This window comes from Gordonia sp. NPDC003504, assembly GCF_053587995.1.
In genome coordinates, this window is the sequence record NZ_JBSFPC010000002.1 from 57,199 (window position 1) to 114,042 (window position 56,844).

The window sequence follows — 56,844 nt, forward strand, 5'->3', positions numbered from 1 at the left end:
TCCGAAGCCGCCAACGGCGATGCTTGCGCCCGAGGGGATGTCGGCGACCGCGTCGGCGGCCGATGCGGCTACTTTGTCGAGGCTCATGAGTTCTCCAGGTGTTCAATGAGGGCGGGGGTGATGATGTCGGGCTGTTCGGCATTGGCCAGGTGGGCGGCGTCGTCGACGACGAGCAGCTTCGCGTCCGGAACGGAATCGGCGAGGGCGGCCAGCATCTCCGGCGGGGTGGCCGGGTCGTCGGCACCGGCGATGGCCAGGGTCGCCGCGGTGATGGCGGAGATGTCGGCCCGCTGATCCATCGCGGCGATGGCCTCGCAGCATCCGGCGTAACCCTCGCCGGGGGTTGCGGCGATCATCTCCCGGAAATGATCCAACCGATCCGAGTTCGCATCGTCGGCAAAGAATCCAGGGCTGAACCAGCGTGTCAGCACGGCGTCGGCCACCGCACCGGAACCGCCGGCGCGAACGGTGGCGGCGCGGTCTGTCCACCCCGTTGCCGGCGGGAGATACGCTGCGGTGCACAGCAATCCGATTCGGTTGACCCGGTCCGGGTTGCGTACGGCCAGTCGCATGGCGGTCATCCCGCCGAGCGACAGCCCGACCACGTGAGCGGAGGCGACACCGAGGCGATCGAGCAGGGCGACCACGTCGTCGGCGAGGTCGTCGATCGAGTAGGGTCCGGCCGGCACCGGCGAGGCGCCATGTCCGCGGGTGTCGTAGCGAACGACCCGAAAGTGCTTCTCCAACTCCGGAAGCTGCGCGTCCCACATGCGATGGTCGGACCCCAGCGAATTCGACAGCACCACCACGGGGGCGTCGTCGCGACCGCTGACGTAGGCGGCGACCTCGACGGCGCTCATCGGACCACCTCGAATACTGCGGCCAGCCCCTGTCCGCCGCCGATGCACATGGTCTCGAGGACGTGGCGGGCGTCGCGGCGCTGCGCCTCGTAGGCGGCGGTGGCCAGGATGCGGCCGCCGGTGGCGCCGATCGGGTGACCGAGCGAGATCCCGGATCCGTTGGGGTTGAGGCGTTCGTCGGTGGGATCGACCTTCCATTCGGCGAGCACGGCGAGCACCTGTGCGGCGAAGGCCTCGTTGAGTTCGATGAGGTCGATCTCATCGAGGGTCAGTCCGGCGCGACCGAGGGCGGCGGCGGTGGCGCCGACCGGGCCGATGCCCATCTCCTCGGGTGCGCAGCCGGTGACCGCCCACGACTTGAGTGCGAGAAGTGGTGTCAAACCGGCCTTCTCGGCCGCGGCTCGGGTGGCAACGACACACATGGCGGCGCCGTCGTTCTGTCCGGACGCATTGCCGGCGGTGACGGTGGACTCGGGGTCGAGGCGCCCGCGGATGGGTCGGAGCTTGGTCATCGATTCGATGCTCGCGTCGACGCGGGGATGCTCGTCCCGGTCGACGACGGTGTCGGGCTTGCCACGCCGACCGGGAATGGTGACGGGCACGATCTCGTCGTCGAAACGTCCGGCCTGCTGGGCGGCGACGGCACGCTGATGCGACTGCACCGCGAGCTCATCCTGTTCGGCCCGGCTGATCGAGTACTTCCGACGCAGGTTCTCGGCGGTCTCGATCATGCCACCGGCGATCGAGTGGGAGGTGCCGCCGGCGGTGAGCCGACCACGGTCGAGACGATCCATCAGCTCCACCCCGCCCTGGTGCACCCCGGTGCGCAGGCCGAGCGCATAGTGTTCGACGTTCGACATCGATTCGGCACCACCGGCGATGACGAGATCCGCGCCACCCGAGGCGATCTGCGCGGCGCCGTTGAGTACGGCCTGCAGGCCCGATCCGCAGCGTCGGTCGACCTGCATTCCCGGGACCCCGATGCCGAGGCCGGCATCGAGGGCGGCGATCCGTCCGATGGCCGGGGATTCGCCGTTGGAGTATCCCTGTCCGAGGATGACGTCGTCGACGTCGCCCTCGCCGAGGCCGGTGCGGCCGACCAGTTCACGCAGCAATGTGGTGGCGAGGTCGGTGACCGTCAGGGCGGCCAGCGAACCACCCATGCGACCCACCGGGGTGCGCAACGGCGAACAAATGACGACATCGGTGCCTGAACTCATACCTCGACGTTATGACCTGCATCTCATATTGGGAAGTATCCATTTCACAGGCATTGATATGCACAGAGTCTCAATGAGGGGTATTCTGGCAGCTCATGGAGCTTCGTCACCTGCGCTACTTCCGTGCCGTCGCGGAGGAACTGCACTTCGGGCGCGCCGCCGCACGGCTGCACATCGCACAGCCCCCGCTGTCGCAGCAGATCCGCCGGCTCGAGGACGAGCTCGGGGTGGACCTGCTCATCCGTTCCACCCGCCGGGTGGAACTGACCCCGGCCGGCGCGGCCTACCTTCCCCGGGTGGTCGCGATCCTCGAGGCCGTCGACGCGGCCGGTGATCAGGCCCGTCGCGTCGCCGACGGCCTCGAGGGCCATCTGACCATCGGTTGCGTGGGGTCGGCGACGTACTCGCTGCTCCCACGTCTCGTCCGTGCACTGCGCGACGAACTCCCCGGCGTCGAGGTCAGCGTGCGCGGCGAGATGCTGGCGCCGGATCTGCTCACCGCGTTGCGCGACGCGCGCATCGACCTCGCGCTGCTCCGTCCGCCGATCACCGAGCCGGACATGGTGATCGAGCCGATCCGCTCCGATCGCCTGATCGTCGCACTCCCCGACAGCCATCGGCTCGCCGACCGCGATGCGCTCACCCTCGCCGACCTTGCCGACGATGACCTCATCGCACATGCCGGGCACGGCCGGTCGGTGATGAACTCGGTGATCGCGGGGCTCTTCGCCGACGCCGGCATCGTGCCGCGCATCCGGCACGAGGTGGCCGAGACCTCGACGCTGGTCACCCTGGTCGCCGCCGGGCTGGGCGTGGCCATCGTGCCCGCACCGACCGCCGCTCTCGACATCGCCGGTGCCCGCTACGCCGACCTCGTCCCGCACGCCGCCATCGATCTGGTGGCCGCCCGGGCCGATGCCGACTCACCGATCGTCGATCAGGTGCTCACGGTGCTGCATCGCATTGCGCCACAACCGGAGTGAATCGCATCGCCGTTCTCCGCATCCGGAAACTCAGTACCCCAAAAAGGCATCGGTGTGGATGCGCCAGAGCTTCCACCGCGTCGACGGGTCGGCGCGCCGGATGGCGGCCGCGGTGCGGTCGACGAACTGGGGATTGCCCGACAGGAGATAGTGCGCGTCGCCCGACGACAACGCCGGTCCGACGAGATCGGCCAGACGCCCCGGCTCGGTGATCCCCGTCGTCAGCTCCACCGCGGGTGAGACCTCCACCCTTGCACCGGCCGCGCGGATGACGGCGAGGTCGTCGTCGTAGACGGATCGTTCGGCGACGCTGACGACGTGGATGACGGTCAGCCACGACAGATCCCGGGCCTCGCCCGCGGTCAGGCTCCGCAGCATCGCCCGATACGGCGTGATACCGATACCGGAGGCCAGCAACACCGTCGGGTGGGCACCGAGCCGGCGTGGGAGCACGAAATCACCGCCGGTGGCGTCGAGGTGGAGCCGACCGCCGCCGGCCTCGATGAGCTCCGACTTGAACGACGACATCGACGTGGAGGCCACCGTGAAGGCGAACTCGCCCGGGTTCTCCCCCGGCGCCGAGGCGTAGGAGAACACCCGGCGCGTGCGGTGCCACAGTGGCGCCGACCAGCGCGGGGCACTGAGCATCGCCCACTGGCCGGGCCGGAACGCCAACGGCGACGACGCCTGTGCGCGTACCCGGTAGGTGTTCGCCGCGATCGGCTCGACGGTGGTGTCCAGGCGCACCCGCCCCGCACCACGCTGGGCGAGCAGCCGCACCACGAAGGCATAGACGCAGCCCACCGCGAGCGCGATCTGCGGCACGAACTCCAGGGTGTAGGAGTCGGTGATCTCGAAGGTCTGCTGCCAATTCATCAGGACCGCAACGATGATCGCGCACACTGCGCGATGGATTCGGGTGGTCGGCGCGGTGAGCGGCTCGGGCAACATGATCGCGGCGAGGAACAGGGTCGGTGCGGAGACGAACACGAACTGCAGGTCCTGACCGCCCTGCGTCGCCTCCAGCACCCCGACGGTGGCCAGCGTCGCCACCAGGAAAACCCCGACGAGCCACCATTCGCGGAGCACTGTCACCAGCATCGCTCCGATGATCACCATCGGCCAGAACAGCGGTTCGGCGGCGATCCACCAGAACGGTGAACTCAGCGGCACCCCACCGAGACTCGCGCCCGTGTAGGCGACGGCGTAAGACACCACGGCCCCGGCGACCGCCGGGTTGATGATCAGCCGCCGTCGCCAGACGAGGACGTACTTGCTGATCGCGGCCGCCGCCGCGGCTATCACCACCGACACCGCGGACGCGGTGTCGGTGACCCCGGGCATCAGGAAGAACAGGATGAGCCCGGTGATCGCCCACGAATCCGCGTTCGGCGGCACGCGCACGATGGCCGCACACAGGTAGGTCACCACTCCGCTGACCACCAGCGAGATCATCAGCGTCGACGCCAGTTCTGGTGGCGTATAGGCGAAGTCGTCGTCGACGGCTCCGACGACGAACGCCGCGGCGGCCAGGGCGAGCAAGGCCAGCAGCACCGCACGGTGCACCGTGAGCCATCGGGGCGTCAGGCGGGTCACAGGTAGAGCTCCAATCCGGGGATCATGGTGTGGTCGACGGTTCCGTTGCTGCGAATGGTCACGTGCTGCGGGATGTGGGTGGGGATGTCATTGCGCTCCAACCGGAATCCCGCGATATCGCTGCCCACGCTGAGCGTGGCAGCGGCCGGAACAGGGATGGCCGGCCCGCCGCAACCCACCAATCGCCGTGCCGCGGTGAAGAACAGCGCCGTGGCCAGGCCGTCGGCGGTCATCGCATCCGGGCCGTAGACCCAGGTGGCGAGCACATCGTCGACGGGCCGGGCGGTACGGGGATCGACGATGTGGTGCCAGTCCGCCCACGTCCGACGATTCGACGCCGAACCGCACAGCGCACCACCGGACAATGCGACCACACCGATCGCCTTGGTCGGGTCGAGGGGATGCTCGAGGGCGATCCGCACCGGTTCGTCGCGCGGCGAGATCACCATGTCCCCGCCGGCGTCGACGATGTAGCGATCGAGCTCGTCGGCGACGATGGCCGCCACCCGGTCCACCGCGAATCCCTTGCCGGCCGCGCCGACATCCACCACGGCGGGATTGAGAACGTCGAGATATGTTCCATCCCAACCGATCACGTCATCCCACTCCGGAGCCGCGGACACCGTCGCCGCCGGGGTGAGGGAGTACTGCGCGTCGTATCCGGCGTCGTCGAGGATCTGCCCGACCAGCGGGGTCACCGAGCCCTCGGTGACCGTGTAGAGCTCCCGATAGAAGTCCAGCAGCGCCCGGTCCTCGGCGGCGACGGCGTATCGGCCGGGTGTCCGCGCCATCTCGGCAACGGTGGAGTCGGCGCGGAACCGTGACCAGTACCGGTCGATGCGGTCGAGTTCGGCGACGACGAGGTCGCGGCGGTGGGCGTCGAGGGGAACGTCGGTGGTGATCTCCCAGCGGGTTCCGAGCGCCTCGAACGCCCACTCGCACTCAGCCGGCGGCTTGGGTCTTGATCTGGGCGATGGCATCGTTGAAGCCACCCGAGGTGAGCGACGATCCGGAAACCTTGCTGACGTCGAGGTCGTCGATGTTCTTGCCGACCACCTCGGCGTCGATCCCGCTGGCGAACTTCTGCTGGAATTCCGCGGAGGTACCCCGGGTCTGACTGCGATCGAGCTCGACGGCGGTGATCGTGGAATCGTCGAGGGTGACCGTCACGCCGATCTGCTGCTCACCACCGGGAGTGGTGTAGTGACCGGTGGCGGTGTAGGTGCCGTTGCGATACTCCCCCGTTGTGGCGCCCGGGTCCGATGCGGTGCCCGATGCGCCCGCCGCCTCCGAGGCCGCCGCGCCGGTGGTGGTGGTGTCGGAGGCGGAGCTGTCGTCACTGCCGCAGGCGGCCGTCGCCAGTCCGACGGCGGCGACCGCGGCCACCACGCCCGCCGCGCGGGTCATGGTGAGGATCTCATCTTTGCGGACCATGGTCCGGATTGCTGGGGTCATGGCTCCCCATTTTGGAGAAAACGGACCCGCTTCGCCTCCCCCGAGGAGATATTTTTAGCTGGTCCTAAGAAAGCTCGCAGCAATCTCCCCGGCCCGGCCTCACCGTCCGGCCGCCTCCACCCGCGCGGCGATGGCGTTGACGAAGACCGACCTGATGTCGTCCGCGGTGGTCGCCACATAGGTGGTACCCCCGGTGGCGTCGGCGATCTGCTTGAGCGCGTCGGTGTCGGCGTCGTCGCTGATGGCGATGGTCAGGATCAGCACCGGCCGGGCCGGGTCCTCGAGCTCCTTGAGCTGCGAGAGCAAGTCGTCGAGGCTGATGCTGTCGCGGTCGTCGTTCTGTCCGTCGGTCATGATGATGACGCTGTTGGAGTAGTTCGGGTCGTAGGTGTCCTGGACCTGCTTGAACGCGGCGAGCGTGGTGTCGTACAGGCCGGTGCCGCCGCCGAGGTTGTCCGGCGCCAGACCCGCCTTCACCGCGGCGGCGAGCACGTCACGGTGCGTGCGTCCGTTGTCGGCGGGGGCGTCGAGCCGCTTGATGGCCGCGAGCTGTTCCCAGTCCTGGCCGTCGGGTCCACGGTCGACCGAGAACGCCCACCCACCGATCATGGCGTTGTTCGGGAAGAGGGTGAGTCCGGTCAGCGACGCCTCGGTGAGCAACTCGGCTCGCGTCGAGGAACCGGATCCGGCCGATTCCTCCATCGAGCCGGACACGTCCTGGACGACGAGTGTCCGGATCGGCACGCCGAGCACCTGCCATTGCCGCAGCGCCTTGTCGACGGCGGCCGGGTCACGCAGCGTCAGCACAGTCACCGGCTGACCGGTGCCGTACGGGTGTTCCCCGGGCGCAGCCCGCCCGCCCGGCTCACGGAAACCGGCCTGAGCCAACGGTTCCCCGGCGTTTCCGGCGATCGCCGACGCCAACTCCTTGCCCGCGGCGTCGGCCGCGGCACCGCGCGCGGTGGGGGCGGTGTTGACCAGCGGGTAGTCGAGGAGGACGGTGCCGTCGGCCGGGATCGCGAACTTCAGGTCCGACCCCTGATGCGTCCGCATGAACAGAATGTACTGCTGTTCGGTGGTCACCACCGGCACGTCGGAGGTGTTCGCGAGGTTCAGTCGCATACCCTCGCTGTCGTTGACCGTGCGAAAATTGTTCTGCTGCACCGCCAATGTGGTCATGGCGTTGACCAGTTCCGGTTGGGTCAGCTTGCCGGCATCCACTTCGGCGAGGGCCCCGACGATCGGCGCGTCACCCGTGCTGGTGACGATCGGGCTGCCGGTGCGCAGATCCGGCAGCGTCATCACCTGCTGCCAGCCGGTCAGTTCCGGGAGTTTCTTGCCGACGACGACCGTCGGGGTGGACACCAGCGACTCGGAAGTCAGGTTCAGATCCTGGCGCACCTGCGTGGACACCCGGCGGGCCTGGGTCTGCGAATCCGGCACCCACAGGTCGGGGCGTTGATCGCCACTGGTCAGCACGCCCGGGGCGTCGGCACCGGACACCGCGTTGACGGTGTAGTCGTAGCAGCCCTGCGCCGAGACCGTGGCGGCGGCTTCCCGCAGCGAGGCGGCGATCGTCGGATCCGCGGCGACCGTGACACGTTGCCGGTCATCGCATTCCGACGAGCCGACGGTGCGCCAGATGATCACACCCGCCACCAGCGCCGCGATCACCACGAGCGCACCCAGCCCCCACAGCCATGCGCCCCGATGGGAGGACTTCACCTCACGATGGTCGAAGCCGAACGAGTCGCCCGGCTTCGCCGCAGGGGTCGGCCCGGTGACGGGAGGCGGATCGACCCGCCGGCGAGGACCGGTCGAGTTCTCACCCGAATCGGAGTCAGCGGATTCCGAACTGTGCCGGCCCATACGTCATATCCCCCTGAGGATGTGGAAATCGCCCGCTGAGTGTAGCGGGACGCTCAGGCGAACACCTCGCGGAATCGGTCCAGTGACTTGTGCAGATCACCGGACACCGCCATCGCGGTGGCCTTGCCTATCGGGCCCAGCAACGGCAGCCCACCGAGTTCGACGGTGAAGGTGATGGTCGACCCCGTCGCAGTCGAGGCGATCGCGAGGTCGAGGGTGGACTTCACCCCGCCCTTGCCGGAACCCTTGAGCCGCACCTCCTTGCCCTCGACGAACCGGTCGATCACCCAGTCGAAACGCACCCGCGTGCCCTTGACCTTGACGACGGAGCTCACCGCGGTGCCCTTGCGCAGTTCGTGCGGGGCAGGCAGGGCGCTGCGCCAGCCGTCGTGCAGGATCAGCCACTCGTCGAACCGCGACAGGTCCGACGCGGCGATCCAGGTATCCTCCGGTGACAGCTCGACCTCGATGGAGTCACTCGTTTTGGCCATGGTGCGAAAGCCTACTGGAGAGTCAGTCCGAGGCGATCACGTGCACCCGGGCCTCACCCTCACCACGGCGCCGGTCGACGTCGTCGCGATGTCCTTGCTGGATGCGCTGCTGGTCGGTCACGGTGTCACCGTCCGGATCACCGAGGTCGAGGCGTATGCGGGACCACGGGATCCGGCGTCACACGCGTACGTGCGGACTCCCCGATCGGAGATCATGTATGGGCCGGCCGGACGGCTGTATGTCTACCGCATCCACGGTCATCACTGCGCGAATGTGGTGACCGGCCCTGACGGGGAGGCGTCGGCCGTGCTCGTGCGCGCGGGAGAGGTGATCGCCGGGTTCGACGTGGCGCGGGAACGTCGGGGTGGCGTCGCCGATGCCGCCCTGGCCCGCGGGCCGGGCAATCTGGCCCGCGCACTGGGTATCACCGCCGCCGACCTCGGTGCCGATCTGGGTGGCCCGGAGCCGGTCGCGCTGCGGTTTCCTGCGCAGCCGGTCTCCGCGGCGCGGCTGCACAGCGGACCCCGTGTGGGGGTCCGCCGCGCCGCCGATGTCGCGTGGCGATTCTGGATCGCCGACGATCCGACGGTGTCGGCCTATCGCCGACATCCGCGGGCGCAGTGAGCGGGCTACTTCGGCTGCTCGCCCGAGGTGTTCGGATCGGCAGGCTTCGGGGCATCGGCAGGCTTGGGGGCATCCGGGGCGCCGACGGCCTTGCGGGCGGCGTCCTGCGCCTTGTCGACTTGCGATGCGTACTTTCCGCCGGTCGCCTTGTCAATGGCGTCGCCACCCTTGTCGATCAGGCTCGGGTTTCCCCTGAGTGCGGCCTTGGCCTTGTCGACCAGTCCCTTGAGATCCATCAGATCACTCCTTGATCGTCGAGTCGTGCACGGCGGCCACCGAGTGTAGGTCGTGATGGTGTCCGCCGCCATCGGACACGATGATTCGGGGCATGACCCGCGACACGATCTCCACGCAGACGATGCCGACCGCCGCGGCGATGAACGCCACACTGTTCATCTGCCAGTTCGAGGAGTCGAGTTTGAACATGGTCTGCGTCCACGGCCAGGCGAAGATGATCACGTAGGCGCCCACCGACACCGCGAGCAGCAGCAGCTTCCACCAGGTATAGGGGCGCGCGACGACGGCCAGCACGTAGAGCGCGACCGCGATGAGACAGATCAACGTCGCGGTGGCGGCCTGGGTCTGCGCCGGAGGGAGATCGACGCCGTCACCGCCCAGCGTCACGCCCTTACCGCCGGGATTGACGATCACGTAGGTGATGAAGGCACACAGCCCGACGATGATGCCGTTCGGAACCGCTTGCCGCAAAACACGTTTGACGAAACCGGTGCGGGCCCGCTCGTTGTTGGGGGCGAGCGAGAGGATGAACGCGGGAATGCCGATGGTGAACCACGCCGAGATGGTGACGTGGATGGGCTGGAACGGATAGCTGAGCGAATCGAAGCCGAAGATCTTGCCGGCCAGTCCGGCGACGCCGACGAACAAGGCGAGCAGCACCGCGTACACCGTCTTGGTGAGGAACAGGTTGGAGACCCGCTCGATGTTGCCGATCACCCGGCGACCCTCACCCACCACGTAGGGCAGGGTGGCGAACTTGTTGTCCAGCAACACGATCTGTGCCACTGACCGGGCCGCCGAGCTACCCGATCCCATCGCCACCCCGATGTCGGCATCCTTGAGCGCGAGGACGTCGTTGACGCCGTCACCGGTCATCGCCACGGTGTCGTCACGCGACTGCAGCGCGGCGACCATCGCCCGCTTCTGGTCGGGGCGCACCCGCCCGAAGATCACCCCGTTCTCGACGACGTCGGCCAGCGCGTCGATGTCGGTGGGCAGGGTCCGCGCGTCGACGGCGGCGTCCGGTGATCCGAGGCCGAGGGACTGGGCAACGGCTCCCACCGAACGGGCATTGTCGCCGGAGATGACCTTGACGTCGACGTGCTGGGAGGCGAAGTAGTCGAGGGTGTCGCGGGCGTCGTCGCGCACCCGCTGTTCGAGGACCACCAGCGCCGTCGGGACCAGGGTGCCCGGGACGTTCGCGCCGTCGGCGGGGGTGGTGTCGACGGGGACGTCGGTGTGGCCGAGCAGCAGCACCCGCAGTCCCGACTCACCGATCTCGGAGGCCTGCCGGGCCGGGGCACTGTCGGGATCGAGCAGCACGTCGGGGGCACCGAGAATCCAGTTGCCCCGATCGGCGCCGGTGGCGTCGATGAACGACATCCCGCTCCACTTCTTGGCGGAGGTGAACGGTTCGATCGCACTCAGCTGCCAGTCGGGTGCGCTGGGGTAGGCCTCGGCGAGCGCCGCCACGCTGGCGTTGGGACTGCGGTCGGTGGCGGCCAGCGCTGCGAGCACCTGCTCGGCGCGGGAGGTGTCCGAAGCCGCCTCGGCGACGTTGTCGGTGTCATCCGGCAGTCCCCGCACCTCCGACAGCCGCATCCCGTTCTCGGTGAGGGTGCCGGTCTTGTCCGCGCAGACCACGTTGACGCGGGCCAGACCCTCGATCGCGGGGAGTTCGTTGACCAGGCATTGGCGTCGGCCCAGTCGCACCACGCCGACCGCGAAGGCGATGGAGGTCATCAGCACCAGACCCTCGGGCACCATCGGGACGAGCGCGGCCACCATGCCGAGAAGCGAGGCCCGCCAACCATTCTGGCTGATGAACACCTGATTGACGATGGTCAGGATGCCGGCCGGGATCAGCAGCCAGGTGATCACCTTGAGGATCTGGTCGATGCCGGATCGCAGTTCGGAGGACACCAAGGTGAACTTCGACGCCTCCGCGGCGAGTTGCGCGGCGTACGCGTCGGCGCCCACCTTGGTGGCCCGGTAGGCACCGGACCCGGAGACGACGAAACTGCCGGAGAGGATCTTGTCGCCGGGCGACTTGTCGATCGCGTCGGCCTCACCGGTGAGCAGGGATTCGTCGACGTCGAGGGCGAGGGATTCGACCACCTCACCGTCGACGACGATCTGATCACCCGCGCCGACCTCGATGATGTCGTCGAGCACCACCTCACCGGGAACGAGTTCGGCGACCACCCCGTCGCGGCGCACCTTCGGGTGGGTCTGCCCGACGATGGCGAGACGGTCGAGGGTGCGTTTGGCGCGGATCTCCTGGATGATGCCGATTCCGCTGTTGGCGACGATGAGCAGCCCGAACAGTCCGTTGATGAACGAGCCGGTGGCCGCGACGAGGGCGAACAGCACCCCGAGGATCGCGTTGATGCGGGTGAACACGTTGGCGCGGACGATGTCGCCGACGCTGCGGCCGGATCGGTCCGGCATGGTGTTGACCTGACCGGCCGCGACGCGCTGGGCGACCTCGTCGGCGGACAGCCCACCGATGTGCGCCCGGTCGCCGGGCGCGGTTTTCGTCGGCTTCACGCGGAGCGCTCCCACCACTGCGGGTCGGTGAGTCCGGTGCCCTGGCGGTGGGTCAGATCGATCGAGCCACCCGGCTGGGGCACCATCACCGTCGTCGCGTTCCGGCCGGCGGCGGGCAGCAGCCGCACGATCGGGTCGGCCCACGCATGCCGGGCGAGGGAGAAGGTTCCCCAGTGGATCGGCAACATCACCGCGTCGGCGCCGGCCGATCCGGACACCATCCGGTGGATGGCGACGGCCTCCTCGGGATCGACGTGCACGTCCGGCCACAACGGATCGTAGGCACCGACGGCGATCAGGGTGAGATCGAAGGGACCGAGCCGGTCGCCGAGGTCGGCGAACCGTTCGGTGAAGCCGGTGTCGCCGGAGAAGAAGACGCGGTGGGTGGGTCCGACGATCGCCCAACTCGCCCACTGGGTGAGGTCGCGGGTGAACATGCGGCCGGAGAAATGCCGAGCCGGTCCGCAGACGAAACGCACCGTGGTGCCGGTGCGGCCGGTCAGGGTGACGGAGCCCCACAGGTCGGCCTGCCGGATACGGTCGTGGGAGATGCCCCAGGCGTGCAAGTGCGCGGCCACCCCGAGCGGCGCGACGAACACCGCGTCGGGCTGTGCGGCGGCGATCCCGACGACGGTGGCCATGTCGAGGTGGTCGTAATGGTCGTGACTGATCAGGACAACGTCGAGGGCGGGCAGATCCGCGACGGTGACCGGAGACGGGTGCATGCGGGCCGGTCCGACCGCCTGGCTCGGCGAGCACCGCTTGGAGAACACCGGATCTGTGAGGACACGCATGCCGTCGACCTCGACGAGGACCGAGGCATGTCCGAGCCAGGTCGCGGCCAGCGTCCGCGGTTCGTCGGCGAAGACCGGTCGCTCGACCCGGATCTCGGCTCCGGGGCGACCCGGTCGGCGGGCCATATCGACCATCGACCTCCAATCCGGCGCCACTCCCGCGGTCGGCGGTTCGAGGTTGGTGAAGGCGGTGCCGTTGAAGTTGGGTGAGGCGACCACCAGGGGCCGGATACTGTCCGGATCGGCACCGATGGCGCGGGCCGAGGCAAAACCGGCCGACGCGAGCCCACCGACGGCGGCACCGACCGCACGGACACCGAGAGCACCAGCGGAGCTCACCGCTCGTCCGAGCGCGTCCGCCGGAATCCATTCGATGGGCGTCGTCACGAGAACCAGCGTAGGACATCTCCTCGTGCGGTCCCCTGAAGGCGACACACCGAGGCGCCCGAGGCCCCCGCTTGCTAATATTCTGGCCTGCACTCACCGACGATCCCGCCGGTACGCATGCGAGCAAGGAAGCGAACACCACGTTGGCACGGATGTCGGTGACCGAGCGGCGCGCAGCGCTCGTCGAGGCCGCCTATCGCGTGATCGCCGACCACGGCGTCGAGGGTGCGACGACCCGCCGGATCTGCGCACACGCCGACATGCCGTTGGCGAGTTTCCACTACGCCTTCGAGTCCCGCACCGCACTGTTGTGCGCGGTGATGGAGACCGCGGTCCCCACCGACATCGGCCAGATGTTGCGGATCATCCAGTCCACCGGTGACGTCGGCAGCGGGTCGACGCTCGCGTTGATGGAAACCACCATGCGCGCCCAGCTCGACGCGTTCTACTCGATGCTCAAGGCCGACCCTGGTCGCCTGCAGGCGACCATCTCGCTGGGGATCTACGCGCACAATCACCCCGAACTGCAACGCGACGGCAAACGGATGTACGAAACCCTGTACGCGGTCGCCGCCGAGGGGCTCGCCCATTCCGCGCGGCAGGCGGGAATCCGCTGGTCCCACCCCACCAGTGAGATCGCCCCGGTGATGGTCGGGTCGCTCATCTCGATCACCCTCATCTACCTGAGCACCGCCGACGATGCCGTCGTCGGCACCCTGATGGACTACCTGGTGCGACAGACAATGGCCTATGCCGTCGCCGACTGAGATGGGTCCGGAGCAGCCCGGGTTGTGGCGGCGTGATCCGGCCGCCTACTGGGAGGGTTTCTCCGGCGCTGTCGACGCCGCCGGCCTCGACAGCCCGGTGATCGCGATCGACGTCGCGGCCCTCGAACACAATGTGGCCGATCTGCTGCGCCGCGCCGGTGGCGTCCCGATCCGGTTGGCGAGCAAGTCGCTGCGGGTCCGGTCGGTCATCGCCGACATCGTCGGTCGCCCCGGATTCGCCGGCGTCCTCGCCTACGACATCGACGAAGCACGGTGGCTGGCAACCGAATCCGGAATCGATGACGTCCTGATGGGATATCCGACGCTGCGCCGCGGAGCCCTCGCGGAGTTTCTCGCCGATGACGTCGCCACCACCCGGGTCACCGTCCTGGTCGACTCGGTGTCACACCTCGACGCGATCGACGCCGTCGCCGCACCCGGCACCCGGCCGTCGGTGCGGGTGGCCGTCGACCTCGACGCCTCGCTGCGGCTGGGCCGGCGCATCCACATCGGGGTGCGCCGCTCCCCTGTTCACGACCTCGACGAGGCACTGGCCCTCGGCCGTCACATCGCCGAGCGGCCCGGCTTCGATCTGGTCGGGGTGATGTCGTACGAGGCGCAGGTCGCCGGTGTCGGCAATGCGGTCGACGGCAAACCCCTCACCAATCGGATCGTCCAGGCGATGCAGCGGGCGTCGATGGCCGAGATCCGGCGTCGCCGTGGCCGGGTCGTCGCCGCGCTGCGCGACGTCGCCGACCTGGCGATCATCAATGCCGGCGGCACCGGATCGTTGGAGGCCACCGCACGCGATCAGTCGATCACCGACATCGCCGCCGGCAGTGGGGTGTTCGGCGGGCATCTGTTCGACACCTACCGGCATTTTCATCCGGCGCCGGCGATGACCTTCGGCCTCGACGTCGTGCGGGTCCCCGCCCCGGGCTTCGTGACGTGCGCCGGGGGTGGCTGGATCGCGTCGGGCCCGCCCGGTCCGGATCGTCTGCCCCGGCCGGTGTGGCCCCCCGGGCTGGAGTACGTGGGCACCGAGGCGGCCGGCGAGGTGCAGACCCCGCTGCACGGGCCAGGCACCTCGGCGCTGACCATCGGTGATCGGGTCTGGTTCCGGCACACCAAGTCCGGCGAGATCTGCGAACGATCGGCCCGCGTCGCGATGATCACCCGAGACGCATCGGGCACCGCCACCGTCGACGCCGTGGTCCCCACCTACCGCGGAGAAGGGAAGTGTTTTCTGTGACGAGGTCGGATACGCGCGGGTCTGCACACGCTCCCGCCACCTGGCGCAACTGGGGCGGCACCGTGGAGTGCGTGCCGTCGTCGGTGCAGCGACCGACCGGCGTCGAGGAGGTCGCCGCCCTCGTCGCCCGCGCCGCCGATGAGGGTTCGACGGTGAAAGCCGTTGGCGCCGGGCACAGTTTCTCGCCGGTGGCGCTCGCCCCCGGGATGCAGCTGGACATGTCGGGGATGCGTGGGCTCGTCGCCGTCGACGCCGAGACCCGCCGGGTGACCCTGCGGGCCGGAACACATCTGCACGAGCTCCACGGGCTCCTCGCCGATCGCGGACTGGCGATGACCAACCTCGGCGACGTGGACCGCCAGACCATATCCGGGGCGACCTCCACCGGTACCCACGGAACGGGCGGCCGCTTCGGCGGCATCAGCACTCAGATCACCTCCGCCACACTGGTTTCCGGAACCGGTGAGGTGATCACGGTCGATGCCGGCGATCCCGATCTGGGCGCCGTCGCCCTCGGCCTGGGCGCGCTGGGCATCGTCGTCGAACTCACCCTGCAGTGCGTCCCCGCCTTCTCCATCCGCGCGCAGGAATATCCCCTCGATGTCGACGACGCGATCGACGGTTTCCTCGATCGCGTCGCCTCCCAGGATCATCACGAGTTCTACTGGTTTCCGCACACCCGCTGCACGCTGGCCAAGAGCAACACCCGACTCGACGGTCGGGTCGAACGATCCGGCGCCGGGTCGGTGCGCCGGTACATCGACGACGAACTGTTGTCCAATGGGGCATTTCGGGTGATGTGCGCGATGGGTGCGCGGGTGCCCGCGGTGGTACCGACCCTGAGCCAGGTGTCCGGTCGGGTGCTGTCGGCGCGCACCTTCACCGACCGGAGCGACAAGGTGTTCATCTCCTCACGCACCGTCCGGTTCCGCGAGATGGAGTACGCCCTGCCTCTCGAGGCGGTCCCGGAAGCGCTGCGGGAGGTGCGGACGATGATCGAGCGCACCGGATATCGGGTCAGCTTCCCCATCGAGGTGCGCGCGGCCGCCGCCGATGACCTGATGCTGTCCACGGCGTCGGGTCGGGCGAGCGGCTACATCGCGGTGCACCGCTATCACGGCGACGACGCCGCCGACTCCGCGGCGTACTTCGCCGACGTCGAGGCCATCATGGTCGCCCACGGCGGCCGACCGCACTGGGGCAAGATGCATACCCGCGACGCGGAGTACCTGCGGTCGGTGTATCCGCGATTCGATGAATTCATCGCTGTGCGAGAGCGATTCGATCCGCATCGGGTGTTCGCCAATCCGTATCTCGAGCGGGTTCTGGGCGGCTGACTGGCGGGTCCCACCGGAGGCGCCCACACTGGGGGGATGCGTGATGTCCTGACCCCGTTGATCGAGCGCCTCGAGCACTCGCCGGTCGCGCTGGCACGGGTGGTGGCGACCACCGGTTCGGCGCCCCGCCTGGCCGGCACGGCCATGGTCGTCACCGCCGAGGGCGAGGTCATCGGATCGCTGTCGGGAGGGTGTGTGGAATCCGCGGTCATCGAATCGGCGGCGGACGTGCTGAGCACCGGATGTGCGGTCGTCGAACGATTCGGATACGCCGACCCCGACGGCATCGCCGTCGGCCTGACCTGCGGTGGTGAGGTCGAGGTGTTCATCGAACGACTCGATGGTGATCGCCTCGACGACCTGCGCCGGATCCGTGCCGCCGCCGACGCCGGGACCCCACTGGCCTGGGCCACCACCCTGACCGCCACGCCCCGTTGGCATCTGGCGTCTCGCCCGGGACAGGGCCCATGGCTGCGCCTGGATCGCGACGTCGACGACCTGTTGGCCACCGGGCGCAGCGGCATCATCGGCGTCGACGACTGCGATGACCCGGGCCAGGCCGGTTCCCGGCCACGCACCTTCGTGCAGACCTTCGCTCCGCCGGCGCGGCTGATCCTGGTGGGCGCCAACGATTTCGTCCGTGCACTCAGTGCGTTGGGTGCCGATCTCGGCTACCGCGTGACGGTCGTCGACGCGCGCGCCGTCTTCGCCACCGCCGCACGGTTTCCCGCGGCCCACGAGGTGGTGATCGAGTGGCCGGACCGGTATCTGTCGGCTCAGATCGCCGACGGCGGCGTCGATGAGAGCACCGTCGTGTGCGTGATGACCCACGAGGCGAAGTTCGACGTTCCCACGCTGCGCGTGGCGCTGGGTTCGACCATCGGGTTCGTCGGTGCGCTCGGCTCCCGCCGCACCGTCGCCGACCGCACCACCCGCCTGCGGCAGGCGGGTGTGACGGCAGAACAGTTGGGACGCTTACGGTCCCCACTCGGACTCGACCTCGGCGGGCACACGCCCACCGAGGTCGCCGTCTCGATCGCCGCGCAACTCATCGCCGCACGGCATGACGCCTCAGGCGTCGCTCTTGTCCGCCGTCGTGGACCCATCCACCGACGATGAATCGGTGTCGACGGGGATGTCGGAGGTCATCGTCGACGAATCCTGGGCCGGCAGAACGTGTTTGCCGCTCTTGTCGCACGACAGTGCCAGCGAGGAGATGTACTGCTTCTCCCCGTTCGGCCCCGGAACCGCGGATGCGATCATGTCGGGACGCTCGAATTCGATTCCGGTGACGCAGCACAGGAGTCGCTCGTCGGTCGGGTTGCCGTGCTCGTCATACATCGGGATGTCGATGCCGTCGTCGGTGCGGCGCAGGTAGTACTTGCCCTTGGTGGCCACCGCCAGGATCGGCGGGAGCACCAGCGCGAGGATCAACGCGACCAGCGGTGAGTACGGCTGGATGCTGTCACCGAAGGCGTGGAAGTACACCAGGATCGACGCTCCGGCCGCCACGATGACCGACACGAAACCGACCGGGTTGATGTTGTAGAGCATGCCGCGGCGGAACTCCGGCTCCTTCGGCGAGATCTTCAGCAGGTACTTGTTGATGGCGATGTCGGAGGCGACGGCCACGATCCAGGCGATACCGCAGTTGGCGTAGAAGTTCAGCAGCTCGTTGAGGAAGCTGAACATGTCGGCCTCCATCAGCACGATCGCGATGGCGACGTTGAAGATCAGGAAGACCAGGCGGCCCGGGTAGGTCTTGGTGACACGGGTGAAGCTGTTGGTCCAGGCCAGCGAGCCGGAGTAGGCGTTGGTCACGTTGATCTTGACCTGACTGATGACCACCAGGATGACGGCCAGGGTCAGTGCCAGCCAGTAGGGCATGAAGTCGTCGTAGATCGCCAGGAACTGATGCACCGGCTCGTTGGCGACGCCGGCCTGCTCGGCGAAATGCATGATGATGTAGACGGCCAGGAACAGACCCACGACCTGCTTGATGGCACCGAAGAACACCCAACCCGGGCCGGCGGTCAGCACCGCGGTCCACCACTTGCGCTTGTTCTCCGGGGTCTTCGGCGGCATGAATCGCAGGTAGTCGATCTGCTCGGCGATCTGCGCGATCAGCGACAGACACACACCGGCGGCCAGCATGGTGCCGGCGAACGAGACACCGTGTCCGGCTTGATTGTTCGCATCGGTACCACCGCTGAAGGCCAGGAACTGCCCGATGGCCTCGGGGTGGCTGATCACCAGGTACAGGAACGGCGCGACCATCATGATCAGCCACAGTGGGGTGGTCCACACCTGCAGCTTGGCCAGGGTGTTCATGCCGTAGATGACCAGCGGGATGATCAGCACCGAGGAGGCGAGATAGCCCAGCCACAACGGGATGTGCAGGCCGAGCTTGAGGCCCTGGGCCATGATCGAACCCTCGAGCGCGAAGAAGATGAACGTGAACGACGCGAAGATCACGTTGGTCAGGACCGAACCGTAGTAGCCGAAGCCGCTGCCGCGCGTGATCAGGTCGAGATCGATGTTGTAGCGCGCGGCGTAGTAGGCCAGCGGATAGCCGGTGAGCACGATCACCACGGCGAAGAACAGGATGCCCCACAACGCATTTCCGGTGCCGTTGGCGATACCGATGTTGGCGCCGATGGCGAAGTCGGCGAGGTAGGCGATGCCGCCGAGTGCGGAGATCGCGACCACGCCCGGACCCCACTTGCGGTAGCTGCGGGGCGCGAAACGCAGCGTGTAGTCCTCGAGGGACTCGCGAGCGGCCGCGGCGGCGGCACCGGTGGCGATGATGCCGTGCTCGGCATTCTCGATCTCACCGATCTCGGCGGTGAACTCCTCGACGCCGTGGTGATGGTGGGGTTCTGGGGACACACTGACTCCTTGGTGGACGGACTCCCAATCGGACATGGATTCCGCCAACGTAGGGTGGCCGTGTTTCTCCCAGCGATCACTCAGGTATCGGTCACGTTACACGCGCCCGGTCGTGGGGAAACCCGAATACCTCTGTGTCCGAATTACTTTCCGGTGAAGATCGGCTTGCGCTTCTCGGATCGGGCCGCGCGCCCCTCGGCCATGTCGGCACTGTTCCAGGCCCGTAGCATCGCCTCGTGGCGTTCGGCGGGTGCGGCCGCACGCGCACCGTCGCCGTTGAGCACGAGCTTGTAGTGCTGCAGCGTCAGTGGCGCGAGTTCGGCGATCATCGCCGCCCAGTGCTGCGCGTCGGTGAGATCACCGATGCGGTTGGCGAATCCGAGGGCGTGGGCGCGGTCGGCTGAGAGCGGATCGCAGCCGATCAGCATCCCGCCCGCCTGCCCGGCACCGACCAGCGACACCAGTCGACGGATGGTCCACTCGTCCACCGCCACACCGATTTTCGCCGCCGGGATCCCGGCGATGGCGTCCGGCGCCATCACCCGAAGGTCGGCGGCCATCGCCAGCTGCAGCCCCCCGCCGAGGGCGGGCCCGTTGACCGCGGCGATGACCGGCACCGGCGTCGATTCGATCTTCTGCAGGGTGGCCACCAGATGATCGAGGAAGCCCGGATCGTAGACCGGGCCCGAGAGGTCCGCGCCGGCGGAGAACACACTGCCACGACCGGTGAGCACGATGGCGCGGGCTCCGGAGTCCACCGCCGCCTCGAACGCCGAGGCGAGCGCATCGAGAAGGTCGTCGTTGAGCGCGTTGCGCTTGTCGGGCCGATCGAGCTCGATGGTGGTCACCGCACCGTCTGCACTGGTTGCAATCATGACCCCAGAGCCTACCCAACCGAGACCCGACAGCCGCCTGCTACGACTGCCACCACACCGGCTTGTTCGAGAGACCGGCAAAGCCGCCGTAGCGGAACGCGACCCCCGTCGGTTCGACGCCCTCGTGGCCCGGCTTGCCGATGAAACCGATGCACGCATCCGGATAGGTTTTCCCGACCTCGAGCCGGCCGAGATCCGAGGACGCCTCATCGTCGATCGCGACATCGCACACATTGTTCGACACCACCGCCGAATTGGCGAGACCGCCGTCGTCACCTACCGGGTACAGATGCGGAACAATGACGACCCCGTCGCCGGGCCCGTCGTCACCGGACCCCAAGAAAGTCACGTCGTAGACGAAACAGACAATCTTGGTGGCCTGGCGGGCGACATCGTCACCGGAGCTCACCAAGGACGGGTCCACCACCTTCGGACGGCGCGTGACGATTGCCCAGTACGTGGTGGGTCCGGTCTTGTTGAACAGTTCTGATGCGACCTGCTTTGTGGCGACGTGAGCCGTCTCGCCCAACGTGAGCGTTGCTCCCGGTGGCGTGAGCGCAAAACCCGCGGGTGGCCGCGGCAACGACACATCAGAGACATCTTCGATGCCATCATCGAAGAGCCCGCATCCGGCGACGGCGAGAACTGCCATGATCACAGCTGTCGCGTACCAGCGGGAATGCGTTCTCAGCACGCCCCGCATCCTAACAATGCCGACAGGCGCAGAATGACGTCGTGCCTGTGACAGACCTGGCCCCGGATACCGGCCGTAACAGCCTGGACGTCGACGTTGTCATCATCGGTGGCGGCCAGGCCGGGTTGTCCGCCGCGTACTTCCTGGAACGCTTCGGTCTGTCGGGGCGATATGTGGTCCTCGACCACGCACCCGGCCCCGGCGGAGCGTGGCAGTTCCGGTGGCCGACGTTGACCCTGGCCGGCGCCAATCACGTCCACGACCTGCCCGGATACGGTCTGACCGAGGCGCTCGGCGTCGACTGCGACGAGTACCCGGCGGCGACTGCGGTACCGGAGTACTTCGGCCGCTACGAGGAGAAGTTTGACCTTCGGGTTCGGCGTCCCGTCCACGTCCAAAGCGTCGGGCGCGACGACGATGGCTTCGTGTCCACGCTGGGCGACGGGCGCGCGGTTCATTCGCGGACGCTGATCAATGCCACCGGCACCTGGGATCGGCCGTTCATCCCGTTCATCCCGGGGATCGCCGACTTCGCGGGGCGGCAACTGCACACCCACGACTACACCGGACCGGACGAGTTCGCCGGGAAACGCGTACTCGTCGTCGGCGCCGGGATCTCCGCCATCCAGCTACTCATCGAGATCGCCCGCAATGCCCCTGGCGCACAGACCTTCTGGTGTTCGCGCACCGAACCACGGTATCGTCCGGGACCGTTCACCGCCGACGAGGGACGGGAGGCCGTCGCCCGCGTCGAACGCCGGGTGCGCGCCGGGCTGCCACCCACCTCGGTGGTGTCGGTGACCGGGTTGTCGTCGACCCCGGCGATTGAGGCGGCCCGAGCCGACGGCATCCTGGCGTGGCGTCCGATGTTCACCCGGATCACCGAGACGGGGGTGTGCTGGGACTGCGGCTCGGCCACCACTGCCTCACCCACCAAGCCGGCCGGTGAGCATCTCGACGTCGACGTCATCTTCTGGAACACCGGATTCCGCAGCGCCCTGGACCACCTCGCACCCCTGCAACTGCGTGCGCCCGGTGGCGGCATCACCATGACCGGACGGCTGGCCACCACGGTGGCCGCCGATCCTCGTATCCAGTTGCTCGGATGCGGACCGTCGGCGTCGACGATCGGCGCCAATCGGGCCGGCCGCGAGGCCGCGCGCAACGTCGTCGAGATTCTCGGACGCGGCTGACTCGGCAACGATCCGGAATACAGGGTTGACATTCTGTTGGGTTTTCCCAACACTTGGTTCTATGAGTCCGGTTCGACGGGGTGACAAGCTCCCGATCTTCAACCGCATCGGCGTGCTCCGCGCCGAGCGGCGGATGTCGCGGGCTCAGCTGGCCGAACTGGTCGACATCAACGTCCAGACGGTCGGCGCACTCGAACGCGGCGACCACTACCCCAGCCTCGACCTGGCGTTTCGCATCTGCGACGTCTTCGATCTCCCGGTCGAGGCCGTGTTCAGCCGCACCGAGTTCGGCGCGATGTCGGCCGAACTCTACGCACGGCGGTCGACCGACCCGATCCGCTGAACACGAGCTACCACCGACCCCGGAGGTGCACGATGTACGACCCGAATTCGGCGATTCCCGAAACGGCGAAACCCGCGGTGTGGCGGCGCTACGACGCGTGGCGCGGCCGGCGGCACCGTCGCTTCGCCGCCCGCACCGCCCACCAACTGCCCCGCTGGCGTAACCGGAAGAGCTATCGCCGGGTCGTCGCGGCCCAGGCGGCGGCGGTGGTCGTGATGATCGTCGGATCCGTCATCGCGTTCTTCAGCTCGGACTGGTTCCTCATCCCGTTCTTCATCGGCGCGGCGACGACCCTGGCATGTCAGCGCATCCTGCGCATCATCACCGGGTCGATCGGCGACGCCCCGATCACCGCACTCGACGAGATCCAGCTGGCCCAACGCAATTCGGCCCGCTCGATCGCCTTCATCGTCCTGTTCAGCCTGATGTTCATCCCCTACTTCGTCCTCATCGGCCTGTCCAATCTCGACAACGTCGACCCGCAGGCGATCTATGGCGTTGCGATACTGCTGATCTCGCTGATGCTGGCCGCCGCGGTCCTGCCGTCGATGCTGACCGCCTGGTGGATGGCCGACCCCGATCCCGAGGACTACGCCGAACCACCCACCGCCGAACCACCCACACCGAATTCGTCCACGCACGGTTCGTCCACCATCAACCAGGAGGGAGGGCTGCGATGACCGACTCATTGATCATCGATGGCCTACACAAACGCTACGGCGACGTGATCGCGTTGCGCGACATGACCTTCACCGTCCGGCCCGGCGAGATCTTCGGATTCGTCGGCAGCAACGGTGCGGGAAAATCCACCACGATGCGCATCATCCTCGGTGTGCTCGCCGCCGATTCCGGAACCGTCACACTCGGTGATCGTCCGATCGACCTGGCGACCCGGCGCCGCATCGGCTACATGCCCGAGGAACGCGGCCTGTACCCGAAGATGAAGGTCGGCGAGCAGCTCCGATTCCTCGCCCGGCTGCACGGATTGACCGCGGCCGACGCCGCGGACTCGGCCCGACGTTGGACCGAACGTCTCGGTGTGGCCGCACGATTCGACGACAACGTGTCCGACCTGTCGCTCGGCAATCAGCAGCGCGTACAGCTCGCCGCCGCGCTCATCGCCGATCCGGCGGTCCTGGTTCTCGACGAACCGTTCTCCGGTCTCGACCCGGTGGCCGTCGACGTGATGAGTGACGTCCTGAAAGAGAAAGCAGCCGAGGGCATCCCGGTGATCTTCTCCTCCCATCAGCTCGACCTGGTGCAACGCCTGTGTGATCGGGTCGGCATCGTGGCGAGCGGCGAGATGCGTGCCCTGGGCACCGTCGACGATCTGCGCGCACGGGGCGGGATGACCCTCGAGGTCGCCGGACCCGGTATCGACACGCCCTGGGCGGACGGGATTCCGGGGGTGCTCGAGGCGGCCTACGGACAGACCACGCTGCTGCGCGTCGATCCCGCGACGATCGACGACCAGGCCGTCCTGGCCGCCGCGTTGCGCACCGGACCGGTGCACCGATTCGCCACGTCCACACCATCATTGACCGACATGTTCCGAGAGGTGGTATCGGCATGAACACCCCCACACCCACGCGTCCCACGCCCACGTCCGCAGACGCCGGCGCCGGTGCCGGTGCCGGCGCCATGACGTCGGTCTGGCTGATCGCCCAGCGCGAGATCTCCACCCGCGCCCGCACGAAGTCCTTCGTGCTGAGCACGGTGGCCCTGATGCTCGTGATCGTCGTCGGGCTGATCGTCTGGAAGGCGTTCAGCGGCGGCGGCGAGGACAGCGAACGCATCGGCATGGTGGGCGCGGATCGCTCACTGTCGGTGACCGTCACCGAGATCGGCGAGGCCGTCGGCACCCCGATGTCGGTGGTGGCGCTCGATTCCGATGCGCAGGCGCGCGACCAGGTCGCGGCCGGCGATGTCGACGCCGCCGTCGTCGTCGGCCCGGACAACTCCTACACCCTGATCAGCAAAACCGGTCTGTCCGAAGACCTCTCGAGCGTGCTCCGGACCTCGATCGAGCAGGCCACCCTCGCCGACGGACTGGCGCAGCGCGGCGTCGACGCCGCGGATCTGCCACGCGCGGTGATCCAGACCGTCGACACCGAACCCCAGACACCCGACACCGCGCAACGCATCGTCGTGGCACTGGTCGGTTCGATGCTGCTCATCATGGCGATCATGTTGGGCGGCAACATGATCGCGGTCGGCGTCGTCGAGGAGAAGACCTCCCGCATCGTCGAGTTGCTGCTCGCGACCGTCAAACCGCTGCACCTCATGTGGGGCAAGATCCTGGGCATCGGGATCGTCGCACTCGGTCAGGTGGTCATCCTCGGGGCCACCGCGCTCATCGCCGGGATCGCCACCGGCATGCTGACCATCGCCGGAACCGCGATCGGGATGTTCGCGGCGACACTGATCTGGTTCGTCCTCGGATTCCTGTTCTTCGCCACGCTGTACGCCGCGGCCGGTGCGCTGGTGTCGCGGCAGGAGGAACTCGGCTCCACCATCATGCCGCTCACGGTGCTGTCGCTGGCGGTGATGTACGCGGGGATCTTCGGCATCCAGGCGCTCGACTCCACCTTCATCAGTGTGCTCACCTGGATTCCGCCCTTCTCCGCGGTGCTGATCCCGATCCGGATCGCCACCGGCGACACCGACACCGTCCAGATCATCGTGTCGTTGCTGCTGATGGTGGCCGCGTGCGCGATCGCCACCTGGGGTGCGGCGCGCATCTATCAACGATCCATCCTGCGCACCGGCAGCCGGGTCACGTGGTCGGAGATGCTGTCGATGACCCGGTGACGGCCGCGTCGGCACCCGCGGCGGCGGGTGCCGACGGCCCGTGGGGAACGAAATCCCTGCCCCGGATCAGGATGAGCGCACACACCCCACCGACGACGGCGACGGCCCCGCTGACGAGGAACAGCAGGTCGAGGCCACTGGCATATGCGGCGTGAACACCGCCCGCGGGGTTGTCGTGCAGGGACGAGGCGATCCGGGTACTGAAGATCGATCCGTAGACCGCGATACCGACGGCGATCCCGATCTGCCGGAAGGTCGTGTTGATACCGGAGGCCATTCCGGACTGGTGCACTCCCACCACGCCGACCGCCGTCGCGGCCAGCGGCGGATTCACCAGACCGCTGCCGATGCCGGCGACGATCAAGCCGGGGATCAGATGCGTCCACGAGGAGTCGGCGTCGAGGCCGGCCATCACGAACAGTCCCACCCCGACGATCAGCAATCCCGGACCGATCAGCCAGCGCACCGGCACGGCGTCGGAGGCACGACCGGCGATGGTGGCCACGACCATCGTGCACCCCGACATCACCAGCAGACGGAGGCCGGTCTGGAAAGCGGAGTAGCCCAACGAATTCTGCAGATACAGCACGATGTAGAGCAGCATCGCGAACAGCGACCCGTTCATCGTGAAGGCCGCGATGAGTCCCCCGGTGAAGGTGGGGGTCCGCACCAGCGAGAGATCGAACATAGGTTGGGCCACCCGCATCTCGACGACGACGAACGCCACCAGCAGGAGCGCGGCCACGATGAAGCAGCCGACGACGAGGCCATCGGTCCACGACCGCTGCCCGGCCTCGGTGAGGCCGTAGATCAGGGCGACGAGCCCGGCGGTGAAGGTGAGCACGCCCGCCCGGTCGATGCGACGCGCATGCGGCGAACGTGACTCGTCGACCATGCGCAGGGTGATCAGCAGCGCGATGATCCCGATCGGCAGGTTCACCAGAAAGATGGCCCGCCAGGTGAGTCCGGTGGTGAGGACACCGCCGAGGATCGGACCGAGCGCGGTCGACACCCCGGTGACCGCCCCCCACGCGCCGAACGCGACGCCGCGCTCCCGACCGTGGAAGGTCGCCGCGAGCAGGGCGAGCGAGGTGGAGAACAGCATCGCACCGCCGATCCCCTGCAGGGCCCGGGAGACGATCAGCATCGTCGGGTCCTGCGCCACGCCGCACAGCAGCGAACCCATCGTGAAGATCACCAGCCCGATCGAGAAGATCCGGCGTCGGCCGAACTTGTCGGAGATCGACCCGGACGTGAGCAGCAGCGATGCGAGGGCCAGCGCATAGGCGTCGGTGACCCACTGCAATTGACTGAAGCTCGCACCGAGGGCGCGTTGGATGTCGGGAAGCGCGACGACGACGATGGTCACGTCGAGCAGCAACATGAATGTCGCGGCGCAGACGACGACCAGCGTCCACCATTTTCTCTGCATGAAATGCACCTTTCGCGTCGATTGCCCGTTCCTGACGTCAAAAGCCATGCGGGCCTGCTGGATTCAGTGTCCTGCAGGAGTTCGCCCGCGGTCACGGCGAGAGGTTCGCGATGTAGATTGTTGATCATGAGCTCTCGCGTGGCGCTGAATTCCTCCACCCTGGACGACCTCGACGCGAAGATCGCTCGTTCGCTGCAGATCTCTCCGCGTGTCTCGTTCCGCGAACTCGGGGAGATCCTCGGGGTGGCCGAGCAGACGGTGGCGCGACGATATCGGCGGATGCGCCGCGACGGGTTGCTGCGCGTCACACTGAATGCCTCACTGGGCGGACATGCCGGTCCGATGTGGCTGGTCCGCGTGCGATGCCGCCCCGAGGGTGCCGACACCATCGCGCATGCCGTCGCCGAACGGGACGACGTGTCCTGGGTATCGATCTACGGCGCCGGCTGGGAGGTCGCGTTCAACCTGCGGACCGACCCCGACGCGCACGCCCACGAACTGCTGACCCGAACACTGCCCCAGACCGCACCGGTGCTCGATGTGATGTCGGCCGAGATCCTGCACACCTTCATCGGCGGCGCGGGTGAGCATCAGGACACGTGGAGCGACGTCCTCACCGCGGAGCAGAGCGAGGCCTTGCTGACGACGTCGATCCGATCCGATGGTTCGGCCGCGTCACCGCGGATACCGGATCGCACCGATCGCGTCCTGATCGACGAACTCAGCCGCGACGGCCGGACGCCGTATTCCCTCGTTGGCCCGGACGATCGGCAGCACCCACGGAAAGGTGACCCGCCGCGTCGAGCACCTCATCGCGACGGGCGTCGCCTACTTCCACGTGGATCTGGCGACGGCGGCCATCGGGCTACGCAGTACCGCGCTGTGGCTGACCGTGGCGCCCCGCGATCTGGCCGCCGTCGGCAAGACCCTGGGCAACAATCCCCGCATCCCCTTCGCGGCAGCGGTCACCGGACGGGCGAACCTGACCGCCAACATCATCGGATCAGGTGCCGACGATCTCTATTCCTTTGTCACCGAGACACTTTCGGACATCGACGGCATCACCGGATATGAACTGGTACCGCTGCTGCGCAGGGTGAAGCACGCCGGGGCGCTGGTCAGCGGAGACCGCCTCGCGCCGCCGGCGGCATCGGTGAAACGTCACCGTTGACAGCGCTCAGATCTCGCCGTATCGGCGCAGCGCCTCCTCGCGTTCGGCCTTGTGGTCGACGATCGGGTCGGGGTAGTCGTCGGTGCCGAACTCGGGCACCCAGGCCGCGACGTAGCGGCCGTCGGGATCGAACTTCTTGGCCTGCGCCTCCGGGTTGAACACCCGGAAGTACGGGGCCGCATCGGTTCCCGTGCCCGCGGCCCACTGCCAGCCATGCTGATTCGACGCCATGTCACCGTCGAGGAGCTGATCGAGGAACCATCGCGCGCCCCACCACCACGGCAGGTGCAGGTCTTTCACCAGAAACGACGCGGTGACCATCCGGACCCGGTTGTGCATGAAGCCGGTCTGCGCCAGCTGACGCATCCCCGCGTCGACGATCGGGAAGCCGGTCTCGCCCTTCGTCCACGCCTCGAATCGACGCTCCGCATCCGCGTCGGTGTCCAGGTCGATGTCGTCGAACTGCCGATTCCAGTTGTGCCACGCCGAATCCGGCCATCCGAACAGCACATCGGCGTAGAAGTCACGAAAAGCCAACTCGCGCAGGTACGCCCGGGCGCCGGTACTGCGGCCGTCCAGGTCGGCCGCCAGGGTCCGGGGATGGATGTTGCCGAACTTGAGGTAGGCCGACATCCGGCTCGTCACGTCGAGGTCGGGTCGGTCGCGGTCGGAGTCGTAACCCGCCAGGTCGTCGTCGACGAAGTCCTGCCACCGTTCTCGCGCCGCATCCTCTCCGGCGGGGAGATCGATCTCGGTGGGCGGCTTGGGGATTCGGATTCGTCCGGACTTGGTGATGTCGGCGGGATCGATGAGCCGGGAGTGCTGCACCGACGTGGCGGCGGGCTTGCGCCACCCGTGATCGCGCCACTGCTTGAAGAACGGGGTGAAGACCTTGTAGGCAGACCCGTCGGACTTGGTGACCCGGCCCGGTGACACCAGGTACGGGGAGCCGAGGGGTTCGAACGAGACGCCGTCGCCGATGCCACCGAGGGCCGTCTCGACGGAGCGGTCGCGGCGCCGCCCGAACGGCGAAAAGTCCTCGCTCACATGTACAGACGAGGCACCGATCGCGTCGGCCAGCCGGGGGATCTGCTCGTCGGGCCGTCCACGCACCACCAACAGCCGGCCGTCGAGTTTGTCATCGATCTCGCGGAGCGAGTCGTAGAGGAACGCCAATCGCCGTTGCCCGGACGAGCTTTCCAGCCGCGGATCGAGGACGAAACAGACGAGAACCCGCTCGGCACCGTCGAAGGCGGCGCCGAGCGGGGGAAGGTCGTTCAGACGGAGATCTCGTCGAAGCCACAGAATCGCCGACGTGGCCGTCTCCGACCCGCCGCGATTCCGCGTGTGCGTCGCGATCTATCCCACGCCCAGCAGGTCGATGACGAACACCAGGGTGCGCCCCGACAACCGGTGGCCCGCCCCGGCCGGTCCGTAGGCGAGGTTCGGGGGCACCGTCAGGCGACGACGACCGCCGACCGCCATCCCCGGAATCCCTTCCTGCCAGCCCGGAATGAGCCGTTCGAGCGGGAATCGCGCCGACTGCCCACGATCCCACGACGAGTCGAACTCCTCACCGGACTCGAAATCGACACCCACGTAGTGCACGTCGACGACGTCGCCGCGCCCCGCCTGCGCACCGTCTCCGACGATCAGATCGACGACCTCGAGTTCGGCCGGGGCCTCACCCTCGGGGAATTCGACTTCGGGCTTCTCGGCACTGGTCACGGGACTCTCCTTTGAGTCGTCGGTCTGGTGGGTGTCGGTCAGAGAGATCGTTACGCGATCGGAGATCGTTCAGCGATCGGAGAGGCCGACGTAATCGCGTTCGGTGTAGCCGGTGTAGAGCTGACGCGGACGGCCGATCTTGCCGCTCGGGTCGGAGTTCATCTCACGCCAGTGCGCGATCCAGCCCGGCAGACGGCCGAGCGCGAACAGCACGGTGAACATGCGCGTCGGGAAGCCCATCGCCCGGTAGATGACGCCGGTGTAGAAGTCGACGTTCGGGTACAGCTTGCGCTCGATGAAGTAGTCGTCGGACAGCGCCACCTCTTCGAGGCCCTTGGCGATGTCGAGCAGATCGTCGTGCACACCGAGATCGGTGAGGATCTGGTCGGCGGTCTTCTTCACGATCGCCGCGCGCGGATCGTAGTTCTTGTAGACGCGGTGTCCGAAGCCCATCAGCTTCACGCCGGCTTCCTTGTTCTTGACCTTGGTCATGAACTCCTTGGTGTCGCCGCCGGAGTTCTTGATGTCCTCGAGCATCTCGAGCACCGCCTGGTTGGCGCCACCGTGCAGCGGACCCCACAGCGCGTTGATGCCACCGGAGATCGAGGTGAACAGGTTGGCCTGCGACGATCCGACGAGACGCACCGTCGAGGTGGAGCAGTTCTGCTCGTGATCGGCATGCAGGATGAACAGCATGTCGAGGGCCTTGGTGACCTCGGGATTGACCTCGTAGGGCTCGGCCGGGAAGCCGAAGGTCATCCGGAGGAAGTTCTCGACGAGACTCAGCGAGTTGTCCGGGTACAGGAACGGCTGACCGGCCGACTTCTTGTAGGCGTAGGCCGCGATCGTCGGCAGCTTGGCCAGCAGGCGGATCGTCGACAGTTCGACCTGCTCGGGGTCCTTCGGATCCAGCGAATCCTGGTAGTAGGCGCTCAATGCGTTGACGGCGCTGGAGAGCACCGGCATCGGGTGTGCGTTCCGCGGGAAGCCGTCGAAGAACCGCTTGAGATCCTCGTGCAGCAGGGTGTGCCGCTGGATCTTGGTGGTGAACTCCTCGAGCTGCGACGGGGTCGGCAGCTCACCGTAGATGAGCAGGTAGCTCACCTCGATGAAGGTGGACTTCTCGGCCAGCTGATCGATCGGGATGCCGCGGTAGCGCAGGATGCCCGCATCGCCGTCGATGTAGGTGATGGCCGACTTCGTCGACGCGGTGTTGACGAAACCACCGTCGAAGGTGGTCAGACCGGTCTCGGAGAGGAACTTGCCCAATGCCACCGAGTCACTGCCCTCGGTGGCTTTCAGGATCGGGAGCTCAAGTTGCCCACCGGGATAGGTGAATGTTGCCGAGTCCGATTCGCTTTGCTTATCGGCCGGGACTGTTTCAGCGGACACTCGTGGACCCCTTCGCTCAGATGCGAGATCTCTAGAACTCGTCCATTTCAGGACTCTCGGTAACCTAACCTAGTCGCTTCGCAGCTCGCTCGCCCACGGAGGGTCTGCCCCCGGCCTCGACACCGTGATTCCCGCCACCTCCACGGCGAACCGCGCGACGTCCTCCCACTGCTGCGGCGAGAGTTCGGCGACCGCCGTCGGCGCCAACGCACCCCACCGGTCGAGTTGATGCAATACCGCACCCATGATGCTGTCACCTGCACCGATGGTGTCGACGACGGTCACCGCCCGGGCCGGGACGCGCGACTGCCCGGCGGCGGTGACGACGTCGATGCCCGCCGAACCCGCCGTCACGAAGACCACGCTCACCCCCGCGCGAAACCAATCCTGCGGACCGGTGCCGTGCGGACCCTGCGCCAGCCACCGCGCATCCTCGTCGGAGAGTTTGAGGATGTCGACGGCCTCCACCCACGACGCGAACCGACGCCGATAGGCGTCCGGATCGTCGATGACCGCGGCACGGATGTTCGGATCGAGCACGACGAGACGACCCTCGCCGCGGCTGCGTCGCATCACCTGCTCGTAGACGGACGCACCGGGCTCGAGGACCAGCGAGAGGGTGCCGAAGCAGACCGCCGACACCGTCGGCGCGAACGGGCCGGGGTCGGCGACGAGGCGGTCGGCGGTGCCGTCGACGTAGAAGGAGTAGTGCGCCGCCCCGTCGGTGCCGATCGTCGCCAGCGCGAGCGACGTCGGCTCGGCGCGACGCTGCACGAGGGTGGTGCCGACACCGCTGCGTCCCAACGCCGAGACGATCGCCTCGCCGTAGTCGTCGGTGGACACCGCCGAGCAGAACGACACCGCGCTCCCGAGGCGGCCGAGCGTGACGGCGACGTTGAACGGGCCGCCGCCGAGCGCGGGTTGCAGCGCGGGCAGCCTACCACTCGGTGCCGGGGCGCCGGTGGCGACCACATCGACGAGCGCCTCGCCGCAGACGACGATCTCTCTCATCCAGCCACTCCCGCGTTCACCTCGCCCGCCATCCCGTTCACTGCAGACCCAGTGTGCCATCCCGGGGTGCTAGATTCGGCTGACATGAACGAGTTGCCCGCGGGTCCCGATGCGGTGCTGCTCGACTTCTCCGCCGACGATGACCCCACCCTCGCGGTACGGCACGCCGAGAGCGTTCTCCGGCAAGCACATTCGGCCGGAGCCCTGTCGACCCTCACCGAGATCGTGCCCAGTGCGACGACCGTCCTGGTGCAGTTCGAGGGGGGTTCCGGCGCGGATTCGCTGGGCATCGCCCGCGTACTACGGGGCGCGGGCCGCGATGAGGTGGGCTCCGGCGATCCGGTCGACGAGGTACGGATCGTGGTCCGCTATGACGGCGCCGACCTCGACGACGTGGCGCAACAGGTGGGCACGACGGTTGCCGGGGTGATCGCATTGCACACGCGCACCCGTTGGCGGGTGCAGTTCATGGGATTCGCCCCGGGTTTCGCCTATCTGGTTCCCGACGACGATGCCGACAATCCCCTCACCCGGGTGCGCCGCCGCAGCGAGCCACGCACCCGGGTCCCCTCCGGGGCCGTCGCCATCGCGGCCGGTTACAGCGCGGTGTATCCGCGGTCGAGTCCGGGCGGCTGGAACCTGCTGGGGCACACCGGTATCACCGTGTGGGACGAGAGCGCGACACCACCGTCGCTCCTCGCGCCGGGCACGCTGGTCCGGTTCGAGGCGGACGAGATCCGGCGATGAGCACACTCGAGGTCATCACCCCCGGTCCGCTGGCCACGATCCAGGATCTCGGGCGCTCGGGGTACGCCCATCTCGGGGTCCCCGTGTCCGGCGCCGCCGACCTGGTGTCACTACGTCTGTCCAATCGCCTTGTGGGAAACCATGAGTCGGCCGCGGTCATCGAGACAACGCTGGGCGGGTTGCGGATTCGGGCCGACCGGGAGACGATCATCGCGGTCACCGGCGCCGCCACACGGGTCATGATCGATGATGCTCCCATCGGCCTCGGCGTGATGGCCACCGTGAAACCCGGTGCGATACTGAGTATTTCTGCACCGACCTGGGGATGCCGGAACTATCTCGCGGTGCGGGGCGGAATCGATGTACCGGCGGTCCTCGGGTCCCGGTCGACCGACACGTTGTCCGGACTGGGCCCACCCGCCATCGCCGCCGGTGACACCCTGCCCGTCGGGAACGCCGCGTCGGCGTGGCCGGCGGCCACCTTCGCGCCGGTCCGCACCGACCATCATCACCAGGTGGTGGAACTCGATGCGGTCACCGGGCCACGGCATGCGCATGTGGTGAGCCACGAGATCCTCTTCACCGGGGTGTGGGAGGCGAGCGCCGAGGCCGACCGCGTCGGGGTGCGATTGGTTCGGCCGGAGTCCAGTGCCGCACCACTTCTGGAGCATCGAACCGAACTGCCGGAACTGCTGTCGGAAGGCGTTGCGCACGGCTCGATCCAGATCCCGCCCGGAGGGCGGCCGGTGATCTTTCTCGCCGACCATCCCGTCACCGGCGGCTATCCGGTCGTCGCCGTGCTGACGGCGGCGGCGCTGTCGCAGGCAGCCCAGCTTGTGGCCGGAGACCTCCTTCGTTTCCGGGCGCGCTGATACCGCGGGCGTCAACGCTGACACCGTCAACGCCGACACCTCAGAAGGGTGGTGGCGCGCCGTCATCGGGCACGACGGGGTATCGCTTCTTGCGTCGCTTCGGGGGGCGTGGCGGGTTCAACGGGTCGACGCCGTCGGCGATGCGGGCGCGGTTGCGTTCCCGTTCGCGGCGTCGCCGTTCATATTTGGCGGCGAGCCGATCCCGCTTACTGGTCGAGATGACGCCCGGTTCCCGTGGTGTCGGTGGTGCGGCGGGTGGGTCGGCGAACCGGTAGCGCCGTAGCCCGCCGAAGAAATCTTCGAGGGTTTCCGCCGGCCCCGGAATGTTCAAGCCTTCCGGGGTGGTGAAAATCGTGACCAGTCGGCCGTTCTCATCCCGGTACTGATCATCGAGCCAGCGAGAGTGCGTTTTCTGCAGGTGATGTCCACGGCACTTCGCGTTCAGCCCGTCGGGAGTGGTCAGCCCACCGAGTTCGGGATGCTCGTGGTCGTACTCGTGCACGTGATCGCAATCCCCGTCGAACGCACTACCTCGGCACGCTGGGATCACGCACTCACCGTGACGCATCCGGATGAACTCATCCAACGCCGTCGACAACCGATACGGATCCGACGGCAACGCCGACGCGAGTTCGACGTCTTCGGGATCGACACCTTTGGGCACCAGGCGTCGGATCGTGGTCGGGTATCGGGTGATCAGATCGAGGATCTGCTCGGGGATGAGCGCTCCCTGCCCGATCAAGTAGCCGAGGTTGCCGTCGAGCGGGGGCTCGGCGGCCGAAACCGTTTCCGTAGAGGATGATTCGCTGCCGGTTGGCGCGGTGTCGGATTGGTCGGTGTCGGTCGCCGCATCAGGACACCGGTCATCGGCAGCAGCGCTCTCCTTGGGCATCGACATCCGCGCCATACCCGCGCGGGTATCCGCGGGCGGCTCCCGCTCAGTGTCGGGTCCGCGTGCGGGTTCCGCGGCGAGTTCCGTTTCGGCAGTTCCACTCTCCTCGTCAGAGCCGCTCTCCTCGAGCAAGGACATCTGCGCCACACCCGCATCGGTGTCGGCATCCGCATCGGTGTCGGCATCCGCAGTCGACTTGGGCTCGAGAGCCGGTTCGGCCTTCGGTTCCGAACGCCGGACCTGCACCACCGATTCGGTTGCACCACCCCCGGATTCGCGGTCGGCGGCAGAACTCCGCTGTTCCTGCTGATCTTGTTCCTGCTGTTCTTGTTGTCGTTGGCGTTCCTCGATTGCCGCGGCGGTGGTCTCATCGGCGATGACGTGCAACACGATCTGCACATCCGGAATACAGCCGGGTTCCGGAATGTCGGCCGGGCAGTCCTCGTTGCCGCAGTCACAGGTGAACTGCGTCCCCGACAACAACGAGTACATGGCATCGGCTTGGCGTTGCCGCCGGGTCCGCGGGTCCTTCCGGCAGGCGCAGTCGGCCAGGGCGGCGATCGTTTTCTCCGCGATCGTGATGTGTTCGGCGGACATGGTGCCGGTGATCTCCCCGGTCCCATCGCCCTCAAAGTGGGTGAACACAGCCCGCTTGTCGAGGTTCCGTTTCCGCGGTTCGCGGACGGCGTCCGGTGCGTGTTGGAAGACGATCTTGTCGACCATGTCCCGCAAACTCGTCGCCGGCCATTGCCCGGCGCGTTCGAACAACCGCTCGGCGATCGCCGCGTCGACCAACGCGGTGTTCGGATGCAAGGCCGGTCCCGGATCGAGCAGGTTGGTGCGGTCGATCAGGGTGCGGAACTGACTGTGGCTGATCCGGCCTTCGCGTAGTGCCCGTCCGGTCTTCGGCAGGCGGGTGGCCATCACGATCGCCTCATCCAGCAGCCGCCGGGTGGTCACCATCGCGAGATTCCGGGTCCGGGACATGTGTTCGGCCGCGATCTGCGCGTACTCCGCCGACTCGTCCAACGGGCGGTCGGTCAGACACCTCACCACATAGGCGGTGAAGTACGAGTCCAGCCATGCCATGTAGGAGCGGCACCGGTCCAGTTCGGTCATCGCGACCAGCACCTCGTTGATCGAATGCTGATCCAGCCGATCCGGATCCACCCCGAACAGAAACTCCGGCGGCAACCCCGGCCACGGCGACGGGCCCTGCTTCAGCAACGCATCACGCACATCCCCACGAATCCGCGCGCTCCACGGAATGGTGCTCACTCCTCGCCCCCTCGAACAAGATGACCGTCGAAGCTCTCTTCGATCTGACCATCATTGTAGAGACGGCCACCGACAAAAACTTCTGACGAGGACGCCCACCCCGGAATCTGTGGACACCCGTGGGCGGTGCGCGCCCACATTGACACCCCAATGAGACGCTTCTAAACTTTCGTCTCATGACTCAGGTTTCGCCCGCCCCCGCCACCGACGCGAGTGACACCACCGCCTCGGAGGTCGCCGACGCCACCGCCTCCGACGCCGCGCGCGACGAGTACGCCCCGCTGGGACCGGGATCCAAGACGTGGGAGACCTGGGGAACCTGGACCGGCATGTTCCAGGGGCTGTGGGCGGGATCGATGCAGAACATGCATCCGAAACTCGGCCAGGCCGTCTGGGATCACTCGGATTTCTTCGGTGAACGCTGGGAACGTCTGATGCGCTCGTTGTATCCGATCAGCGGTGTCATCTTCGATCCCGTCGCCACCGACGGCGTCGCGGAGACCGGCCACGAGGTCCGCGACTATCACCGCACGATCAAGGGCACCATGCCCGACGGGTCGCGCTACCACGCACTCGACCCGGACGTCTTCTACTGGGCGCATGCCACCTTCTGGTACGGCAATGTCCGTCTGTGTGAACGTTTCGGGCCGTGGCTGACCGAGGATGACAAGCGGCAACTGTTCGAGGAATCCAAGGCGTGGTACGCACAGTACGGCGTCTCGATGCGTCCGGTACCGGACACCTACGAGGACTTCCTCGAGTACTGGGACCACATGTGCCGCAATGTTCTTCGCGATCACGAGTCGGTCCGGACGGTCCTCGACATCTCCACGCTGCCCCCGCCGCCGTTCTTGTCGTTCATCCCGAAAGGGCTCTGGCACCGGCACATCGCGCCGCGGAACGCGAAGGCGTTCCTCTGGCTGACCACCGGGTTCTACGACGAGCCGATCCGCGAGATGATGAATCTGCCGTGGACCGAACGTGACGAGAAGCTGTTCCGGTTGCTGGGCAGGGCGATCAACCTCGTCATGAACCGGCTCACCCCGAAACGGTATCTGCGCCACCCGCGTCCACGCGATGCGTGGGACCGTGTCAACGGCCGCGTCCCGAAGGACGCACCACTCGTGCAGACCCCGGCGCGCAATCTTCCTTCAGAATCCGAGCGCGACAACCCGATTCACTATTGCCCGGTGCACGCCGCACGTCGGGCAACGTACCCGGGTATGGTCACCGGCGACTGACCTACTGTTGCCCGCGGCCGCGCACCATCGCCTGTCGCACTCGGGCGGCGTCACGTTGCGCATACGGATTGGATTGTCCGGCACGAGATCCGGCAAGTTTGGCGCCGATGTGCTCACCGACGGTGATCGGTGAGTATCGACTGCCGGCGCCGACACAACTCGGCAGCGTCGAGATGGTGGCGTCGATGTTGCCGTCGTGGAAGTACGCGGCCGACCGTCGCCGTTCGATGGTGCCGTCGACGATCGGCGGCTTCACCCGATGCAGCGTGGACATCCACCGCTCGTTGGTCCAGCGCGCCATGAGATCGCCGAGATTGATCAGGAGCGCGCCGTCGGCCGGTGCCACGTCGTGCCAGTTTCCGTGGTGATCAAGGACCTGCAGCCCCTTGACCTGATCGGCCCACAGCACGGTGACGATCCCGTAGTCGGTGTGCTCCCCCATGCCGGTGAGCTCTCCGTCGATGTCCACCTCGCCGGGTGGCAGTGCGTAGTTGTTCATCCGCAGCACGTCGAGTGAGTGGTCGGTGTAGGCGTCGAAGAACTCCGGCGGCAGGTCCAGGGCATCGGCGAAGATGCGCGTCAGGGTGCGCGCGACCCGTCGCGCCTCGGCGAAGTACGCGGACACCGCCGCCTGAAAATGATCGACCGACGGCCAGGTGTTGTCGGCGTAGTGATCATCGGGCAGTGCCAGGGCGGGGTACTCGCGGGCCTCCACCCCGACGTTGAATGCCTCGAAGAAGTCGTTCATCCGTCCCGCGGACTCCACTCCGAGACTCAACGACAGTGACTCCGACTTGGGCGGGGCATAGCCACGGTTGATCTCCGGCGGTGTCCGGTAGGCCTTCTTCTCCTCGAGCGGCAGCGCGAAGAAATCGTCCATCACCGCGGTGAACTCGTCGAGCACCACCGCCGGGACCTGGTGGCCGACGATCTGCATGAAGCCCACCGAACTGGCCGCGTCGTCGATCTGCGCGGCCACCACCGCACGATCGGCCGGATCACCATTGGCCGTGTACGCCGTGATGTCGATGACGGGCACATGGAAGGAATCCACCGAGGACTCGACGGTCGCAGTCATGGCTCCCATGGTCGCACCGAACCGAGGGCCTCGCTGAGCGCCGTGAACGGTGTGTTGAGCGCTGTCAGTGAGGGTGAGAGCGCTGTCAGTGCGGTCTGAGAGCCTCAGGCGTGCTGGCCGACGCGATAGCGGACGAAGGACGGGATCGCGATCGCGGCGATCAGCGTCGCGATGATCACGCCGACGCCGCCGAGCGCGGTCGTCAATGCCACACCCGCGGTGGCCGCGGCCGCACCGTGCAGCACGTCGGCGATCCGGGGGCCGCCGGCGACGACGACGATGAAGACACCCTGCAGCCGGCCGCGGACCTCGTCGTTGGCGGCGGCGAGCAGGATCGATTGACGGAAGGCGGCCGAGGCCATGTCGGCGGCGCCGCCGACCATCAGCAGCACCAGCACGATCGGCAGCATCGGCAGCGCCGCACCGCCCGCGAAGCCGACCGCCACGCCGGCCGCTGCGATCGCCGCACCCCAGATGAGGATGCAGACGATCACTGCCAGGCCTTGCCGCTGCACCCGACTCACCCACCCGGAGAAGACACCGCCGACCACGGCGCCCGCGGAGATCGCGATGAACAGCAACGCGAACGCCCATCCGCCGCCGGACGGTCCGCCGAAGTTCTCGTGGGCCATCTGCGGGAACAGTGCGCGTGGCATGCCGAAGATCATCGCGATCAGGTCGACGAGGAACGAGGCCATCAGCACGCGGTGTCCGGCCAGGTAGCGCAGGCCCTCGAGGACCGACCGCAGACCGGCGACCTTGGGCGCCTGGTCGCTCTCCGGCGGCAGTTTCGGCAGCCGGATCACCGCCCACAGCGTCGGGATCAGGAAGAGGGTGTCGAGCAGATAGAGGACCGGGTATCCGAGCACCGGGATCAGCGCCCCGCCGACGAGCGGTCCGGCGATGGCACCGGCCTGCATCACCGTCATGTTCAGCGAGAGTGCCGCGGGCAGTTGCCCGCTGGGCAGCAGACGCGGCAGCACCGCGGTGCGCGTCGGCTGATTGACAGCGAAGAACCCCTGCTGAACTGCGAAGAGCACCAGGATGATCCACACGTTCTCGACGCCGAGGGCGGCCTGCAGCCAGAACAGCGCGGAGCACGCGATGAGACCCACCGTGGTGCACACCAGGATCAGACGACGGTCCAGGACGTCGGCGAGGGCACCACCCCACAGGCCGAAGACCACCAGCGGGACGAGCCCGAACACACCGGTCAGACCGACATACCAGGAGCTGCCGGTGATCTGGTAGATCTGTGCGGGCACCGCGACGATGGTGAGTTGGGCACCGATGACGGTGACGATGTTGGCCAGCCACAGCCGCCGGACATACGGGTTCTGCAGCGAGGTGGTGTCGGCGAGAAGGCTACGCACCGAGGTATTTTAGCCGGGCTCACGATCGGGTTCGGTCGCCGACGGCCGGTCGTCCGATATGACGGAATCGGCGATCTCGACGCGCAACCCGGTCACGGCTGGAGCCGCGACGCCTCCCAGACCCCGTCGATCAGATCCAGCCGAACCCTGTTGTGCAGCCGGTTCGCGCGGCCCTGCCAGAACTCCACGCTGACCGGCTCGACGCGGTACCCGCCCCACGCGGGCGGCACCGGCACCGCCACATTCCCGTCGGCACCGCCGAACTCCGCGGCCACCTGCGCGGCGTGCGCCTCCAACTCATGCCGGCTGCCGATCGGCCGGGACTGCGCCGAGGCCAGCCCCGACAGTTGCGAGCCCCGCGGCCGCATCCGCCAGTAGGCCTCGGTCTCCTGTTGCGACACCTTGACCACCGGACCACGGAAATGCACCTGACGTTCCAGTGCGATCCACGGAAAGGTCACCGACGCAAAGGGATTGGCCTCCAGGTCGCGACCCTTGTCGGAGTCGTAACCGGTGAAGAAGACCACGCCTGCCGCGTCGGCCCCCTTGCACAGCACTGTCCGGGTGGCGGGCCGACCCTCGGCGTCGACGGTGCCCACGACCATCGCATTCGGCTCCGGAATCCGGGCGTCGACGGCCTCGGTGAGCCAGACGTGGAACAGATCCAGCCAGGGCGGGTCGCCGCGCAGCCAACTCGGATCGAGATTCTCCCGGACGCCGTCGGCACCGGCGGCACGATCGCCGTCGCCGACGTTGGGCGGGATTCCGCCGCCGTAGCCCACACGCATGTTGGGCAGATCGATCGGCGCCCGACCGCCCCCGATACCCCCCGCCGGAACACTCGCCGTCGGAAAACCTTCCGCCGGAAAACCCCCTTCCACCGGAAAACCCTCAGCCGAAAAACCGTCAGCGTCGCTCACGCGGAGAACGCTACTCCAGGATCACGGCGACGATACGCCGAGTTCCTCCGTCTGTGACCACCGCCGGGTCCAGCGGACGCCCGGGACGAGTTCGTCACTGGATGAGCGGCGGTCGGTAACCCCCGCCGCTCCCCGGTATGCCACAGCCGATGGGCTGTCCTACAGTGCTGAATGACCGACGGCTTGAACGACCGACTTGAACGACCGACGGCTTGACGAACGATGCCCCAGCCCGGCATCGCACGATTCGGCACAGCGACAGTGCCAGAAAGGTGCGCGCAGCATGGCCAACACCGTTCCGGATGACTTCGTCCCCGGCCTCGAGGGCGTGGTGGCCTTCACCACCGAGATCGCCGAACCCGACAAGAACGGCGGCAACCTGCGGTACCGCGGCGTCGACATCGAGGACCTGGTGGAGAACAAGGTCACCTTCGCCGACGTGTGGGCATTGCTCGTCGACGGACAGTTCGGCGACGGACTGCCGCCCGCCGAACCGTTCCCGCTGCCGATCCACACCGGCGACGTCCGCGTGGACGTGCAGGCGGCCCTGGCGATGCTCGCCCCGATCTGGGGTTACCGCCCACTGCTCGACATCGACGACGCCACCGCCCGCGCGAATCTCGCCCGCGCCTCGGTGATGGCGCTGTCCTATGTGGCGCAGTCGGCCCGGGGTATCCACCAGCCCGCGGTGTCCCAGCGTGTCATCGACGAATGTGACACCGTGACAGCACGTTTCATGACGCGGTGGAAGGGCGATCCGGATCCGAAACACATCGCGGCCATCGACGCCTATTGGGTCGGTGCGGCCGAGCACGGCCTGAATGCGTCGACATTCACCGCCCGCGTCATCGCGTCCACCGGTGCGGATGTCGCCGCGGCCCTGTCCGGTGCCATCGGCGCGATGTCGGGTCCGTTGCACGGCGGCGCTCCGGCGCGCGTCCTCCCGATGATCGAGGAGGTGGAGCGGACCGGGGATGCGCGGGCATTGGTGAAGGGCATCCTCGATCGCAAGGAGAAGTTGATGGGATTCGGCCATCGGGTGTATCGGGCCGAGGACCCGCGGGCCCGTGTATTACGCCGCACCGCAGCCGATCTCGGAGTTCCACGATATGAGGTCGCCGCGGCTCTCGAGCAGGCCGCGCTCACCGAGTTGCGGGAACGGCGACCGGACCGGGCGATCGAGACCAACGTCGAGTTCTGGGCGGCGGTCATCCTCGACTACGCCGAGGTCCCCACCCACATGATGCCCGCCATGTTCACCTGCGGCCGCACCGCCGGATGGTGTGCCCACATCCTGGAACAGAAGCGACTCGGCAAGCTGGTGCGCCCCGCCGCGGTCTACACCGGTGCCGCGCCTCGACGGCCCGAGGACGTGGCAGGGTGGGGTGACCTGGTCAAGCCGGGATTGTGACCGCCGCACAACGCGATTCGTGCCGAACGCTCATTCACGCTCGAAGGGGTTGCGCGGCTCGTCGTGGGCGTCGAGTACCGGGCGGCCCGGGCGATCGATCCGCCGCATCGACGGGTTGTCGGCCGACACGTCCCCGGCGTTCTGCGCCGCATGGAAAGCGCTTGGCGTCACACCGAATTCGGCTCGGAACCGGTTGCGGAGCGTCGCCGCCGAGGTGAAGCCGCAGCGAACCACGACGTCGTTGATACTGATCGGCCCGGGGCCCGACAGGAGCCGCCGCGCTTCCTGCAGGCGACGGGCGGCGATCAACGCGGCGGGCGTCGCCTCGGCGCCGTCGAAATGGCGGTACAGCTGTCGGCGACTCATGTAGAGCTCGGCAGCGATCACATCCGAGGTGAACTCCGGGTCGGCGAAGTGCCGTTCGACGAGCTGACACGTCGCCTCCCGGACCAGGATGGCATCATCGGCAAGCGTGCGGCCGGAGCCGCCACACTCATCCAACATCGACCGGACCAGACCGATCACCGCCCACTCGGTGCGTGGGTCGACGGTCCGCGATCCGGTGGACGCGTCGATGGCGAAGCGACGGATGAACTGCGCGGTTGCACGGGTCAGCAGTTGATGCCGATCGGGTGGGACGAGCGGCTGACGAATGTGATCGAACGACGAGCCGATGGTCTGACTCGGGATGAGCAGGCCGGCCGGATCAACGCGCGCCCGCACGACGCAGTCAAACGGCGTCGACCCGCTCAGTGCGATCAACTGCCCCGGCATGAAGGTGGTCACCAAGCCATCGATCGTGAACTCCATCGGCCCCGTCGAGCACACCGCGAACACCAGTCGCCGATCAGCGGAGTCGCGGATCATCGCATCGGTTCGTGAGGTCACATTCGGGGTGAACGACGCCGAGAACGTGTCGAGCGCGCTCAACCTGCGGTAACGCATGACTGCGGACCACTGATCGGGGGGCTCCGCGGTCACCCGGAGGTCAGGCAGGAAGGCCGCCAACCCCTGCCGCCCCCGCAGTGTGAACCCCCGCCCACCGCTGCGCAGCGAAAGCCCTTTCTGGGCGGTCTTCTCGCCCTCCTGCCCGACACCGTCGACCCCGCCGAGGGGGCCGCTCATCACGAGGTCTGATCGGCGGAGGAGTGACCCGTCTTCGCTCGCCGATACTCGTCCGGGGTGACGCCGTAGGTGGTCCGAAACCTGTTGCGCAGCGTGGCCACCGAGGTGAACCCCGACGAGGCCGCAACGTTGGCCAGACCGAGCCCCTCGGTGCGTTCGAGGAGTTCACGGGCCCTGGCCAGCCGTCGTTCCACGATCAGATCCGACGGCGATTCGTCGGTGTCGGCGAAGTAGCGATACAGGTGACGACGACTCAGATGAAGGAGACTGGCCAGGGTCTCGGTGGAGAACGCGGGGTCGCGGTAATGCCGGTCGACGATCTCGCGAGCGCTCGCCAGCACCTGCTCGGTGCGGTCGACCTCGTCGCCGCCACTACAACTCTGATCGAGCATGGTGGAACGCACCAGGTCGACGGCGGCCATCTCGGCCTTGAGGTCGACGTCGGCGCCACGCACCGCCACATCAAAGGCGAAGGTCCGAAGGAATTGGGCCGTCGCACGAGCGAGAGGCGTCGCGGAGATGATCGGCATCTGCACGGTCGGACCACGATCCGGGTACAGCAACTCCACCGGAATCCAGACACCGACGATGTCGGCGACGTCCAGGCAGGTGTGGGCGTAGATGTCCTCGTTGTTCACCATGACCAGGCCCTGCGGGTCGTCATAGGTGTAGGTGTGACCCCCCTGCCGAACCACACCGGTGCCCGGCAGGGTCTGGGTTCCCGCCATCACATACGGCGACGGGAAGTCCCGGTTGGTCGCGGCAGTGCGTGCGGTGGTTCGCGGAGTCGTCAGGATCACGAAGACCAAGATCTGCGAGAGTGGACGCCAGTAGGCGATCTCCTCGAAGTCGTCCGGATCGCCGATCGGCGTGATCTCCAGGGCCGGAATGTAATTGGCGAGTCCATCGCGTCCGGCCCGGTAGATGTGCCGGGTCGGGTTGTTCCCGAGCGGATCGAAGGCACCGATGCGGGACTGCCACGACCGGACGAAGTCGGCGGTCAGTCCGGGGTGGTCATCACCGGCAGACATGGTGTCACTTCCCACTCGATGAGGCGAGGCCCTGGGCCGGATTTCTACCGCGTCCGTCGCCAGAAGACCACTGCGGCAACACGATCAGGGATGCGACCAGGAAGCACACCGCGCCGATGAAGGTTCCCCAGTTGGCGAGCACGGCGTCGACGGTGGCGCCACCCGGGGTGATGTAGGCACCCACCGCCGACACACCGAAGGCCACGCAACCGATGAAGTTGATCTGCGAAGACCACCATCCGACATCGGACGGATTCCAGAAGGTGTTGACCCGGGTGTAGGCCACGATGGCGAACACTCCGCTGATGAGGAAGGCCACCGACCCGCCGGCGTCCGGGGACCACACAAGGTGCTTCTGGGAGGCGAGGGTATGTGCGGTGAGCGCGGCCGAGGTACTCACGTTGAACATCAGGGTTCCGAAGAATTGGGTGGATGCGGCCAACCATTCGGCCCGGACCATGGTGCCCGGCGCGTAGGAGACCGGAACCGTCACGGCACCGCTGAGCAACAGCTGGATGAGACCGGCGGTGGTGAAGAACCATGCGCCGATGAAGAAGCAGATGTTCGCGTTGGCCGCGCCCATCCACAGACCGATCCACGGCGCCGATCCGAGCGCGAACAGGCTGGACCCGATCATGAATCCCCAACACTGCTTGGTCAGTGTCGGCACCAGGACGGCTCGCCGCCAGCGGGCAATCTCCGTCGTCGTGGTCATGTCGCCCCGCACTCCTTCGTGTTGTTGCTTGCTCCGTTTCGGTGCCGGTTCCCCGGGCATATGCCCGGGGAACCGGCGGGAACTCGGTGGTGGAGAACTCCGTGGAGGAGAACTCCGGATACCGAACTCAGTGGTGGAAGTGCGACCCGGTGCCCTCGCGCGGCAACGGCGATTCGAGCTTGTCGAGGAAGGCGACCTCGCCCTCCAGATCGCGCAGCAACGCGACGGCCAGATCGTGGCTGAGTCCTGCACGCACGACGATGCGCTGCAGGGTCCAGTCGGCCAGACCGTCGGCCATCGGATACGCCGGTACCAGCCAGCCCTTGAGCCGCAAGCGATCCGACAGGTCGTACAGATTCCACTTGTCGGTGTAGCCGTCCTTCAGCTTCCAGGCGAACACCGGGATCGTGTCGCCGTGGCTGACCAGATCGAACGGCCCGAGCTTGGCGATCTCCGACGACAGGAACGTCGCCACATCGATCGACCCCTGCTGGATCGCCCGGTATCCGTCACGTCCCAACCGCAGGAAGTTGTAGTACTGCAACAGCACCTGCGCGCCGGGGCGCGAGAAGTTCAACGCCAGGGTCGGCATGTTGCCGCCCAGGTAGCTGCAGTGGAACACCATGCTCTCCGGCAGCGCGTCGGTGTTGCGCCACACGATCCATCCCAGGCCGGGATAGACGAGGCCGTACTTGTGTCCGGAGGTGTTGATCGACACGACCCGATCGACCCGGAAATCCCATTCCAGGTCGGGCTGGCAGAACGGTGCCACCATCGCGCCCGACGCCCCGTCGACGTGGATCTTGACGTCGAGTCCGGTCTTCTCCTGAATCTCGTCGAGCTTCTCCGCGATCTGCTTGACCGGCTCGTACAGGCCGTTGAAGGTGACACCGAGGATGGCGACGACGCCAATCGTGTTCTCGTCCACGTACTTCTCGAGTTCGTGTCCGTCGAACACGAAATGATCCTCGGAGACGGGCACCCAGCGGGGTTCGACCTCGAAGTAGTTGAGGAACTTCTCCCAGCACACCTGGACGGCGGTGGAGAGGACCAGGTTCGGCTTGTCGATCGGCTTGCCCTCGGCCTTGCGGCGCGCCTGCCAATGCCGCTTGAGCGCAAGCCCACCCAGCATTGCCGCCTCCGACGACCCGATCGTCGACGTGCCGATGGAGTTGTCCACATCCGGCACATGCCAGAGGTCGGCGATGATCTTCCAGCACCGATCCTCGATTGCGGCGGTCTGGGGGTACTCGTCCTTGTCGATCATGTTCTTGTCGTAGGTTTCCGAGTACAGCTGACGCGCCTCGGGGTCCATCCACGTCGACACGAACGTCGCCAGATTCAGCCGGGCGTTGCCGTCGAGCATCGCCTCGTCATGAACGATCTGATACGCCGTCTCCGGCAGGCTCATTCCGTCCGGAATGGTGAACTTCGGGTACTCCGTCGACTCACCCGGACGAACGAACACCGGATTCAGGGTCAGGGATTCGGTCTCGTTGGTGGTGGTCCGCGCATTGGTGTGCTGTGCGGTCATTGCTCTTTCCTTCCAGATATGGGGTCAGACGTGTCGAGCGGGTCGATGGTCGGATGTCGGACAGTGATCGGTCGTGTCGTCGCGGACCTCCCTATACCTCGACCGGCGGATAGAGGCGATCCATGTTGTATTGCCTGTTTCTTCGCGCGGCCAGTGTGGAGATCGCGAGGAAGACGACGGTCATTGAGATCACGACGAGCAGCGCCCACCAGAATCTGTCATCGACCCCGCCCACCGTCAGCTGTCTCAAACCGGTGACGGTGTAGGTCATCGGATCCACCCAGTGGATGTATTGGAACGGTTTGGTGGTGGTGGGCACCGGATAGATTCCACCCGCCGAGGTCAACATGATCATCAGGAAGGCAAGCGTCACCACACGTCCCACCGCGACGTCGAAGACGGCGTTGAACATCTGGATCATCGCCTGGAACATCGCAACCATCAGCAACATGAAGGCGAACGTCGCTATCGGATGCGTCGGCCGCAGACCGATGGCGAACACGACCACCAGGTAGAGGATGCTCGCCTGCAGGAACCCGACGAAGAAGGCCGGCGCATAGGAGGCCAGCACCACACGGAACGAGTTGAGTCCCTGGGCGATCGGGCGCGGTTGCAGTGGCTTGAAGAGCATCCACACGATGATCGATCCGACGAACAGAGCCAGGCCGAAGAAGAACGGCGTGAACCCGGTGCCGAAGGTCTTGGCCTCGTTGAGGGTGACCTCCTTGAGCGCCACCGGTTGTCCCAGGGTCTTCGCCAGGGCATCTTTCTGCTCCTGCGACCAGGACGGCACCGCCTTGACCCCCTCGTCGACACCGGTCGCGAGTTGTTGTGTGCCGGTGGCCAATTGCGTGGTGCCGTCCGCGAGTTGGTTGGCGCCGTCGCTCAGCTCCACCAGTCCGGTGCTCAGTTGGTTTGCGCCGGAACTGAGTTCCCCGGCCGCAGCCCGCGCCGCCTGTACGTCACTGCGCAACTGACCGCTCTGGAACAGATCGAGTGCGGTGCGCAAGGTGCTCTGCGGATTGGATAACTGGGCGTTGAGCACGTTGGCGTCGGTCCGCACCTGTGCCAGTTGTGTCGTCGCGTCGGGTCCGAGTCCCTGGGTACTGACAAAGCTCTGCACGGGCGCCAGCGCATTCGCCAGGGCCGCCGCGTTGGGGTCGCCGCTCCGGCGCAGCTGGTTGATCACCGAGGTGAGCGCGGTCGAGGCCTGCGACTGGGTCGAGGCCGCACTGTTGAGAGCATCGGTCGCCGCAGTGGTGTTGGATGCCAGCCGGTTGGTGAGCGCACCCAGTTCGGCGGGACTCAGCCCGCCCTGTCCGTTGAGGGCATTGAGCAACGGGGTGGTCGCCGAGTCGACGGCCGTGTTGAGTTCGCCGAGGCCGCCGGCGAGTTCGGCGGCACCGTTCTTCGCCGTCACCAGATTGGTCGAGAGCTCATGGGCGCCGGTGTTGGCCTGCTTCATACCGGTGTTGAGCTGGTTGACGCCGCTCTGCACCTGCTTGAGCTTGGGCAGCAACTTGGTGACGTCGTTGAGGACGATGTCGAAGGTCTGCTGCCCCACCTGCGCGCCGACCTGCTCGACGACCTGCAGCGCGGCGTCCTGACCCATCACCGTCGCGAGGTAGTTGGTCGCATCGTTGTAGGTGAAGATGAGCTGTGCGGAATGCGCATCTCCGCTCGTCGGCGATGCGAGCGACGAACTGAAGTTCTCCGGCAGAGTGATCGAGAAGTAGTACTTGCCGTCGGCGACGCCGCGGGCGGCCTCCTCCTCGGACACGACGTGCAGATCGAGCTGTTTGGAGTCGATCAGCCCCGAGACCACCTGATCGCCCGCCTTGAGTGGTTGCCCCTCGACGGTGGCACCCTGATCGGAGTTGACCAGTGCGACCGGCAACTTGTTCACCGCGTCAAAGGGATTCCAGAACGCCCACAGGTAGAGCGCACCGTACATCAGGGGCATGAGGATGATGACGAGAAACGCGAGGCGAGGCATGCGACCCCGGTAATACCGTTTGAAATCGCTGCCCGGCGAGAATGCGGCAAACATGGTCAGATCCGTTCTGAGGGGTCGAGACGGACGAATTCGTCGTCGGTGAGGTTGTCGACGTTGATCACATCGCGCAGCGGCAGATCCTGGAAGCCGCCGTTGACGTCGGCGGTGATCACGGTCTGGTCGCGACCCACTTCGACGAGTCGCTGCAACAATTTGTGGGCGCTGTCGACGCGGGTCAGTCGATCGACCCCGCCCACCACCAGCAGCGGTGGCCGCCGGATGTTGGCCACCGCGATCCGGAACAGTGCAGCGGTCAGCTCCGGAAGTTCCTCGACGTAGGCGTCCATCGACGGCAGTGAGTACTCACCGAAGATCGGGCGGCAGATCCGCTCGAGATCATCCTGCCGGGATTGCGGCACCCACTTGTACCACGGTGCGGCCCAACGGATCTGTTCGGTCACCACATCGTGGACGCGAATGGTCTGCTCGATCTCGTCGACCTCGTCGATGTCGGCGACGGCCGCCTGCGAGAACAGGTGGTGGGCCTTGTTGGTGCGCCCGAACGCAGTGAGGCGCCCCGACGTCGGCTTCATCCGTCCGGCCAGGGTGAGCAACAACGCGGTCCGGCCACGACCACCGGAACCGACCAGCAGGGTGACACCTCCCGGTCGGACGGTGACGTCGACGGGGCCGTAGATGTGGCCCCACGAGGCCTTCACCCCGATACCCTCGGCCACGATGATGGGTTCATCCTGACCCGCGGGTGTGGGGACGTCGGTCCCGAGTGATCGGGTATCGATCGGTCCGGTGACCGCATCGTCCCCTTCGGAGATCGTCACGTCAGTGTCTCCATTTCGGCATGGCGGCCGCGCCGGGCGCTGCTCGCTGATTTTCTGAGATGTACTACTGCTGGGATGTGGCGTCGATTCAGAGCGAGTTCTTGACGGCGACAACGTCTTTCAAGATCAGCGGAATGTTCTTGTCCGCGTCGGTGAAGACGGAGAGATCACTGATCGGGCACCGTCGACGAACAGCAAACCCGTTGCGCCCATGATGAAGTCGAGATAGTTGCTCGCATCGCCCATGAGATGGACGTGGGCATCGGTCATGCCCGGATTGAGGAATCGGCCCCCTCCGTCGATCTCTACGGTGCCGTGACCGGGAGCGTCCCCGACGGGTGAGGTCGACACCGCGCCGATATGTGAACCGTCGACCATGACATCGGCATTCTCGACGAGACCATCACGAATGTCATCGAATACCTTGACGTTGCGGATAACCGTCCGAGCATCGGCCGGCATCGAATTTCCCATGGTCCAAATAATAGACGCGGTGTCACAAAATTGTCCATTTACTCGAAACCTTTGTCCCTATACCCGGACTCATCTCAAATCGAGACATGATGCGGCAATACGGGTCATCGAACTGCCACGATGACGACATTGCCCAGGACCAGTTATCCTGGGATTTCTCCCGTACTCGCACTCCTTGTGAGCACGAGAAAAGGTTCGATCGTGGTGCGGCAGGAATCATCGGGAACTCAGGATTCCCGGTCCTGTCGACCAATACATCGAACCTCTATGAGTGGATCATGACTGCACGCCCCGATTGTTCGGATGTCACAAACTCGTCGGCATCCGGTCCCGATCTTGACGATGCGGCCGGCAACAACCCGACAGCGGAGAGTGACCGGTATGCCAACACGTCCCCGAAATGGTCGGCGCGTGTCACGAAATCGCACCTCCACCTTTCCCGCCGCCGGATAGGGCATGCTGAACTCAGGACACGATGGCCGTGACCCCCCACGATTGGAAGGACCTTCACTCATGTCGAAGAACGTCAAGATCGCCCTCATCGTCCTCGGTTTGGGCCTCGTGATCGCGGTGGCGGTCTTCTTGAAGCGCGAGAAGACCATCGTCGACGCGGCAACCGACAAGATCGCCGACACCATCGACGAACTCGACCCGGCTGCCCGGGCCGCCGTGGTTGCACGGCTGGGTATCGAGGCCACGGACAAGGCGCTCGAGGTCAAGGACAGCCTCGTCGGCTGACGCTTCACCCCACGTCGCGCCACCGGAACCGAGACCATCCACCGGCCACGATGGCTGCCGATACGAGCGCCATCACCACGATCGGCAGCCATCGCATCGGTTCCACCGGCACGAGCGGCACGTGGGTGAACGGCGAGATGTCGCACACCCACTGGGGCAGCTCGAACATTCCCGACAGCGGGCCGAGGAACAGCGCGGCGACCACGATCGGCCACCCCAGGTGCACCAGCACAGGCCGGAACGCGTACAGGGCGAGGACCAGCGCACCGATGACGAGTGCCGCGGGCAGCAGCACCGCCGCGGTCTGCGCGATGTGCACGGTGGGTGTCACCCAGCCGCCCCCGGCGATGCCGTTGCCGATCACCATGCCCGCGGCGGCGACGGCGATCACGACGACGAGCCCCAGCGCGGCGACCGCGGCGTAGGCCAGGAAGTACCGGCCCCGTGACGTCGGCGTCGCGAGGATCACCTCGGTGCGGGAGCCGGCTTCCTCGGCGCGGAGACGTTCGGCGAGATTGACCACCCAGGCACTCGCGACGACGCCCAGCACCGACAACATCGTGACCGCGAAGACGGTGCCGAGCCCGATGTCACCGGGTTGTGCCGTGAGGACCTGCTGGATGAGGTCGTTTCCCTCGGCGAGCTGTTCCACCGACGGTTGCATGAATCCGACGATGAGCGCGTAGGTCGCCAGTCCGGCCGCCCATGACCGCAGGAGCGGGGCGGATAGGCGCGCGGCGAGTGCCTCCACCGTCGGAATCCGTGCGGTGCCCTCGGGCCCGGCCCGTGGCGCGATGATCCCGCCGCCGAGGTCACGGCGCATCGACACCCAGGCCGCCGATCCGGCACCGAGAACGAGCAGACCCAGCGACGCCATGAACGGCACGAGGTTGTCCGCGCCGAAGGGATCGGCCAGCTCGGCCCAGCCCACCGGCGACACCCACCGCAGCCAGGCCCAGCCTCCCGTCGCGTCGGGGACACCGCGCAGCAGGTAGCCGAGGACCACTATCGCCGATCCGACGAGATTGGCGATGTGACTCGTCGCCGCCACCTGCGCGGTGAGCATCCCCAGCCCGACCGCGGCCAGACCGGTGCCGGCGTACTGCGCAAAAACCACCAGCAACGCCACGCCACCCCCGCCGAACGGGATGAGCACCAACGACATCGCCAGTCCCACAACAACACTGAACGCAGCGGCGACCGTCGCCGCAGCAGCAAGCGGCGCCAGCGGACCGACGACGCCGGCGCGGATGAGCTCGACGCGCCCGAGCTCCTCCTCCTTCCGGGTGCCGCGCACGACCATCAACACGGCGCACACCCCGACCGCGGCGATCATGAACAGCCCGGCGCGCCACACCACCGCCGACGCCGTCGAGTCGAGGTGGATCGTGTCACCGAGCAGGAAGCGGAAGGCGGAGTTGGCGCCGGGGCCGGCGGCGAGTTCGCGGCGTTTCTCCGCCGTCGGGTACGCCGATGCGATCGAGGCCGCGGTCGCGAGGTCCAGGACCACGAAGATGACCACGGTGACCGGGGCAATGATCCGCTCACGCCGGACGGCGAGCCGCAGCAGCAGTCGGTAGCCGCTGAAATGCCTTGCGGTGACCGAGGTTCGGGAGTCGGCCCGGCGTGTGTGCGACGAGGTGGCGGCGGTCATCGGCGTCACACCTCCTCGCCGTAGGCGTGGAGGAACAATTCCTCCAGGCTCGGTGGGGCGACCGACAGCGACCGCACGTCGTGCGACGCGAGCGCCCGCGTCACCGCGGCCAGGCCGGTGTCGTCGACGGTGAAGGTGACCTCGTCGTCGCGAACCGCGAAGTCGTGCACGCCGGCGACGTCCGCGAGATCCGTTGCGGTGCCGTCGATCACCGCGGTGACGCGGGAACGGCGCAGATGACGAAGTTCGGTCAGGGTGCCCGCCTGCACCGTCGCGCCATCGCGGATGATGGTCACCGTGTCGCAGAGTTGCTCGACCTCGGCGAGGACGTGGCTCGACATCAGCACGGCCGACCCGGCAGCGGCGCGTTCCCGCACGCACTCGGTGAACTGATGGGTCATCAGGGGATCGAGCCCGGAGGTCGGCTCGTCGAGGATGAGCAGTTCGGCGTCGGCGGCCAAGGCGGCGATCAGCGCGACCTTCTGCCGGTTTCCCTTGGAGTAGGTGGACGCCTTCTTCGTCGGATCGAGTTCGAAACGCTCGATCAGATCGGTCTTCCGCATCCCACTGTCGACGCGGACACCACGCAACGAGAGCAGCACGTCGATGCATTCACCACCGGTCAGCTGCGGCCAGAGGTTGACGTCGCCGGGCACATACGCCAGTCGACGATGGATGGCGACCGCATCGGAGTGCGGGTCGAGGCCGAAGACGCGCACGGTGCCGCCGTCGCGGCGGTACACACCCAGCAGCACCCGGATCGTGGTGGACTTCCCCGAACCATTGGGCCCGAGGAAACCTGCAACCTCACCGGCGCGGAGGCGGAGATCCAGGCCGTCGAGCGCCCGGAAATGACCGAAGTGCTTGGTCAGGCCTGCCACGTCGACAATGTGATCGACCGCATCGGTCATGATGTGGTTCCTCTCGGGGCGAGAACGGCGTCGGGCACCGGGTCCGTCGGGCACCGGGTCATCGGTCAGTATTACTGCGAACGGCGCCCCATGGATGAGGAGTCGACAATGAGCGTCACACTGCATTGGATACCGCTGGGCGCGGGTGGTCGGGTCGTGGCCCGATGTGGGCGCGTCTACGAATCGGTCTCCGCCCGGACCCGCCACGAGCGGCCCGCGCAACCGGTGCACGCCGCACTCACCGTCGTCACCGACGGCTCGCGGTACATCATCGAGCAGGCGCCGGTATGGGGAGCACCGCCGGGCGATCGTGGTGTGCGGGTCACCGGCCCCGTCGGACTCCGGTTGCTGGGCCGGTCTCGCTATTTCCGGTACGAGATCCGTTGCTGGCGTGACGGTCTCATCCCTGACCTGGCCGCCGAACTGGCGCGGTGCCCGATCCCCGGTGACGACCGCACCGCGCAACGGATCATCGACGCCACGTCGCGGGTACCGGCCTTCACCTGGGGCCGTCGGGCACCCGGCACCACCCAGATGTGGAATTCGAACTCGGTCGCCGCCTGGCTGCTCGTCACCGCAGGCATCGATCCACCGCCCCCACCCGCGGGATGCCACGCACCCGGATGGGACGCGGGCCGCGTGATCGCGCGTTCAGACCAGGGGTGACCCGCAGTGGCCACCGCCACATCCCTAGAATTGCGCCCATGAGCGACGCCGCCACCCCGATCACCATTCCCGCCGACCTGCTGCCCGCCGACGGGCGCTTCGGATGCGGCCCGTCCAAGGTGCGCCCCGAACAGTTGCAGTCCCTCGTCGATGTCGGCGCGTCGGTCTTCGGCACCAGCCACCGCCAGGCGCCGGTGAAGAACGTCGTCGGTTCGGTCCGCGACGGACTCGCCCAACTCTTCTCCCTGCCCGAGGGATATGAGGTCGTGCTGTCCAACGGCGGCACCACCGCTTTCTGGGATGCCGCCGCATTCGGCCTGATCAAGCGCCGCTCGCTGCATTTGACCTATGGCGAGTTCAGCTCCAAGTTCGCCACCGTCGCCAAGAAGGCACCCTTCCTGGACTCCCCCGCGGTCATCTCCACCGATCCGGGTACCGCACCCGACCCGGCCGCCCTGACCGCCGACGACTTCGGTGGCGTCGACCTCATCGGCTGGGCCCACAACGAGACCTCGACCGGCGTGGCGGTCCGGGTGCTGCGGCCCGAGGGCGCTGATGACGCTCTCATCGCGATCGATGCGACCTCCGGCGCCGGCGGACTGCCGGTGAACGCCGCCGACACCGACGTCTACTACTTCGCACCGCAGAAGTGCTTCGCCGCAGACGGCGGGATCTGGCTCGCACTGATGAGCCCGCAGGCCATCGAGCGGATCGAGCGCATCGCCCAGACCGATCGCTGGTGCCCCGAGTTCCTGTCGCTGCCCACCGCGGTGGACAACAGCCGCAAGAACCAGACCTACAACACCCCGGCGCTGGCCACCCTGTTGTTGCTGGACAACCAGATCCAGTGGATGCTCGGCAACGGCGGGCTCGACTGGTGCGTCGCGCGGACCGCCGACTCCAGCTCGCGGCTGTACGACTGGGCCGAAAAGTCGGAATTCGCAACACCTTTCGTCACTGATCCGGCGTTGCGCAGCCAGGTGGTCGGCACCATCGACTTCAGCGACGACGTCGACGCCGCCGCGGTCGCCAAGGCCCTGCGCGCCAACGGGGTGGTCGACACCGAGCCGTACCGGAAGCTCGGGCGCAACCAGCTCCGCATCGGCATGTTCCCGGCGATCGATCCCGACGACATCAGCAAACTGACCGAGAGCATCGACTACGTCGTCGAACACCTCTGAGGACTGATCGGGCGCTGTCAGTGCGCAGGTGAGCGCTGTCAAGCTGAACTGCGAATATCCCGCGTGTCCCGCGGTGTGCGCGTGTCGCGGTGGTCTACCCTGGCTCCAATGCCCGCACTCGTGGTCAACCAGAGGAGGAGCAGATGCGCGAGCTCCGAGTGGTCGGCGTCGGCGCCGACGGCTCCCAGGTCATCTGCCAGGATGCCGAGTCGGGTGAGAAGTTCACGATTGCCGCGGACGAACGGCTGCGAGCCGCCGCACGTGGCGACCTCTCCCGACTCGGTCAGATAGAGATCGAGATGACCAGCACGTTGCGACCTCGCGAGATCCAATCACGGATCCGCGCCGGCGCAACCGTCGCCGAGGTCGCCGCGATCGCCGGGGTCGGCGTCGACAAGATCGAGCGCTTCGCCCATCCCGTGCTGCTCGAACGTTCCCGTGCCGCCGAACTCGCCGGGCAGTCCCACCCGATCCGCCACGACGGTCCGGCTGCGGCCACGCTCGGCGAGGTCGTCGCCGAGTCGTTGGTCGCGTTCGCACAGAACCCGCACGAGGTCTCCTGGGACGCCTGGAAGGGTGAGGACGGCTACTGGGCGGTGCAGGTGTCCTGGCATGTCGGGCACTCCGAGCACCGCGCGCACTGGCGTTACCTGCCCGGTTCGCACGGCGGTACCGCCGAACCCCTCGATGATCTCGCCGAGGAACTCACCCACCCCGAACTCATCGAACCGCGTCGCCGACTCACCCCGGTGGCCGCACCGCCGATCGCGCCCACCGTCGACTTCGACGACACCGGGCGTGAGCAGGTCACCTTTGACGCCGACTCCCTCATCGGCGAACAGACCACCCGGCGCGATCCGCAACGTGCACCGTTCGACCAATTCGGCACCTACGCACTCGACTTCGAGGCGTCGGGTCACGAGGCCGGGACGGGTGAATCCACGGGTCCCGAGGTGTCGCGAGAACCGGGGATCGTCGAGGCAGAGGTCGTCGAGATCGATCACACCGAAATCGACCGCAACGAGACCTACCGCACCGAGACCGATGAGACGGCCACCGGCAACACCGAGTCCGCGGACACCGCAATCACCCACACCGGCGCCCACGAGGCACCCGAACCGGAACCGGCGCCACCGGCCCCCACCCCGGTGGATGCGCCGCGGCGCCGTAAGTCGCGGAAACCAGCGGTACCCGCCTGGGAGGACGTCCTCCTCGGCGTCCGAAGCCATCCGAACAACTAGAGGGGGACGATGTCGGCGCGCGCTGTCACACTGTGGTTCATCGACACCGACGATCCGGCCGCGATGATCCGCGCCGGCCTCGTCAACGACGTCACCGCGGCGGGGCGCCTGGCAACGGCCCTCTATGGCGATGCGACGCTGCTCCCGGTAATCGACACGGATCTGGCTTCGGCGATGACGGCCGACGACTCGCACGTCTATGCCGGCCACTACGGCCCGCTGAGCGTGATCTCCTGCTCACTGTTCGCCACCGAACGGCCGACCGACCTCACCCGCACCATCGCCGGTATCCAGCCCAGCGCGGCTGCGGTCCTGCTCTCCACCGACCCGGAAACCGGTACCGGGACGTTCGCGCGGTGGGAGAACGGGACCTTGAAGCGGTCGTTCTCGGCGACCCCGGTCGACCTCTTCGACGATCAGGGCCTGCCGGAGCCGTTCGAACGGCCCTTCTGGGCCGGTGAGCGTCCGCTTCGCTACGCCGAGGGCGCCGCACCCGATCCCCTCGCGCTGCCGTTCCATCCGCAGCAGATGGCCGAGGACGCCAACCGCGCCTGGCTCGGATTCCGGTTCACCCACCCGCTCGCACCGACCGACACCGATCCGTCACTGATCCCGGTGACCGGTTTCGCGATCCACCCGGCCGACTACCAACCGACGCCCGACGATCTGGCGCGCTATCACTCGGCATCCGCGCGTACCGAACCGACCACCGAGGCCGGACCGGCCGACTTCGATCCCGACACCGGGTTGCCGGTGGAGCCACGTCGTCGTGGTCGACTGGCCCGTTACTTCGGTTTCGGGAAGGACTGACGGGCCGGCTGCCCGGCGACTCAGCGTCCCAGCACGAACAGCGCCACCGCCGAGCCGATCCCGGCCAGCAGACCGGTCAGCGATCCCCAGACGATCCAGCGCCACACCGGGCGGAAGCGGAAGTCCCACAGTGTCCAGCCGATCGCCGGACCGAC

The 56,844-nt window shown here is 67.1% G+C and carries 54 protein-coding genes and 1 pseudogene (2 of these 55 cut by a window edge); 22 read left to right on the plus strand and 33 right to left on the minus strand.

The window, feature by feature from the left end:
- The 3 genes in view from ACWDPV_RS04405 to ACWDPV_RS04415 are tightly spaced (each overlapping or abutting the next) and all read right to left on the minus strand, a layout consistent with a single transcriptional unit that may run on beyond the window.
- Positions 1-87: the beginning of a CoA transferase subunit A gene (locus ACWDPV_RS04405; protein ID WP_449741941.1), read on the minus strand. The gene continues 702 nt to the left of window position 1, outside the view; only the first 87 of its 789 coding nucleotides appear in the window; its start codon is at positions 85-87; its stop codon lies beyond the left edge, outside the window.
- Positions 84-860: a 3-oxoadipate enol-lactonase gene (gene pcaD / locus ACWDPV_RS04410; protein ID WP_449741942.1), complete on the minus strand. Its 777-nt coding sequence runs from the start codon at positions 858-860 to the stop codon at positions 84-86. Before pcaD ends, ACWDPV_RS04405 begins: the two co-directional genes overlap by 4 nt.
- The gene (locus ACWDPV_RS04415) at positions 857-2,080 is read right to left on the minus strand and encodes an acetyl-CoA C-acetyltransferase (RefSeq protein ID WP_449741943.1); all 1,224 of its coding nucleotides are present in this window, start codon (positions 2,078-2,080) and stop codon (positions 857-859) included. The genes pcaD and ACWDPV_RS04415 overlap by 4 nt, the downstream gene beginning before the upstream one ends.
- Before the next feature lie 95 nt (positions 2,081-2,175).
- Here ACWDPV_RS04415 and ACWDPV_RS04420 point away from each other — a divergent pair, with 95 nt between their 5' ends.
- A complete protein-coding gene (locus tag ACWDPV_RS04420; protein ID WP_449741944.1) occupies positions 2,176-3,063 on the plus strand; it encodes a LysR family transcriptional regulator in 888 nt (295 codons plus the stop codon).
- A gap of 30 nt (positions 3,064-3,093) precedes the next feature.
- On the opposite strand, the gene ACWDPV_RS04425 is transcribed toward ACWDPV_RS04420, so the two are convergent.
- The 5 genes from ACWDPV_RS04425 to ACWDPV_RS04445 form a co-directional block, all read right to left on the minus strand.
- A complete protein-coding gene (locus tag ACWDPV_RS04425) occupies positions 3,094-4,659 on the minus strand; it encodes an FAD-dependent oxidoreductase (protein ID WP_449741945.1) in 1,566 nt (521 codons plus the stop codon).
- Entirely contained in the window at positions 4,656-5,639 is a 984-nt protein-coding gene (locus ACWDPV_RS04430) for an FAD:protein FMN transferase (protein WP_449741946.1), read from the minus strand. Before ACWDPV_RS04430 ends, ACWDPV_RS04425 begins: the two co-directional genes overlap by 4 nt.
- Complete coding sequence (locus ACWDPV_RS04435; protein ID WP_348810065.1) at positions 5,602-6,114, minus strand: FMN-binding protein; 513 nt, start codon at positions 6,112-6,114, stop codon at positions 5,602-5,604. The genes ACWDPV_RS04430 and ACWDPV_RS04435 overlap by 38 nt, the downstream gene beginning before the upstream one ends.
- Positions 6,115-6,213: 99 nt before the next feature.
- Positions 6,214-7,983, minus strand: a complete 1,770-nt coding sequence (locus tag ACWDPV_RS04440; RefSeq protein WP_348803129.1) for a VWA domain-containing protein — start codon at positions 7,981-7,983, stop codon at positions 6,214-6,216.
- Positions 7,984-8,036: 53 nt separating this feature from the next.
- The gene (locus ACWDPV_RS04445) at positions 8,037-8,474 is read right to left on the minus strand and encodes a type II toxin-antitoxin system Rv0910 family toxin (protein ID WP_449741947.1); all 438 of its coding nucleotides are present in this window, start codon (positions 8,472-8,474) and stop codon (positions 8,037-8,039) included.
- On the opposite strand from ACWDPV_RS04445, the gene ACWDPV_RS04450 reads away from it, so the two are divergent.
- The gene (locus tag ACWDPV_RS04450) at positions 8,452-9,099 is read left to right on the plus strand and encodes a DNA-3-methyladenine glycosylase (protein WP_348803133.1); all 648 of its coding nucleotides are present in this window, start codon (positions 8,452-8,454) and stop codon (positions 9,097-9,099) included. The two genes, ACWDPV_RS04445 and ACWDPV_RS04450, sit on opposite strands and share 23 nt — an antisense overlap.
- 5 nt (positions 9,100-9,104) lie before the next feature.
- On the opposite strand, the gene ACWDPV_RS04455 is transcribed toward ACWDPV_RS04450, so the two are convergent.
- The 3 genes from ACWDPV_RS04455 to ACWDPV_RS04465 are packed head-to-tail and all read right to left on the minus strand — an operon-like array spanning position 9,105 to position 13,067.
- The gene (locus ACWDPV_RS04455; RefSeq protein WP_449741948.1) at positions 9,105-9,335 is read right to left on the minus strand and encodes an antitoxin; all 231 of its coding nucleotides are present in this window, start codon (positions 9,333-9,335) and stop codon (positions 9,105-9,107) included.
- Positions 9,336-9,339: 4 nt separating this feature from the next.
- On the minus strand, positions 9,340-11,886 hold the full coding sequence (locus ACWDPV_RS04460; RefSeq protein ID WP_449741949.1) for an HAD-IC family P-type ATPase: 2,547 nt from the start codon (positions 11,884-11,886) through the stop codon (positions 9,340-9,342).
- Positions 11,883-13,067: an MBL fold metallo-hydrolase gene (locus tag ACWDPV_RS04465; RefSeq protein ID WP_449741950.1), complete on the minus strand. Its 1,185-nt coding sequence runs from the start codon at positions 13,065-13,067 to the stop codon at positions 11,883-11,885. Before ACWDPV_RS04465 ends, ACWDPV_RS04460 begins: the two co-directional genes overlap by 4 nt.
- A 152-nt stretch (positions 13,068-13,219) precedes the next feature.
- On the opposite strand from ACWDPV_RS04465, the gene ACWDPV_RS04470 reads away from it, so the two are divergent.
- The 4 genes from ACWDPV_RS04470 to ACWDPV_RS04485 are packed head-to-tail and all read left to right on the plus strand — an operon-like array spanning position 13,220 to position 17,542.
- On the plus strand, positions 13,220-13,834 hold the full coding sequence (locus ACWDPV_RS04470) for a TetR/AcrR family transcriptional regulator (RefSeq protein WP_449742419.1): 615 nt from the start codon (positions 13,220-13,222) through the stop codon (positions 13,832-13,834).
- Entirely contained in the window at positions 13,818-15,086 is a 1,269-nt protein-coding gene (locus ACWDPV_RS04475; RefSeq protein WP_449741951.1) for an alanine racemase, read from the plus strand. The genes ACWDPV_RS04470 and ACWDPV_RS04475 overlap by 17 nt, the downstream gene beginning before the upstream one ends.
- Positions 15,083-16,423, plus strand: coding sequence for a D-arabinono-1,4-lactone oxidase (locus tag ACWDPV_RS04480; RefSeq protein WP_449741952.1), 1,341 nt, complete (start codon positions 15,083-15,085; stop codon positions 16,421-16,423). The genes ACWDPV_RS04475 and ACWDPV_RS04480 overlap by 4 nt, the downstream gene beginning before the upstream one ends.
- A 36-nt stretch (positions 16,424-16,459) precedes the next feature.
- On the plus strand, positions 16,460-17,542 hold the full coding sequence (locus ACWDPV_RS04485; RefSeq protein ID WP_348803139.1) for an XdhC family protein: 1,083 nt from the start codon (positions 16,460-16,462) through the stop codon (positions 17,540-17,542).
- On the opposite strand, the gene ACWDPV_RS04490 is transcribed toward ACWDPV_RS04485, so the two are convergent.
- From ACWDPV_RS04490 to ACWDPV_RS04500, 3 genes are all read right to left on the minus strand, one after another.
- Positions 17,495-19,252, minus strand: a complete 1,758-nt coding sequence (locus ACWDPV_RS04490; protein WP_348803222.1) for a purine-cytosine permease family protein — start codon at positions 19,250-19,252, stop codon at positions 17,495-17,497. The genes ACWDPV_RS04485 and ACWDPV_RS04490 overlap by 48 nt on opposite strands.
- A gap of 203 nt (positions 19,253-19,455) precedes the next feature.
- Positions 19,456-20,187, minus strand: a complete 732-nt coding sequence (locus ACWDPV_RS04495) for an enoyl-CoA hydratase (protein ID WP_348803140.1) — start codon at positions 20,185-20,187, stop codon at positions 19,456-19,458.
- A gap of 40 nt (positions 20,188-20,227) precedes the next feature.
- A complete protein-coding gene (locus ACWDPV_RS04500; protein WP_348803142.1) occupies positions 20,228-20,839 on the minus strand; it encodes a hypothetical protein in 612 nt (203 codons plus the stop codon).
- 83 nt (positions 20,840-20,922) lie between these two features.
- Between ACWDPV_RS04500 and ACWDPV_RS04505 the strand changes: the two genes are divergently transcribed.
- The 5 genes from ACWDPV_RS04505 to ACWDPV_RS04525 all read left to right on the plus strand — a co-directional run bounded on the left by ACWDPV_RS04505 (position 20,923) and on the right by ACWDPV_RS04525 (position 25,228).
- A complete protein-coding gene (locus tag ACWDPV_RS04505) occupies positions 20,923-22,074 on the plus strand; it encodes an NAD(P)-binding domain-containing protein (RefSeq protein ID WP_449741953.1) in 1,152 nt (383 codons plus the stop codon).
- Positions 22,075-22,135: 61 nt separating this feature from the next.
- Positions 22,136-22,417, plus strand: coding sequence for a helix-turn-helix transcriptional regulator (locus ACWDPV_RS04510; RefSeq protein WP_348803144.1), 282 nt, complete (start codon positions 22,136-22,138; stop codon positions 22,415-22,417).
- Positions 22,418-22,449: 32 nt separating this feature from the next.
- Positions 22,450-23,097, plus strand: coding sequence for a hypothetical protein (locus ACWDPV_RS04515; protein WP_348803145.1), 648 nt, complete (start codon positions 22,450-22,452; stop codon positions 23,095-23,097).
- Complete coding sequence (locus ACWDPV_RS04520) at positions 23,094-23,990, plus strand: ABC transporter ATP-binding protein (protein ID WP_348803147.1); 897 nt, start codon at positions 23,094-23,096, stop codon at positions 23,988-23,990. The genes ACWDPV_RS04515 and ACWDPV_RS04520 overlap by 4 nt, the downstream gene beginning before the upstream one ends.
- Positions 23,987-25,228 carry an ABC transporter permease gene (locus ACWDPV_RS04525; RefSeq protein ID WP_449741954.1) on the plus strand — a complete coding sequence of 414 codons (1,242 nt, stop codon included), beginning with the start codon at positions 23,987-23,989 and terminating at the stop codon, positions 25,226-25,228. Before ACWDPV_RS04520 ends, ACWDPV_RS04525 begins: the two co-directional genes overlap by 4 nt.
- Here the strand turns inward: ACWDPV_RS04525 and ACWDPV_RS04530 are convergent.
- Complete coding sequence (locus ACWDPV_RS04530) at positions 25,194-26,660, minus strand: MFS transporter (RefSeq protein ID WP_348803149.1); 1,467 nt, start codon at positions 26,658-26,660, stop codon at positions 25,194-25,196. The two genes, ACWDPV_RS04525 and ACWDPV_RS04530, sit on opposite strands and share 35 nt — an antisense overlap.
- A gap of 126 nt (positions 26,661-26,786) precedes the next feature.
- Here ACWDPV_RS04530 and ACWDPV_RS04535 point away from each other — a divergent pair.
- Positions 26,787-26,903: pseudogene (locus ACWDPV_RS04535) on the plus strand (AsnC family protein); the annotation flags it as partial.
- A 544-nt stretch (positions 26,904-27,447) separates the two neighbouring features.
- Positions 27,448-27,831 (plus strand): Lrp/AsnC family transcriptional regulator, encoded by a 384-nt coding sequence (locus ACWDPV_RS04540; protein ID WP_449741955.1) that lies wholly within the window; start codon positions 27,448-27,450, stop codon positions 27,829-27,831.
- Positions 27,832-27,837: 6 nt separating this feature from the next.
- On the opposite strand, the gene ACWDPV_RS04545 is transcribed toward ACWDPV_RS04540, so the two are convergent.
- From ACWDPV_RS04545 to ACWDPV_RS04560, 4 genes are all read right to left on the minus strand, one after another.
- Positions 27,838-29,136 (minus strand): cryptochrome/photolyase family protein, encoded by a 1,299-nt coding sequence (locus ACWDPV_RS04545; RefSeq protein WP_449742420.1) that lies wholly within the window; start codon positions 29,134-29,136, stop codon positions 27,838-27,840.
- Between the two features lie 54 nt (positions 29,137-29,190).
- Positions 29,191-29,559: an FKBP-type peptidyl-prolyl cis-trans isomerase gene (locus ACWDPV_RS04550; RefSeq protein ID WP_348803151.1), complete on the minus strand. Its 369-nt coding sequence runs from the start codon at positions 29,557-29,559 to the stop codon at positions 29,191-29,193.
- 69 nt (positions 29,560-29,628) lie between these two features.
- Positions 29,629-30,951, minus strand: a complete 1,323-nt coding sequence (locus ACWDPV_RS04555) for a citrate synthase (protein ID WP_348803153.1) — start codon at positions 30,949-30,951, stop codon at positions 29,629-29,631.
- Positions 30,952-31,020: 69 nt separating this feature from the next.
- Entirely contained in the window at positions 31,021-31,962 is a 942-nt protein-coding gene (locus ACWDPV_RS04560) for a carbohydrate kinase family protein (RefSeq protein WP_348803154.1), read from the minus strand.
- A gap of 84 nt (positions 31,963-32,046) precedes the next feature.
- Here ACWDPV_RS04560 and ACWDPV_RS04565 point away from each other — a divergent pair, with 84 nt between their 5' ends.
- The gene (locus tag ACWDPV_RS04565; protein ID WP_348803155.1) at positions 32,047-32,709 is read left to right on the plus strand and encodes a 5-oxoprolinase subunit B family protein; all 663 of its coding nucleotides are present in this window, start codon (positions 32,047-32,049) and stop codon (positions 32,707-32,709) included.
- Complete coding sequence (locus tag ACWDPV_RS04570) at positions 32,706-33,581, plus strand: 5-oxoprolinase subunit C family protein (protein WP_348803156.1); 876 nt, start codon at positions 32,706-32,708, stop codon at positions 33,579-33,581. The genes ACWDPV_RS04565 and ACWDPV_RS04570 overlap by 4 nt, the downstream gene beginning before the upstream one ends.
- 40 nt (positions 33,582-33,621) lie before the next feature.
- Here the strand turns inward: ACWDPV_RS04570 and ACWDPV_RS04575 are convergent, their stop codons facing one another.
- Positions 33,622-35,751: a DUF222 domain-containing protein gene (locus ACWDPV_RS04575; protein WP_449741956.1), complete on the minus strand. Its 2,130-nt coding sequence runs from the start codon at positions 35,749-35,751 to the stop codon at positions 33,622-33,624.
- Positions 35,752-35,927: 176 nt separating this feature from the next.
- Here ACWDPV_RS04575 and ACWDPV_RS04580 point away from each other — a divergent pair, with 176 nt between their 5' ends.
- A complete protein-coding gene (locus tag ACWDPV_RS04580) occupies positions 35,928-36,992 on the plus strand; it encodes an oxygenase MpaB family protein (protein ID WP_348803158.1) in 1,065 nt (354 codons plus the stop codon).
- A 1-nt stretch (position 36,993) separates the two neighbouring features.
- Here ACWDPV_RS04580 and ACWDPV_RS04585 read toward each other — a convergent pair whose 3' ends face one another.
- From ACWDPV_RS04585 to pdxH, 3 genes are all read right to left on the minus strand, one after another.
- Entirely contained in the window at positions 36,994-38,079 is a 1,086-nt protein-coding gene (locus ACWDPV_RS04585) for an isopenicillin N synthase family dioxygenase (protein ID WP_348803159.1), read from the minus strand.
- 95 nt (positions 38,080-38,174) lie between these two features.
- Positions 38,175-39,443, minus strand: coding sequence for an MFS transporter (locus ACWDPV_RS04590; protein ID WP_449741957.1), 1,269 nt, complete (start codon positions 39,441-39,443; stop codon positions 38,175-38,177).
- Between the two features lie 92 nt (positions 39,444-39,535).
- Positions 39,536-40,231 carry a pyridoxamine 5'-phosphate oxidase gene (gene pdxH, locus ACWDPV_RS04595; RefSeq protein ID WP_348803225.1) on the minus strand — a complete coding sequence of 232 codons (696 nt, stop codon included), beginning with the start codon at positions 40,229-40,231 and terminating at the stop codon, positions 39,536-39,538.
- A gap of 415 nt (positions 40,232-40,646) precedes the next feature.
- On the opposite strand from pdxH, the gene ACWDPV_RS04600 reads away from it, so the two are divergent.
- Positions 40,647-41,774, plus strand: coding sequence for a citrate synthase 2 (locus ACWDPV_RS04600; RefSeq protein WP_449741958.1), 1,128 nt, complete (start codon positions 40,647-40,649; stop codon positions 41,772-41,774).
- Between the two features lie 30 nt (positions 41,775-41,804).
- Here the strand turns inward: ACWDPV_RS04600 and ACWDPV_RS04605 are convergent, their stop codons facing one another.
- The 7 genes from ACWDPV_RS04605 to ACWDPV_RS04635 all read right to left on the minus strand — a co-directional run bounded on the left by ACWDPV_RS04605 (position 41,805) and on the right by ACWDPV_RS04635 (position 49,488).
- On the minus strand, positions 41,805-42,899 hold the full coding sequence (locus tag ACWDPV_RS04605; RefSeq protein WP_449741959.1) for a helix-turn-helix domain-containing protein: 1,095 nt from the start codon (positions 42,897-42,899) through the stop codon (positions 41,805-41,807).
- Entirely contained in the window at positions 42,899-43,930 is a 1,032-nt protein-coding gene (locus ACWDPV_RS04610; protein ID WP_449741960.1) for a helix-turn-helix domain-containing protein, read from the minus strand. Before ACWDPV_RS04610 ends, ACWDPV_RS04605 begins: the two co-directional genes overlap by 1 nt.
- Before the next feature lie 4 nt (positions 43,931-43,934).
- The gene (locus tag ACWDPV_RS04615) at positions 43,935-44,645 is read right to left on the minus strand and encodes a hypothetical protein (RefSeq protein ID WP_449741961.1); all 711 of its coding nucleotides are present in this window, start codon (positions 44,643-44,645) and stop codon (positions 43,935-43,937) included.
- Between the two features lie 127 nt (positions 44,646-44,772).
- On the minus strand, positions 44,773-46,179 hold the full coding sequence (locus ACWDPV_RS04620; RefSeq protein WP_449741962.1) for a glutamate decarboxylase: 1,407 nt from the start codon (positions 46,177-46,179) through the stop codon (positions 44,773-44,775).
- A gap of 91 nt (positions 46,180-46,270) precedes the next feature.
- Complete coding sequence (locus ACWDPV_RS04625; RefSeq protein ID WP_449741963.1) at positions 46,271-48,229, minus strand: YhgE/Pip family protein; 1,959 nt, start codon at positions 48,227-48,229, stop codon at positions 46,271-46,273.
- A gap of 2 nt (positions 48,230-48,231) precedes the next feature.
- Positions 48,232-49,008, minus strand: coding sequence for an ATP-binding cassette domain-containing protein (locus ACWDPV_RS04630; protein WP_449742421.1), 777 nt, complete (start codon positions 49,006-49,008; stop codon positions 48,232-48,234).
- Between the two features lie 132 nt (positions 49,009-49,140).
- Entirely contained in the window at positions 49,141-49,488 is a 348-nt protein-coding gene (locus ACWDPV_RS04635; protein ID WP_449741964.1) for a hypothetical protein, read from the minus strand.
- 513 nt (positions 49,489-50,001) lie between these two features.
- On the opposite strand from ACWDPV_RS04635, the gene ACWDPV_RS04640 reads away from it, so the two are divergent.
- Complete coding sequence (locus tag ACWDPV_RS04640) at positions 50,002-50,226, plus strand: hypothetical protein (RefSeq protein ID WP_449741965.1); 225 nt, start codon at positions 50,002-50,004, stop codon at positions 50,224-50,226.
- Between the two features lie 4 nt (positions 50,227-50,230).
- Here ACWDPV_RS04640 and ACWDPV_RS04645 read toward each other — a convergent pair whose 3' ends face one another.
- On the minus strand, positions 50,231-51,880 hold the full coding sequence (locus ACWDPV_RS04645; RefSeq protein ID WP_449741966.1) for an ABC transporter permease: 1,650 nt from the start codon (positions 51,878-51,880) through the stop codon (positions 50,231-50,233).
- Between the two features lie 5 nt (positions 51,881-51,885).
- Positions 51,886-52,791, minus strand: coding sequence for an ABC transporter ATP-binding protein (locus tag ACWDPV_RS04650; RefSeq protein WP_449741967.1), 906 nt, complete (start codon positions 52,789-52,791; stop codon positions 51,886-51,888).
- Between the two features lie 108 nt (positions 52,792-52,899).
- On the opposite strand from ACWDPV_RS04650, the gene ACWDPV_RS04655 reads away from it, so the two are divergent.
- The 4 genes from ACWDPV_RS04655 (at position 52,900) to ACWDPV_RS04670 (ending at position 56,689) form a co-directional block, all read left to right on the plus strand.
- On the plus strand, positions 52,900-53,457 hold the full coding sequence (locus ACWDPV_RS04655; protein WP_449741968.1) for a hypothetical protein: 558 nt from the start codon (positions 52,900-52,902) through the stop codon (positions 53,455-53,457).
- Between the two features lie 38 nt (positions 53,458-53,495).
- The gene (serC, locus tag ACWDPV_RS04660) at positions 53,496-54,638 is read left to right on the plus strand and encodes a phosphoserine transaminase (protein ID WP_449741969.1); all 1,143 of its coding nucleotides are present in this window, start codon (positions 53,496-53,498) and stop codon (positions 54,636-54,638) included.
- 143 nt (positions 54,639-54,781) lie between these two features.
- Complete coding sequence (gene sepH, locus ACWDPV_RS04665; RefSeq protein ID WP_449741970.1) at positions 54,782-55,879, plus strand: septation protein SepH; 1,098 nt, start codon at positions 54,782-54,784, stop codon at positions 55,877-55,879.
- A gap of 9 nt (positions 55,880-55,888) precedes the next feature.
- Positions 55,889-56,689 (plus strand): DUF6928 family protein, encoded by an 801-nt coding sequence (locus tag ACWDPV_RS04670; protein ID WP_449741971.1) that lies wholly within the window; start codon positions 55,889-55,891, stop codon positions 56,687-56,689.
- Positions 56,690-56,709: 20 nt separating this feature from the next.
- Here the strand turns inward: ACWDPV_RS04670 and ACWDPV_RS04675 are convergent, their stop codons facing one another.
- Positions 56,710-56,844 carry the 3' portion of a DUF2537 domain-containing protein gene (locus ACWDPV_RS04675; RefSeq protein ID WP_449741972.1) on the minus strand. The gene runs 237 nt beyond the window's last position, so 135 of the gene's 372 nt are visible here — the last part of the coding sequence; the start codon falls outside the window, past its right edge; the stop codon is at positions 56,710-56,712.

What these genes read in the sequence shown, in the direction of transcription:
- ACWDPV_RS04430 (WP_449741946.1), bottom strand. Translation starts at nt 5,639, where the DNA reads ATGCCATCGCCCAGATCAAGACCCAAGCCGCCGGCTGAGTGCGAGTGG.
- ACWDPV_RS04570 (WP_348803156.1), top strand. Translation starts at nt 32,706, where the DNA reads ATGAGCACACTCGAGGTCATCACCCCCGGTCCGCTGGCCACGATCCAG.
- ACWDPV_RS04485 (WP_348803139.1), top strand. Translation starts at nt 16,460, where the DNA reads ATGCGTGATGTCCTGACCCCGTTGATCGAGCGCCTCGAGCACTCGCCG.
- ACWDPV_RS04655 (WP_449741968.1), top strand. Translation starts at nt 52,900, where the DNA reads ATGAGCGTCACACTGCATTGGATACCGCTGGGCGCGGGTGGTCGGGTC.
- ACWDPV_RS04525 (WP_449741954.1), top strand. Translation starts at nt 23,987, where the DNA reads ATGAACACCCCCACACCCACGCGTCCCACGCCCACGTCCGCAGACGCC.
- ACWDPV_RS04470 (WP_449742419.1), top strand. Translation starts at nt 13,220, where the DNA reads ATGTCGGTGACCGAGCGGCGCGCAGCGCTCGTCGAGGCCGCCTATCGC.
- ACWDPV_RS04415 (WP_449741943.1), bottom strand. Translation starts at nt 2,080, where the DNA reads ATGAGTTCAGGCACCGATGTCGTCATTTGTTCGCCGTTGCGCACCCCG.
- ACWDPV_RS04500 (WP_348803142.1), bottom strand. Translation starts at nt 20,839, where the DNA reads ATGGCAGTTCTCGCCGTCGCCGGATGCGGGCTCTTCGATGATGGCATC.
- ACWDPV_RS04450 (WP_348803133.1), top strand. Translation starts at nt 8,452, where the DNA reads ATGGAGTCACTCGTTTTGGCCATGGTGCGAAAGCCTACTGGAGAGTCA.
- ACWDPV_RS04585 (WP_348803159.1), bottom strand. Translation starts at nt 38,079, where the DNA reads ATGGGAGCCATGACTGCGACCGTCGAGTCCTCGGTGGATTCCTTCCAT.
- ACWDPV_RS04600 (WP_449741958.1), top strand. Translation starts at nt 40,647, where the DNA reads ATGGCCAACACCGTTCCGGATGACTTCGTCCCCGGCCTCGAGGGCGTG.
- ACWDPV_RS04565 (WP_348803155.1), top strand. Translation starts at nt 32,047, where the DNA reads ATGAACGAGTTGCCCGCGGGTCCCGATGCGGTGCTGCTCGACTTCTCC.
- ACWDPV_RS04560 (WP_348803154.1), bottom strand. Translation starts at nt 31,962, where the DNA reads ATGAGAGAGATCGTCGTCTGCGGCGAGGCGCTCGTCGATGTGGTCGCC.
- ACWDPV_RS04580 (WP_348803158.1), top strand. Translation starts at nt 35,928, where the DNA reads ATGACTCAGGTTTCGCCCGCCCCCGCCACCGACGCGAGTGACACCACC.
- ACWDPV_RS04625 (WP_449741963.1), bottom strand. Translation starts at nt 48,229, where the DNA reads ATGTTTGCCGCATTCTCGCCGGGCAGCGATTTCAAACGGTATTACCGG.
- ACWDPV_RS04495 (WP_348803140.1), bottom strand. Translation starts at nt 20,187, where the DNA reads ATGATTGCAACCAGTGCAGACGGTGCGGTGACCACCATCGAGCTCGAT.
- ACWDPV_RS04510 (WP_348803144.1), top strand. Translation starts at nt 22,136, where the DNA reads ATGAGTCCGGTTCGACGGGGTGACAAGCTCCCGATCTTCAACCGCATC.
- pcaD (WP_449741942.1), bottom strand. Translation starts at nt 860, where the DNA reads ATGAGCGCCGTCGAGGTCGCCGCCTACGTCAGCGGTCGCGACGACGCC.
- ACWDPV_RS04455 (WP_449741948.1), bottom strand. Translation starts at nt 9,335, where the DNA reads ATGGATCTCAAGGGACTGGTCGACAAGGCCAAGGCCGCACTCAGGGGA.
- ACWDPV_RS04420 (WP_449741944.1), top strand. Translation starts at nt 2,176, where the DNA reads ATGGAGCTTCGTCACCTGCGCTACTTCCGTGCCGTCGCGGAGGAACTG.
- ACWDPV_RS04615 (WP_449741961.1), bottom strand. Translation starts at nt 44,645, where the DNA reads ATGACCACGACGACGGAGATTGCCCGCTGGCGGCGAGCCGTCCTGGTG.
- serC (WP_449741969.1), top strand. Translation starts at nt 53,496, where the DNA reads ATGAGCGACGCCGCCACCCCGATCACCATTCCCGCCGACCTGCTGCCC.
- ACWDPV_RS04530 (WP_348803149.1), bottom strand. Translation starts at nt 26,660, where the DNA reads ATGCAGAGAAAATGGTGGACGCTGGTCGTCGTCTGCGCCGCGACATTC.
- ACWDPV_RS04645 (WP_449741966.1), bottom strand. Translation starts at nt 51,880, where the DNA reads ATGACCGCCGCCACCTCGTCGCACACACGCCGGGCCGACTCCCGAACC.
- ACWDPV_RS04515 (WP_348803145.1), top strand. Translation starts at nt 22,450, where the DNA reads ATGTACGACCCGAATTCGGCGATTCCCGAAACGGCGAAACCCGCGGTG.
- ACWDPV_RS04650 (WP_449741967.1), bottom strand. Translation starts at nt 52,791, where the DNA reads ATGACCGATGCGGTCGATCACATTGTCGACGTGGCAGGCCTGACCAAG.
- sepH (WP_449741970.1), top strand. Translation starts at nt 54,782, where the DNA reads ATGCGCGAGCTCCGAGTGGTCGGCGTCGGCGCCGACGGCTCCCAGGTC.
- ACWDPV_RS04610 (WP_449741960.1), bottom strand. Translation starts at nt 43,930, where the DNA reads ATGTCTGCCGGTGATGACCACCCCGGACTGACCGCCGACTTCGTCCGG.
- ACWDPV_RS04440 (WP_348803129.1), bottom strand. Translation starts at nt 7,983, where the DNA reads ATGGGCCGGCACAGTTCGGAATCCGCTGACTCCGATTCGGGTGAGAAC.
- ACWDPV_RS04475 (WP_449741951.1), top strand. Translation starts at nt 13,818, where the DNA reads ATGCCGTCGCCGACTGAGATGGGTCCGGAGCAGCCCGGGTTGTGGCGG.
- ACWDPV_RS04605 (WP_449741959.1), bottom strand. Translation starts at nt 42,899, where the DNA reads ATGAGCGGCCCCCTCGGCGGGGTCGACGGTGTCGGGCAGGAGGGCGAG.
- pdxH (WP_348803225.1), bottom strand. Translation starts at nt 40,231, where the DNA reads ATGCGTGTGGGCTACGGCGGCGGAATCCCGCCCAACGTCGGCGACGGC.
- ACWDPV_RS04635 (WP_449741964.1), bottom strand. Translation starts at nt 49,488, where the DNA reads ATGGGAAATTCGATGCCGGCCGATGCTCGGACGGTTATCCGCAACGTC.
- ACWDPV_RS04640 (WP_449741965.1), top strand. Translation starts at nt 50,002, where the DNA reads ATGTCGAAGAACGTCAAGATCGCCCTCATCGTCCTCGGTTTGGGCCTC.
- ACWDPV_RS04670 (WP_449741971.1), top strand. Translation starts at nt 55,889, where the DNA reads ATGTCGGCGCGCGCTGTCACACTGTGGTTCATCGACACCGACGATCCG.
- ACWDPV_RS04620 (WP_449741962.1), bottom strand. Translation starts at nt 46,179, where the DNA reads ATGACCGCACAGCACACCAATGCGCGGACCACCACCAACGAGACCGAA.
- ACWDPV_RS04445 (WP_449741947.1), bottom strand. Translation starts at nt 8,474, where the DNA reads ATGGCCAAAACGAGTGACTCCATCGAGGTCGAGCTGTCACCGGAGGAT.
- ACWDPV_RS04520 (WP_348803147.1), top strand. Translation starts at nt 23,094, where the DNA reads ATGACCGACTCATTGATCATCGATGGCCTACACAAACGCTACGGCGAC.
- ACWDPV_RS04435 (WP_348810065.1), bottom strand. Translation starts at nt 6,114, where the DNA reads ATGACCCCAGCAATCCGGACCATGGTCCGCAAAGATGAGATCCTCACC.